The organism is Serratia sp. 2723 (genome assembly GCF_050434425.1).
Classification (GTDB): domain Bacteria; phylum Pseudomonadota; class Gammaproteobacteria; order Enterobacterales; family Enterobacteriaceae; genus Chania.
This window is the reverse complement of sequence record NZ_JBNDIN010000008.1, coordinates 1-57,671: the sequence shown is the minus strand read 5'-3', so window position 1 is coordinate 57,671 and position 57,671 is coordinate 1. Positions and strand designations below refer to the sequence as shown.

54 protein-coding genes, 1 tRNA gene and 2 pseudogenes are annotated in these 57,671 nt (G+C 54.1%); 20 read left to right on the top strand and 37 right to left on the bottom strand.

The genetic code is table 11. The features are described from left to right. Nucleotides 1-126 precede the first annotated feature (126 nt). The 23 genes from dppF to ABIE29_RS13825 all read right to left on the bottom strand — a co-directional run bounded on the left by dppF (nt 127) and on the right by ABIE29_RS13825 (nt 25,743). Nucleotides 127-1,116, bottom strand: coding sequence for a dipeptide ABC transporter ATP-binding subunit DppF (gene dppF, locus ABIE29_RS13935; protein WP_429619354.1), 990 nt, complete (start codon nt 1,114-1,116; stop codon nt 127-129). Further along, complete coding sequence (gene dppD, locus ABIE29_RS13930) at nt 1,113-2,093, bottom strand: dipeptide ABC transporter ATP-binding protein (RefSeq protein ID WP_429619353.1); 981 nt, start codon at nt 2,091-2,093, stop codon at nt 1,113-1,115. Before dppD ends, dppF begins: the two co-directional genes overlap by 4 nt. 14 nt (nt 2,094-2,107) lie before the next feature. Beyond that, nucleotides 2,108-3,010, bottom strand: a complete 903-nt coding sequence (dppC, locus tag ABIE29_RS13925) for a dipeptide ABC transporter permease DppC (RefSeq protein WP_429619352.1) — start codon at nt 3,008-3,010, stop codon at nt 2,108-2,110. Nucleotides 3,011-3,021: 11 nt separating this feature from the next. Then, on the bottom strand, nt 3,022-4,041 hold the full coding sequence (gene dppB, locus ABIE29_RS13920; RefSeq protein ID WP_429619351.1) for a dipeptide ABC transporter permease DppB: 1,020 nt from the start codon (nt 4,039-4,041) through the stop codon (nt 3,022-3,024). Between the two features lie 162 nt (nt 4,042-4,203). Further along, nucleotides 4,204-5,811: a dipeptide ABC transporter periplasmic-binding protein DppA gene (dppA, locus tag ABIE29_RS13915; protein ID WP_429619350.1), complete on the bottom strand. Its 1,608-nt coding sequence runs from the start codon at nt 5,809-5,811 to the stop codon at nt 4,204-4,206. Nucleotides 5,812-6,509: 698 nt separating this feature from the next. Continuing rightward, nucleotides 6,510-8,006, bottom strand: coding sequence for an FKBP-type peptidyl-prolyl cis-trans isomerase N-terminal domain-containing protein (locus ABIE29_RS13910; RefSeq protein ID WP_429619349.1), 1,497 nt, complete (start codon nt 8,004-8,006; stop codon nt 6,510-6,512). Beyond that, the gene (locus ABIE29_RS13905; protein ID WP_390901399.1) at nt 8,003-8,416 is read right to left on the bottom strand and encodes a hypothetical protein; all 414 of its coding nucleotides are present in this window, start codon (nt 8,414-8,416) and stop codon (nt 8,003-8,005) included. Before ABIE29_RS13905 ends, ABIE29_RS13910 begins: the two co-directional genes overlap by 4 nt. Further along, entirely contained in the window at nt 8,413-9,015 is a 603-nt protein-coding gene (locus ABIE29_RS13900; RefSeq protein ID WP_261461524.1) for a helix-turn-helix domain-containing protein, read from the bottom strand. Before ABIE29_RS13900 ends, ABIE29_RS13905 begins: the two co-directional genes overlap by 4 nt. Next, nucleotides 9,012-10,691 (bottom strand): Wzy polymerase domain-containing protein, encoded by a 1,680-nt coding sequence (locus ABIE29_RS13895; protein ID WP_429619449.1) that lies wholly within the window; start codon nt 10,689-10,691, stop codon nt 9,012-9,014. Before ABIE29_RS13895 ends, ABIE29_RS13900 begins: the two co-directional genes overlap by 4 nt. Nucleotides 10,692-11,289: 598 nt before the next feature. After that, on the bottom strand, nt 11,290-12,231 hold the full coding sequence (locus ABIE29_RS13890) for a fimbrial protein (RefSeq protein WP_429619348.1): 942 nt from the start codon (nt 12,229-12,231) through the stop codon (nt 11,290-11,292). Between the two features lie 68 nt (nt 12,232-12,299). Next, nucleotides 12,300-14,771: a fimbria/pilus outer membrane usher protein gene (locus tag ABIE29_RS13885; RefSeq protein ID WP_429619347.1), complete on the bottom strand. Its 2,472-nt coding sequence runs from the start codon at nt 14,769-14,771 to the stop codon at nt 12,300-12,302. Between the two features lie 168 nt (nt 14,772-14,939). Beyond that, nucleotides 14,940-15,623 carry a fimbrial biogenesis chaperone gene (locus ABIE29_RS13880; RefSeq protein ID WP_390901398.1) on the bottom strand — a complete coding sequence of 228 codons (684 nt, stop codon included), beginning with the start codon at nt 15,621-15,623 and terminating at the stop codon, nt 14,940-14,942. Between the two features lie 145 nt (nt 15,624-15,768). Further along, a complete protein-coding gene (locus ABIE29_RS13875; RefSeq protein WP_261461521.1) occupies nt 15,769-16,296 on the bottom strand; it encodes a fimbrial protein in 528 nt (175 codons plus the stop codon). A 384-nt stretch (nt 16,297-16,680) separates the two neighbouring features. Further along, nucleotides 16,681-17,493: a PapG chaperone-binding domain-containing protein gene (locus ABIE29_RS13870; protein ID WP_429619346.1), complete on the bottom strand. Its 813-nt coding sequence runs from the start codon at nt 17,491-17,493 to the stop codon at nt 16,681-16,683. A gap of 260 nt (nt 17,494-17,753) precedes the next feature. Next, complete coding sequence (locus ABIE29_RS13865; protein WP_261461519.1) at nt 17,754-18,752, bottom strand: reverse transcriptase domain-containing protein; 999 nt, start codon at nt 18,750-18,752, stop codon at nt 17,754-17,756. Nucleotides 18,753-18,769: 17 nt separating this feature from the next. Then, nucleotides 18,770-19,333, bottom strand: a complete 564-nt coding sequence (locus ABIE29_RS13860) for a fimbrial protein (protein WP_261147605.1) — start codon at nt 19,331-19,333, stop codon at nt 18,770-18,772. A 10-nt stretch (nt 19,334-19,343) separates the two neighbouring features. Next, on the bottom strand, nt 19,344-19,844 hold the full coding sequence (locus tag ABIE29_RS13855; RefSeq protein ID WP_261282485.1) for a fimbrial protein: 501 nt from the start codon (nt 19,842-19,844) through the stop codon (nt 19,344-19,346). A 12-nt stretch (nt 19,845-19,856) separates the two neighbouring features. Continuing rightward, nucleotides 19,857-20,360, bottom strand: coding sequence for a fimbrial protein (locus tag ABIE29_RS13850; protein WP_261461518.1), 504 nt, complete (start codon nt 20,358-20,360; stop codon nt 19,857-19,859). A 13-nt stretch (nt 20,361-20,373) separates the two neighbouring features. Next, a complete protein-coding gene (locus tag ABIE29_RS13845) occupies nt 20,374-21,033 on the bottom strand; it encodes a fimbrial protein (RefSeq protein ID WP_261457494.1) in 660 nt (219 codons plus the stop codon). Nucleotides 21,034-21,085: 52 nt separating this feature from the next. Continuing rightward, complete coding sequence (locus ABIE29_RS13840; RefSeq protein ID WP_429619345.1) at nt 21,086-21,871, bottom strand: fimbria/pilus periplasmic chaperone; 786 nt, start codon at nt 21,869-21,871, stop codon at nt 21,086-21,088. Nucleotides 21,872-21,946: 75 nt separating this feature from the next. Continuing rightward, on the bottom strand, nt 21,947-24,520 hold the full coding sequence (locus ABIE29_RS13835) for an outer membrane usher protein (RefSeq protein WP_429619344.1): 2,574 nt from the start codon (nt 24,518-24,520) through the stop codon (nt 21,947-21,949). Nucleotides 24,521-24,573: 53 nt separating this feature from the next. Continuing rightward, on the bottom strand, nt 24,574-25,116 hold the full coding sequence (locus ABIE29_RS13830) for a fimbrial protein (protein WP_429619343.1): 543 nt from the start codon (nt 25,114-25,116) through the stop codon (nt 24,574-24,576). 90 nt (nt 25,117-25,206) lie between these two features. Beyond that, on the bottom strand, nt 25,207-25,743 hold the full coding sequence (locus tag ABIE29_RS13825) for a fimbrial protein (protein WP_429619342.1): 537 nt from the start codon (nt 25,741-25,743) through the stop codon (nt 25,207-25,209). A 378-nt stretch (nt 25,744-26,121) separates the two neighbouring features. Here ABIE29_RS13825 and ABIE29_RS13820 point away from each other — a divergent pair, with 378 nt between their 5' ends. The 3 genes from ABIE29_RS13820 to ABIE29_RS13810 all read left to right on the top strand — a co-directional run bounded on the left by ABIE29_RS13820 (nt 26,122) and on the right by ABIE29_RS13810 (nt 28,234). Then, on the top strand, nt 26,122-26,859 hold the full coding sequence (locus ABIE29_RS13820; RefSeq protein WP_429619341.1) for a winged helix-turn-helix domain-containing protein: 738 nt from the start codon (nt 26,122-26,124) through the stop codon (nt 26,857-26,859). A 1-nt stretch (nt 26,860) separates the two neighbouring features. Continuing rightward, the gene (locus ABIE29_RS13815) at nt 26,861-27,337 is read left to right on the top strand and encodes a hypothetical protein (protein ID WP_429619340.1); all 477 of its coding nucleotides are present in this window, start codon (nt 26,861-26,863) and stop codon (nt 27,335-27,337) included. 549 nt (nt 27,338-27,886) lie between these two features. Beyond that, nucleotides 27,887-28,234 carry a glycosyl transferase family 1 gene (locus ABIE29_RS13810; protein WP_024484222.1) on the top strand — a complete coding sequence of 116 codons (348 nt, stop codon included), beginning with the start codon at nt 27,887-27,889 and terminating at the stop codon, nt 28,232-28,234. 282 nt (nt 28,235-28,516) lie between these two features. On the opposite strand, the gene ABIE29_RS13805 is transcribed toward ABIE29_RS13810, so the two are convergent. The 3 genes and pseudogenes from ABIE29_RS13805 to ABIE29_RS13795 form a co-directional block, all read right to left on the bottom strand. Beyond that, nucleotides 28,517-28,593, bottom strand: a tRNA-Pro gene (locus ABIE29_RS13805). Nucleotides 28,594-28,718: 125 nt separating this feature from the next. Beyond that, nucleotides 28,719-30,413, bottom strand: a complete 1,695-nt coding sequence (gene eptB, locus ABIE29_RS13800; protein ID WP_429619339.1) for a kdo(2)-lipid A phosphoethanolamine 7''-transferase — start codon at nt 30,411-30,413, stop codon at nt 28,719-28,721. Nucleotides 30,414-30,587: 174 nt separating this feature from the next. Further along, nucleotides 30,588-30,707: pseudogene (locus tag ABIE29_RS13795) on the bottom strand (organic hydroperoxide resistance protein); the annotation flags it as partial. 60 nt (nt 30,708-30,767) lie between these two features. On the opposite strand from ABIE29_RS13795, the gene ABIE29_RS13790 reads away from it, so the two are divergent. Further along, a complete protein-coding gene (locus ABIE29_RS13790) occupies nt 30,768-31,367 on the top strand; it encodes an HD domain-containing protein (RefSeq protein WP_429619338.1) in 600 nt (199 codons plus the stop codon). Between the two features lie 176 nt (nt 31,368-31,543). Here the strand turns inward: ABIE29_RS13790 and ABIE29_RS13785 are convergent, their stop codons facing one another. After that, nucleotides 31,544-32,944 (bottom strand): glycoside hydrolase family 1 protein, encoded by a 1,401-nt coding sequence (locus tag ABIE29_RS13785; RefSeq protein WP_429619337.1) that lies wholly within the window; start codon nt 32,942-32,944, stop codon nt 31,544-31,546. A gap of 23 nt (nt 32,945-32,967) precedes the next feature. Next, nucleotides 32,968-34,851, bottom strand: a complete 1,884-nt coding sequence (bglF, locus tag ABIE29_RS13780; protein ID WP_429619336.1) for a PTS beta-glucoside transporter subunit IIABC — start codon at nt 34,849-34,851, stop codon at nt 32,968-32,970. 641 nt (nt 34,852-35,492) lie between these two features. Here bglF and ABIE29_RS13775 point away from each other — a divergent pair. Next, complete coding sequence (locus ABIE29_RS13775) at nt 35,493-36,242, top strand: NAD-dependent epimerase/dehydratase family protein (protein WP_429619335.1); 750 nt, start codon at nt 35,493-35,495, stop codon at nt 36,240-36,242. 65 nt (nt 36,243-36,307) lie between these two features. Here the strand turns inward: ABIE29_RS13775 and ABIE29_RS13770 are convergent, their stop codons facing one another. Together ABIE29_RS13770 and ABIE29_RS13765 are read right to left on the bottom strand one after the other, a co-directional pair. Beyond that, nucleotides 36,308-36,544, bottom strand: coding sequence for a DUF4282 domain-containing protein (locus ABIE29_RS13770; protein ID WP_429619334.1), 237 nt, complete (start codon nt 36,542-36,544; stop codon nt 36,308-36,310). 175 nt (nt 36,545-36,719) lie between these two features. Then, nucleotides 36,720-36,920: a YeeE/YedE thiosulfate transporter family protein gene (locus ABIE29_RS13765; protein WP_429619333.1), complete on the bottom strand. Its 201-nt coding sequence runs from the start codon at nt 36,918-36,920 to the stop codon at nt 36,720-36,722. 290 nt (nt 36,921-37,210) lie between these two features. Between ABIE29_RS13765 and ABIE29_RS13760 the strand changes: the two genes are divergently transcribed. After that, nucleotides 37,211-37,903: an HAD family hydrolase gene (locus ABIE29_RS13760; RefSeq protein ID WP_429619332.1), complete on the top strand. Its 693-nt coding sequence runs from the start codon at nt 37,211-37,213 to the stop codon at nt 37,901-37,903. 219 nt (nt 37,904-38,122) lie between these two features. Here the strand turns inward: ABIE29_RS13760 and ABIE29_RS13755 are convergent, their stop codons facing one another. The 7 genes from ABIE29_RS13755 to ABIE29_RS13725 form a co-directional block, all read right to left on the bottom strand. After that, complete coding sequence (locus ABIE29_RS13755; RefSeq protein ID WP_429619331.1) at nt 38,123-39,367, bottom strand: vWA domain-containing protein; 1,245 nt, start codon at nt 39,365-39,367, stop codon at nt 38,123-38,125. A gap of 294 nt (nt 39,368-39,661) precedes the next feature. Continuing rightward, nucleotides 39,662-40,237, bottom strand: a complete 576-nt coding sequence (locus ABIE29_RS13750) for a TerD family protein (RefSeq protein WP_021807716.1) — start codon at nt 40,235-40,237, stop codon at nt 39,662-39,664. Nucleotides 40,238-40,309: 72 nt separating this feature from the next. Continuing rightward, nucleotides 40,310-40,888 (bottom strand): tellurium resistance membrane protein TerD, encoded by a 579-nt coding sequence (terD, locus tag ABIE29_RS13745; RefSeq protein ID WP_021807715.1) that lies wholly within the window; start codon nt 40,886-40,888, stop codon nt 40,310-40,312. A 56-nt stretch (nt 40,889-40,944) separates the two neighbouring features. Then, nucleotides 40,945-41,988: a TerC/Alx family metal homeostasis membrane protein gene (locus tag ABIE29_RS13740; RefSeq protein WP_429619330.1), complete on the bottom strand. Its 1,044-nt coding sequence runs from the start codon at nt 41,986-41,988 to the stop codon at nt 40,945-40,947. 23 nt (nt 41,989-42,011) lie between these two features. Further along, nucleotides 42,012-42,467 (bottom strand): tellurite resistance TerB family protein, encoded by a 456-nt coding sequence (locus ABIE29_RS13735; protein ID WP_429619329.1) that lies wholly within the window; start codon nt 42,465-42,467, stop codon nt 42,012-42,014. A gap of 23 nt (nt 42,468-42,490) precedes the next feature. Further along, nucleotides 42,491-43,651: a TerD family protein gene (locus ABIE29_RS13730; RefSeq protein ID WP_429619328.1), complete on the bottom strand. Its 1,161-nt coding sequence runs from the start codon at nt 43,649-43,651 to the stop codon at nt 42,491-42,493. Next, a complete protein-coding gene (locus ABIE29_RS13725; RefSeq protein ID WP_429619327.1) occupies nt 43,651-44,238 on the bottom strand; it encodes a TerD family protein in 588 nt (195 codons plus the stop codon). Before ABIE29_RS13725 ends, ABIE29_RS13730 begins: the two co-directional genes overlap by 1 nt. Before the next feature lie 325 nt (nt 44,239-44,563). On the opposite strand from ABIE29_RS13725, the gene ABIE29_RS13720 reads away from it, so the two are divergent. The 14 genes and pseudogenes from ABIE29_RS13720 to ABIE29_RS13655 all read left to right on the top strand — a co-directional run. Then, entirely contained in the window at nt 44,564-45,628 is a 1,065-nt protein-coding gene (locus ABIE29_RS13720) for an ATP-grasp domain-containing protein (RefSeq protein ID WP_429619326.1), read from the top strand. A gap of 3 nt (nt 45,629-45,631) precedes the next feature. Further along, complete coding sequence (locus ABIE29_RS13715) at nt 45,632-46,762, top strand: phosphoribosyltransferase domain-containing protein (protein ID WP_429619325.1); 1,131 nt, start codon at nt 45,632-45,634, stop codon at nt 46,760-46,762. Further along, the gene (locus ABIE29_RS13710; protein WP_429619324.1) at nt 46,755-47,528 is read left to right on the top strand and encodes a hypothetical protein; all 774 of its coding nucleotides are present in this window, start codon (nt 46,755-46,757) and stop codon (nt 47,526-47,528) included. Before ABIE29_RS13715 ends, ABIE29_RS13710 begins: the two co-directional genes overlap by 8 nt. A gap of 1 nt (nt 47,529) precedes the next feature. Continuing rightward, entirely contained in the window at nt 47,530-48,609 is a 1,080-nt protein-coding gene (locus ABIE29_RS13705; protein ID WP_429619323.1) for a cysteine protease StiP family protein, read from the top strand. Next, the gene (locus ABIE29_RS13700; RefSeq protein WP_429619322.1) at nt 48,609-49,565 is read left to right on the top strand and encodes an HpcH/HpaI aldolase/citrate lyase family protein; all 957 of its coding nucleotides are present in this window, start codon (nt 48,609-48,611) and stop codon (nt 49,563-49,565) included. The genes ABIE29_RS13705 and ABIE29_RS13700 overlap by 1 nt, the downstream gene beginning before the upstream one ends. A 2-nt stretch (nt 49,566-49,567) precedes the next feature. Next, a complete protein-coding gene (locus ABIE29_RS13695) occupies nt 49,568-50,041 on the top strand; it encodes a tellurium resistance protein TerW (RefSeq protein ID WP_429619321.1) in 474 nt (157 codons plus the stop codon). A gap of 734 nt (nt 50,042-50,775) precedes the next feature. Continuing rightward, the gene (locus tag ABIE29_RS13690; protein ID WP_429619320.1) at nt 50,776-51,414 is read left to right on the top strand and encodes a vWA domain-containing protein; all 639 of its coding nucleotides are present in this window, start codon (nt 50,776-50,778) and stop codon (nt 51,412-51,414) included. 20 nt (nt 51,415-51,434) lie between these two features. After that, nucleotides 51,435-52,079 (top strand): TerD family protein, encoded by a 645-nt coding sequence (locus ABIE29_RS13685; RefSeq protein WP_429619319.1) that lies wholly within the window; start codon nt 51,435-51,437, stop codon nt 52,077-52,079. Beyond that, nucleotides 52,076-52,714 carry a vWA domain-containing protein gene (locus tag ABIE29_RS13680; protein WP_429619318.1) on the top strand — a complete coding sequence of 213 codons (639 nt, stop codon included), beginning with the start codon at nt 52,076-52,078 and terminating at the stop codon, nt 52,712-52,714. Before ABIE29_RS13685 ends, ABIE29_RS13680 begins: the two co-directional genes overlap by 4 nt. An 84-nt stretch (nt 52,715-52,798) precedes the next feature. Continuing rightward, nucleotides 52,799-53,839 (top strand): TerY-C metal binding domain-containing protein, encoded by a 1,041-nt coding sequence (locus ABIE29_RS13675; RefSeq protein ID WP_429619317.1) that lies wholly within the window; start codon nt 52,799-52,801, stop codon nt 53,837-53,839. Continuing rightward, on the top strand, nt 53,839-55,440 hold the full coding sequence (locus ABIE29_RS13670; protein WP_429619316.1) for a PP2C family serine/threonine-protein phosphatase: 1,602 nt from the start codon (nt 53,839-53,841) through the stop codon (nt 55,438-55,440). Before ABIE29_RS13675 ends, ABIE29_RS13670 begins: the two co-directional genes overlap by 1 nt. Nucleotides 55,441-55,470: 30 nt before the next feature. Then, a complete protein-coding gene (locus ABIE29_RS13665; RefSeq protein ID WP_429619315.1) occupies nt 55,471-56,970 on the top strand; it encodes a helix-hairpin-helix domain-containing protein in 1,500 nt (499 codons plus the stop codon). A 154-nt stretch (nt 56,971-57,124) separates the two neighbouring features. After that, nucleotides 57,125-57,454 (top strand): annotated as a pseudogene (locus ABIE29_RS13660) (RNA-guided endonuclease InsQ/TnpB family protein); the annotation flags it as partial. Between the two features lie 77 nt (nt 57,455-57,531). Further along, nucleotides 57,532-57,671 (top strand): PAAR domain-containing protein (locus ABIE29_RS13655; RefSeq protein ID WP_429619448.1); only part of this gene is annotated, 140 nt, incomplete at its 3' end.

Sequence of the window (57,671 nt, the reverse complement as noted above, 5' to 3'; positions counted from 1 at the left end):
AGGGGCTGGCGAGATAAAAAACGCCGGTATCGCTACCGGCGTCTGATTGAAGATAGAGTGGCAATGTCGCTGAGGTAACCGGACGCAGCATGCAGAGTATCTACGTTGCGAGCCGGGTTGGTAGTCTCAAGACCCGGCAGCTTCATCCTGGTCGACGGCAAAGCAGGCCACCATCTGGTCACCATACTGCTTGAGCTGCGGTTGCAGCTGGGAGCAGGTGCCGAAGGCACGGCGGCAACGGGCGTTGAATGCACAACCCGGCGGTGGGTTCATCGGGCTTGGCAGCTCGCCGGTCAGCTTGATGCGCTCCCGGCGCATATCCGGGTTCAGGCGCGGCGTAGCAGACAGCAGAGCCTGAGTGTACGGATGACGCGGGTTGTTGAAGATGGCGTCTTTACTGCCCTTCTCCACGCAACGGCCCAGGTACATCACCATCACTTCATCGGCAATGTGCTCCACCACCGACAGATCGTGGGAGATAAACACGTAAGACAGCCCCAGCTCCTGTTGCAGATCCATCATCAGGTTCAACACCTGTGCACGCACAGACACGTCCAGCGCAGAGACCGGCTCATCGGCAATCACCACGTCCGGATTGAGCATCAGCCCACGCGCAATGGCGATACGCTGCCGCTGCCCGCCGGAGAACATATGCGGGTAACGGTCGTAATGCTCGGTTTTCAGGCCAACCTTCGCCATCATCTCCAGCGCTTTCTCACGCCGTTCGGCGCTGCTCAACGAGGTGTTGATCAACAGTGGCTCCTCGAGGATCTGCCCCACCTTCTTACGTGGGTTGAGCGATCCATAAGGATTCTGGAACACGATCTGGATCTTCTGGCGGCGCAGCTTCTCTGCCGTGACATCTGGTTTGAGCAGATCTTGCCCCTGATAGTACAGCTCACCGCCGGTAGGGATTTCGATCATGGTCAGCAGGCGGCCCAGCGTGGACTTGCCACAGCCAGACTCCCCAACCACCGCCAAGGTTTTACCGCGCTCAAGGGTAAAGGAAACCCCGTCCAGCGCCTTCACCAGCCGTTCCGGTGCAAACAGCCCCTTCTTGACCGGGTAATGTTTTTTCAGGTCAATCGCCTGCAATAAAGGGTGGTTCTGGCTCATACGGTCGGCCTCCCCGCATCATCCAGCGGTGTGTGACATTTAACCTGACGGCCGGGAATGCTGCGCAGTTCCGGCTCTTCTTCGCGACAGTGTTGGGTAGCATACGGGCAGCGCGGGTTCAGCAAGCAACCTTCTGGCCGATCGTACTTGCCCGGCACCACGCCAGGCAGCGAGGCCAAACGCGCCTTGTCGGTAGCAAACTCCGGCAACGCACGCAGCAACGCCTGGGTGTACGGATGGCGCGGCGAACGGAAAATTTCTACCGCCTTGCCGGATTCCACCACCTGCCCGGCATACATCACGATGATGTGATGCGCCGCTTCCGCCACCAGCGCCAGATCGTGGGTGATCAGCAGCAGCGCCATGTTTTCGCGCTGTTGCAGCTCGAGCAACAGCTCAATGATCTGGGCCTGGATGGTCACGTCGAGCGCGGTCGTCGGTTCATCGGCAATCAGCAGCTTGGGCCGGCAGGCGATCGCCATGGCGATCATCACACGCTGGCTCATCCCACCGGAAAGCTGATGAGGGTAAACGTCCAGCCGCGAGGCCGGATCGGGAATGCCCACCTGGGTCAAAAGATCGATAGCGCGTTGACGACGGGTGCGGCGGTTACCGCCCTGATGCACCTTCAGCGCTTCCATAATCTGGAAACCCACGGTATAGCACGGGTTCAGGCTGGTCATCGGGTCCTGGAAAATCATCGCCACTTCGGAGCCCACCAGTTGGCGGCGCTCTTTTTCCGAGATTTTCCGCAGGTCCTGGCCGTTGAACTCCAGCTTGTCGGCCATCACCTTGCCGGGATAATCGATCAACCCCATGATCGCCAGCGAGCTGACGGATTTACCGGAGCCGGACTCGCCAACGATGCCAACCACCTGCCCCTGTTCTACGCTGTAGCTGATCCGGTCTACCGCGCGGAACGGCGCACCTTCGTCACCGAAGTGCACCGAAAGCTTGTCTACATTTAATAACGCCATTCTCTCTTCCTCTGTTACTGCTTGAGTTTGGGGTCGAGAGCATCACGCAAGCCGTCCCCCATCAGGTTAAAGGCCAAAACCGTCAGCAGAATTGCCACCCCTGGGAAGGTCACAACCCACCAGGCACTTTGCGCGAACTGCAGTACGTCGGAGAGCATGGTGCCCCACTCCGGCGTTGGCGGTTGCGCACCCATACCCAGGAAGCCGAGAGCGGCCATATCCAGAATGGCGTTCGAGAAACCGAGAGAAGCCTGCACGATCAACGGTGCCAGGCAGTTTGGCAGGATATTGACGAACATCTGACGCGCCGCCCCAGCCCCCGCCACGCGGGAAGCCGTCACGTAATCGCGGTTCACTTCCACCAGCACCGCCGCACGGGTCAAGCGGACATAGTGCGGCAAGGCAACAAAGGTCAGCGCCAGCGAGGCGTTAACGATCGAAGGGCCAAACACCGCCACCAGCACTAACGCCAACAGCAGGCTTGGCAGTGCCAGCATGATATCGACCACGCGCATGATGATGGCATCCACTACACCGCCGAAATAGCCGGCCAACAGGCCGAATACCACGCCCATCACCAGTGAAAGCACCACCACCAGGCAACCTACCAGCAGCGAGAGCCTGGCACCGTACATCAGGCGCGACAGCACATCGCGGCCCACGTCATCGGTACCCAGCAGATAGTGCCAGCTACCGCCTTCCTGCCAGACCGGTGGCCGCAGCAGGGCATCACGGAACTGTTCGGCAGGCGCATGGGGAGCCAGGAACCCGGCACCCAGAGCGACCACCAGCATGATCACGATATAAACCAGGCCAACGACGGCCCCTTTGTTGCGCTTGAAATAGTGCCAAAACTCCTGGAATGGGGTCATTGGCTTCGGCGCACCTTTCACTACAAACTCGGTAATTTGAGACATCAGAGCGCCCCTTATTTCTTGTGGCGAATACGCGGGTTGACCACGCCGTAGAGCACGTCTACCAGCAGGTTAACCAGAATAATCATACAGGCGACCAGCAGTACGCCGCCCTGAACAACCGGGTAATCACGGCGTTGCAACGCATCCATCAGCCAGCGGCCAAGCCCCGGCCAGGAGAAGATGGTTTCTGTCAGGATCGCCCCGGCCAGCATGGTGCCAACCTGCAGGCCGATCACCGTCACCACCGGCAACAAGGCGTTACGCAACGCATGCACCACGATCACCCGCATACGGCTCACACCCTTGGCGCGCGCGGTACGGATATAGTCTTCACCCAGCACTTCCAGCATGGAGGAGCGGGTCATACGCACGATAACCGCCAGCGGGATGGTACCCAAGACGATGGCGGGCAGGATCATGTGCATCACGGCGTCGATGAAATCACCCGGCTCACCCCAGATCAGGGTATCGATCAGCATAAAGCCGGTCAGCGGCAGGCTGTCATCGAGGAATACCGTATCGCTTATTCGCCCCGATACGGGCGTGAGGTTGAGCTGTACCGAAACCAGCATGATCAGCATCATGCCCCACCAGAAGATCGGCATTGAATAACCGGTCAGGGAGATACCCACGGCGGTATGATCGAACACCGAACCTCGCTTGACGGCTGCCAGCACCCCCACCGGGATCCCGACAATCACCGCGAAGAGCATCGCACACAGGCCCAGTTCCAGGGTGGCCTTAAAGCGCGGCACAAACTCTTCCCACACGGAGATACGGCTTTTGAGGGACGTCCCCAAATCGCCATGCAGCACGTTGGTGACGTAAGTGAAGTATTGTTGATAGAGCGGTTTATCCAGCCCCATCTCTGCCATCAGTTGGGCATGGCGCTCTGCGGAGATCCCGCGTTCCCCGGCCATAATGGTCACCGGATCGCCGGGGATCATATGGACGAATGCAAAAGTCAGCAACGTTATGCCGATAAACGTTGGGATAACTAACCCCAAACGTCGGAGTATGAACTGCAACATATCCCGAACTCTCTGTATAAAGTGCCCGGCAGCTCATCGTCCGCCAGGCTTATTAAAACTCACACGCTTCACGACATTCTTCTGGGGACGGGAATGCAGGGGCGCAACGTATTGCGCCCCTGCAGATTAAGTATCCCAGTCCTTCAACCCGCCTTGGTAGGCTTAGTCCAGAGAAACGTTCTCAAAGTGATGTTTACCAAGCGGATCGACCACATAGCCCTTCACTTCTTTACGCACTGGCTCGTAAACGGTGGAGTGGGCAACAATCAGCGCCGGAGCCTGATCGTGCATCACGACCTGAGCCTGCTTGTAGAGTGCGACGCGTTTGTCGTGGTCCGCTTCGGCACGGGCCGGTTGGATCAGATCCTCAAACGGCTTGTAGCACCAACGGGAATAGTTGGAACCATCTTTGGCGGCCGCACAGCTGAACAGCGTGGCGAAGAAGTTGTCTGGATCCCCATTGTCACCGGTCCAGCCCATCATCACCGTCTGATGCTCACCGTCTTTGGCACGCTTGAGGTACTCGCCCCACTCGTAGGTGACGATCTTGGCATTGACGCCAATCTTCGCCCAGTCGGACTGGATCATCTCAGCCATACGACGTGCGTTCGGGTTATACGGACGCTGTACCGGCATCGCCCACAGATCGATGGAGAAGCCATCTGGCATGCCTGCTTCTTTCAGCAATTCTTTGGCCTTGACCGGATCGTAAGCGTAGTCTTTAACCTCGTCGTTATAGCCCCACATGGTTGGTGGGATCAGGTTCTTGGCAGGTTGACCCGCCCCCTGATACACCGCATCCACGATGGCCTGCTTGTTCACCGCCATGGTCAGTGCCTGACGCACCTTCACATTATCCAGCGGCTTCTTCTCGGTGTTGAACGACAGATAGCCGACGTTCAGGCCAGGCTGTTCCATCAGGTTGATGGTTTTGTCCTGCTTCATGCGAGCGATGTCTGCCGGGTTCGGGTACGGCATGACCTGGCACTCGTTTTTCTGCAGTTTGGCGTAACGCACAGAGGCATCAGGCGTGATGGAGAACACCAGGCGATCGATCTTCGGCTTGGTGCCCCAGAAACCGTCAAAGGCCTTGTAGAGGATTTTGGAGTCTTTCTGGTACTGCAGCAGTTGGAACGGCCCGGTACCCACTGGGTTCAGGTCCACTTTCTCTGGCGTACCGGCTTTCATCATTTTGTCGGCATATTCTGCAGACAGGATGGAAGCGAAGTCCATGCCCAGGTCAGCCAGGAATGGCGCTTCTGGACGGGTCAGCGTGAAGCGTACGGTGTTGTCGTCCACTTTCTCGACTTTGCTGATCAGGTCCTGCATGCCCATACCCTGGAAGTATTCATAGCTGCCGCCAGAAACCTTGTGGTAAGGGTGGTTTGCATCGAGCTGACGCATGAAGGAGTACACCACGTCGTCGGCATTGAAATCACGGGTAGGTTTGAAATTTTTGCTGTCCTGCCACTTCACGCCTTTGCGCAGGTGGAAGGTATAGGTTTTACCGTCTTCGCTGACGTCCCACTTCTCTGCCAGGCCGGGTTCCAATTCGGTGGTACCCAGTTTGAACTCAACCAGACGGTTATAGATTGGCACTGAGCTGGCATCATAGGTGGTGCCGGAGGTGAACAACTGCGGGTTGAACCCTTCAGGAGAACCTTCAGAACAGTAAACCAGCGTCTTTGCCTGCACGCTGGCCGCAACGGTCAGCGCAATCAGGCCGATACCGAATTTCAGAATCCCTGATTTGCCCAAGGAACTTGTCATCGCTAGTGCTCCGTATGTGATGTGGTGTGTGTGTATTACCGCCAGAGCCTAATATTTTTTGTTACGCGGCCTGTGCGGTCAGTGCCCGAAGGCAGGAGGAATAAAAGCGCGAGAATGCCGGATGGAACGCATCACGGCAGGGCGTTTGAGCGAGTGAATTTCACTCATACCCCCCTCACTCTTATCCCTGAGGGTACCAAATTGCCAACTGTTTGGGGTGCCGTCAATATAACCAGTAGGGATTTACCTAGACTGTGAGAAACAGCAAGCAAACATAAAAAAAACCTTTCAGTAACATTTACAGCATTAAAACTTGTGCTACGGGTTAAATCTTGGCGTCATGAACCAGCGTTAACGACCTAGCCAGCATTAACCTCCAATAAAAAACCAAAAAAGATTATTGCTGAATGATGAATATCTGAGCGGTTATTTTTGTGATCCCGGTAAAAGACAGGAGGAAATGCTGGGGCACTACCCGAAAGAGTGAGCTGGGTGGAGGGGTTGTACGTGGGGGATTGACCAGCAGGTTATCCCCCCTCAAACGCCACTAGGCTTGCTGGCATACAGCAGCGTAGTGCAGGGCGAGAGCTAACTGACCAGCGCCTTCGTATTCAAGCGCTGGGCTTCGGTGAACGTTGAATTTATCAAAGGGTTATCAAGTTCATGGTATTCACTCAAAAACATAAACTGCGGCCTGTTTACAAATCCTTTGGTGCCTTGATGCCGTCAATTCTTAACTCATAGACCATGGTCGCATTGGGCGGCACTTTCGGCGGATAACCGACCTCACCATATGCCTGTTCCGGTGCCACCACCATCGTCAGCGTCCCATGGTTACGCAGATAGCCCATCGCCTCCCGGAACAATGGAGGATAAGCCGTTAACGGCTGAGACAGTACGTTACCGTCCAGTTCCATATCCTTGATGACCGTGCCGTCTGTCAGTGATTCTTTAACCACCACCTCAACAATCGCGTCTTCTGCAATCGGCGTATCGCCAACGTAATTCACCTGATACCAGAACCCTGAGGGTGACTGTTTTACCCCCTTCTTTTTCTTGAAGCTGGCAACAAAGGCTTCCCCTTTCTTCTGCTGGGACGCCGATGCCTTTTCCCTAGCCTGATTCACTACGGTTTCAGACTCGGTCAGGGCTTGACTCAGCACATCGGTTGTCAGTTGATACTGGCCAGAAAAGGCATCGATCACACCTGCCAGCACGGTATGGCGATCGGCCTGTACGCCCCAACCCTGGCGCTCTTGCAACATTTCAATAATATCACGCCCTAGCGCACTACCAGCCGCATAGGCCTGACGTCTCTCAGGTTTTTTCAGGTTTTCCGGCTTGATTAACCATTTGGCCCGCTCTCGTAATCCTGCCACATCTTCCTGTAAGCGCAGCATTTCCTGATCCTGTTTGCTCAAACGGGCGTCTGCGGTGCTTACTTGCTGCTGCACAGCGGCATACTGCGTCTGCAACGCTTGCTTTTCCGTGCGTAAGGTCGCCAGCTCGATGGCATTATGCTCAATAGTATCAAGCTGTGCGTTTTGCTCCGTCTGCAACTTATCGCGTTGCGCTTGCAGTTCAGCCAGTTTATCTTCCAGGCCACCAAGCTGAACTTTCAGGGCCTGCATCTGCGCTTGGTTGTGCGTCAGTTTGGTTCTGTCATGCTCAGCCTGTTGTCGGGCTTCCTTTATCAGTTCGGCCCTTCGTTTGGCATCCGGCGAACCACTCGCGGCGTCTCGTAGCTGGCCGATCAACTGCTGCAGCGGGGTAAAATCTACCGGACTCAAGGCGACACGCTTTTCCTGCAACGCCTTCTGGTTCGCTTTGGCCTCCTTCAGGGCTTGCTTCAACGCAGCCAGCCTCTTCTCCTGGTCGCGCAGGGTGACCTGCTGCGAGCTTAGTTGAGCCTCACGCTGCTTTAGCGCGCGACGCAATGTCGGACTATCTCCCTCGCGTTTAGCGGGCAGGACTGATCCTGTAGCGGGGCGAGCCTGTTGCCCCCCCTCCTTACGGGAAGGCCGATCGCCGCTCGGGACTTTCCCCCCCGGTGGTTGACTGTGGTACTGCTCAGCAAACTGCAGCAACGCAGGGATCCCCTCATCTGCCCGCACCGTACTCACCATCCATAACAACGGTAACAACGTAGCCAAGCGGCGGAGGCGATGCTGTCCCTCAAGCCGATAAAACCTCATTTAGTCCGCTCTCCCCGATCCAGCAGCCCCTTCAGGGTCGCCTGAGAGATGTCGCTACACAGGCGGTTGACCCTATACCGGTACAACGCGTCTACGGTATCCTGGGTCTCATCATTCACCCGGGAACGCAGGCCAGCATACTGCGCTGCGCCACTCATCAAGCCGCCAAACTCCTGCCGATAGGTGTCGTATTGGGCCGGAGTTACCCCTTTCAGTGCGTCAAGTTCCTTCTGGCACTGTGCCAAACGCTCGGCCTCTTTCTGTGCAGGCGTCTTTTCTATTTCCTTGGCAATGTCTTGCTTCACCTCGGGAAGCGGCCGTTTTTTCCCCTCACAGCCGCTCAACAATACAATGCCGCCAAGCAAGCACATTAGTAGGACGGTGTGTTTTCCAGATTGCGTTTTCGTCACGATACAACTCCCTTCTTAAATTCCAGACCGCCATTGCGCAGCCAGTGATACAATTCACTGTTGCGCCTGAAGCCTAATTTGCGCATTGCTGCGGTTTTATGGGCACTGACGGTCTTCAGGTGGATCGTCAGCTTTCTCGCTATCTGATGGCTAGGTAGCTCAGCCGCAATAGCCTGCAACACTTCCTGCTCTCGTGGAGTGAGCGCAACGGAGCAACGCGTGCATTGCGGGGCGGGGGATAGAGGAGTTTCAAACATGTTCTCTATCAGTTGGCTTACCGCGTTGGGGCGTTCGTGGCGGTTAATAACCCCCTGCCCTCTCTGGCAAGGATAATGTAGGGGGCGTTTCCTTCCCGACACCTCCCGAATCACGAGAGTTCTTGGCTGTTCTTGGCCATCGTCCCCCTGGATACAGTGGGTCAGTAACGGCCAGCCTGGCCGCTCGGCTTGAATAATCAGATCGCGGGGTTCCCCCTGAAGCATGGACACAAAGCTGACCGTTTGCCCCTTGGCCAAAAAATGCCCCTGTAAGATGAGCTGTATCCCCAAGGCAAAAAAACGGTTGCTGTCTTGAATGGCGATAACCAGGTGTGATTTCACTGTATCTCCTTGTTTTCGGCTACCGAGGCAGCTGGCAGGTTATTTTTCGTCTGAAAACGCGCATCGGTTGGGAACAAGCGCATGGCATCCTGGCGGAATTGCTCTGCCTGCATGACATGCCCCTGATGCTGCAATATCTGAATCAGGTTGGCGTAAACGTTCTTATCAATACGCCGCCCAAGGTAGGCTTTGGCCCATTGCCGGTAGTTTTCCAGCAGGCGTTCGTCCCGGGTGTCGTTATAAGTCAGCAAGGCATTAACCTGTTCATCAAACACCACCCGCTCCTGATGCAACCAACGGGACGGCGCTGGCATCTCTTCTAATGGCTTCACGTCCGCCATGCCGAATCGCTCGACCTCGGCGAGTGCCAGGTTGCCCTTGAGCGCAAATCCCATCACTACCGCCACGGCCAGTGCCAACAGCGCCATGCCCCCCGCCACCATCACGCCTGTTTTTGCAGGCAATACTTGGCGTTGCTGCACACCGCCACTGAGCCGATCCGCCATGGCGAGCAGCAACAGCAACACCACAAAATGCAGTGCCGACAGGTAGAACGGGTATTCCAACTGGGTATGAATGGCGATGGGTAGCAGGGCGATACACAGCGCCGTGGGCAGGCCGGCCATCCGTCGCCCGGTGGCAAACGCCAGTCGATCATAATGAATGGCCTGATGTATCACGCGTAAACCGGCAGCGAGTATCAGCACCACCCCCACCAACCCGACCACACCCCCTTCGGCGACCCACAGCAGGATCTCGTTATGGGGATGACGGGTAATTTCCGTCACCAGGGTTGGCGGCGTCTGGTTGATACGAAAATGCTGGAAACTGTACTCAAATCCCCCGTATCCCCAGCCCAGGAAGGGTTTCTCCACAATCATCGCCAAGGTGTCGCGCAGCATGGTCCAGCGTGCGTGGTTGCTGCCCACGTGACTTATCGGCTCTCCCGCCACGTCTGCAAACCACCCCACACCCAGCACCACACCAGACAGCATCGCGCCGCAGGCCACCTTACTGCGTGCTGGAAAGGCTCGCCCAAAACGCCAGAGGAACAGCAACGCCACTACGCCCCCCCCTACCCAGCCCGCGCGGGACTGAATCCATATCAGCAACGCTGCCAACCCGCCCAGAACCAGAGCAAGACCGGTCAGCCGACAACGCTCGTGCCAGACTCGCCCAAGGGCAAACCCCGGCAGCAGTAACAACATCAGCACCAATGCCTGGCCGGTAGCGATAAAGCTCGCCAAGACATTAGGCTGTCGGAAAGTGCCATAGACACGCTGGCCATACAGCGGCACCCAGGCCAACGCGGGAACAAACAGTTGCAACAGCGCCAGTAGCGCCTGCACAGCAACCAGTAGCAGCACGATTGCCAACACTTTATGCAGGGTACGGTGGGTAAAACGTATTTGCAGACAGGAAAAATAAACTACTATGCCAGCCAGTAAGCCCAAAATGCGCCAACTGGCTTCCGCCGCCCAATTATCCTGGGTGTATAACAATGGAATGATTAATACCCCAACGCCTAACAGTAATAAACGCCAAGCAGCAGTAACAATAACGCCCCTGCGCGATAAAAGTCGCAACCAGACCACCAATAAAAATAAAGCGGTAGCAGCAATAATGGCGGTGTTAATAGATAACCCAAAACCACGTGAACCGCCGGACATCAACATATTAACCACACAAATTCCCGCGTAAAAATTGATTGTTAGCTATAATTTCGACATTGACAGAGGACATCATAATTTTTCAGCCTCATGCAGAGAAACCTTTTAAAATACAATCCCACACACGTCATTTTTAGTGGATACAACACCCACATGTTTTATCGTCATCACTCTGAACCTGCCGCTTTCGTTCCTGTGGCAAGGCCAGCGAAAAACAAGCAACCTCGAGCTTCCTGATGGATACAAGCCTACCACAAAGACAAAAAACAGATATTTAAACCATAAGATTTCAATTAATTAGATTTTTATTCCAGAAAAAGAGATCTTATGAATTTATAACTCAAAAAAACAGAGATTGGTAAACATTGCCAGATTTAAATTCCTTACCTATAAATTAAGAAAACCGTTAACATATTAACTCGAACGAAAGATACCGATAAAAAGCCATTTCCCACACTTCATGAGTATCGATGCCTTACATCTTCAACAGGGTGATTAAACATCCACCAAAATCAAAAGAGCCTCTATTGGCATAGATTTTTGGTTAGACGAGTTAAACATGGTCATTTAGACCATTTCAAAATCAACCATCAGAAATATAATGTTAGTTATAAGTAACGGTAAAATTCGCCGTGCCGTTAGCTTGGCCACCGGTAATAGTATTTTGGGTCTGATAATAACTCGCTTCCAAAGGAATATTATAAACACCACTATTCAATGCAGTTCCTACCTGAAGAGGCTTACCCAAAGTTACAGCCGTATTTTTATGTTGAATTAATATCCCTACACCATTGGCCACACTACCCGGTGTTGAGGCATTGATGGCAATAACCCCCGGTGTCTTTGAACTGTCTGGCTCAGCATCAATGGTAATATTAATTCTGGTATTTCCATCACAGTTCAGTGGGATATTAAACGATTTTTTCGTTGATGAACTGCCCACGCCTGAAAATTCGCTTTTATGCACGTCACCCAGAGGGACATTGATAGCCGTATTCGTAACAGCACATGCCAGAACACTCATACTCCCACCATTTATAGCAATATTGTTATTGTAAGAAATACCATTTGACGCCCCTAAACAAACATAATAAAGCTTGAGTAGTTGCCCTTCTAGCTTTCCGGTCGATATCGCACCCGTTTTGACTAAGTAGTACGCGGTATTTTTATCAATCGTGCCAGTAAACTTGCCGTCTCTAAAATCAACATCTATCCCATCCCCGCCAGACATGGCATCAAAGGCAATGCCAACGCCGTTAATATTTGTATTAAAAACACGAAGTCCATTATAAACCAGCGCATTTACCCCGTAGGCAGGTTCACGAGCCTGAATGTAAAACCCCCCACCGGTATTTTCACTGACATTCACAGACGTACTCATCATGCCCGAGTATAAAAGAGCGCCAACAGGAGCATCTCTTTGCGCCTGAACATCACTAATAGAAGCCAATGGAACCTGCGATATTGTAGAATTGCATTCCGCCATTAATTTAGCGCTACCACTCATTGCTATCATAGCCAGTACTATTAAATTTACTCTGTTCATTTCAATGTGCCCTTGAAAGCCGCCCCGACGGGCGGATTTTTTCGTTATTCAGACCCAGTGGTTTGCGGTTATTGGCATACACCACGAACCAAACGCACAGCGCTCTCGGCAGTGGCTTCCGGCAAAGCGAACGCCACCTTGCACTGTTGATTGGCGGCATTGCCCCATTTAACCTGCAGTTGCCCCTTCTCTGGCACACCACTCAGGTACAGTTGTCCGTCCGATCCCACGATACCGCTGTTTTCCATTTCGCCTTTGTTCTGCACCAGCGATGCGATGGCCCCAAATGGCACGGACTTACCCTGGTGATTGAGCGTCATCAGCACACGACTACCCACTCGGGTTTTGAAGTCGGCCAGTACCAGTGCGCCATGGGTCGGTATGACCGACTGGATGTTAGTATCAATGTCGACATCCTCCGCCAGGGTCTCGGTATCTAGCGCAATACGGTTCTTGCGGTAGGGGCTGACGTACGGCACCACCGCGTACCCACGCCAGTCGGTGCGTATGCCAGTGTTGTTTTGCACCGTAGCTCCCCTGACACCCGGTGCCCGCACCAGTACCAGCGTCTCACCTTGCTGTTGTGATAGCGTCACGCCGTACGGGTGCACCACAATCCCGCCCTGTAGGCCATAGTTAATCTGATGTGAATCGTCGGTGTAGTTGTACCCACCCTGCAGCTCGCCATAGGTCCCCTTATAATTGGCATTGGCGTTACCACTCGCGCCGGTTCCCCGGTTCCCATAGCTTTGCTGGATGTTATAGCTCAGGTTGTTGTCCGCCAGCGCAGTACCACTCAAGCCTACCTGTTGGGTAGTGTTGCCACGCTTGCTGGTATTGACGCTATAGCTTGCCCAGTTGTTCGGCAGCCACTTACTCAGCGGTACCTGCATGTTAAACGCGAACTGCTGGTCATTGGCACTGTGGCCTGGAGCCTGACTGTAGGTGTAGTTCACCCCGTAAGTGATAGCGTTATGACTTAGGTTGTAGCCAGCACTCAGGTTGCGTTCATACCCGGCTCCCCCCCAGTAGTCCTGTTGGTAGGCCGAAACATAGAGGTTGCCGTAGTCCTGCAGCGACTGGTTCACGTTCACCTGCGCCTTGCTACGCTTGTTGTAGCTCTGACGCCAGGCGTTACCATAACTTCCCAATTCATTGGCTTCCTGGAAGTCGTAGAAACCACGGGTCGAATAGCGGTAGCCAGCCAGCGTAAAAGTGGTGTGGGTAGCTTCCACATCCTTGGCATACTGGAACCGGTAAGATTGCCCCGTGTGGCTGCTGTTGTCTCGTAACTGCGTATTGGCCTGGGTGATGTCAATCGACAGGGAGCCCAACGCGCCAAACCCATGACCGAAACCCAGCACTTGCGAATGGTAGCGCTCGGCCACCAGCAGGCCGCCGTAGACCGTCGAGTCATGGGGCAGACCGTAAATCAACGTGCCCTGACCAAAGATAGGCGCCAGCGCGGCATCGTTCAGGGTGCGGTACTCCCCGGCCGTGACGGCATACTTCATGCGACCTTCACGCAACATCACCGGGACAGCGGAGAACGGCTGGACAAAGCGCCGCTCGGTCCCATTGGCTTCGGTAATGCTCACCTCCAGATCACCGCTGGACGCTGTCGGATATAAGTCGGTAATGGCAAAAGCACCGGGCGCAACATAGGCCTGATAAATGATGTAACCGTTCTGGCGTACCGTCACCTGCGCGTTACTTTGAGCAATACCGCGCACCACCGGGGCAAAGCCTTTCAGGCTGTCCGGGTACATGTTGTCGTCCGACACCAACTGCACCCCACGAAACTGCACACTGCCGAACACATCGCCCGGTGAGGCGCTATCACCAAGCATCAGCTGTCCTTTCAGCGCCTGAACATCGCGCTGCAGGTAAGTGTTAACGTTATCCCTGTGTTTCTGGCCATTGCTGTCGCTATAAGTCGAATAGTTGCGCAACCGCCAGGCCCCGAAGTTCAGGCCAGTGCGCAGGTTCAGATAGTAGCTATCTTCCGTACCAGGCCGGTTACGTCGCCAAGTATTGGCGCCAATAAAGCTGTAGTTTAGCAATGCCGCTGGCAGGCCCTGATCCCACAACGCCGGGTCGACATAGCCACGCGCTTCACTGGACAGTGCCGCCTGGGGGATGCTCAGGTTCAGGCGTTGTTGGGCAAAGTCAAACTGGCTGCCAGCCTGAGGGATATACCTCCCCAGATCAGTAACCGGTTGCTCCGCCGGTAGCTGTTGCAACGGAGGAAACGCAGCCAGCTTGACACCTATATTCCCGAGATAAGAGGCGGTCAGTTGCGGCTGCAGTTTGCCGTTAACCTCCACAAAGGTCACGTCCCGGGTATCGACCAGACTGTCATTGAGGTAGATGTCCACCAAGTAGGTACCGGGCATCTGCCCACCGTCCACGGCAAACTGCCCGAGATCCAACGTGGATTGGGCATCTGACGTCAATTCCAGGGAGGCCGGGTTAAAATAATCCCGCGCCTGAGACGGCAGAGGCACCGTGGCAACCTCAAGGGCCAACAGCAAGGACATCAGGGTGACCCGTCGGGTCCTTACCCTCTGATTACCCGCAAAAACAGATGAGGGGCACAGGGTCAGATAACGATGCTGTTTTTCCATAACAAAGGTTCTCTCGCTGTCACTCTGGGTCATGTGTCATGCCATTATTGTTATCAGGTGAGGCATACGCCGAAGCTCGCGTTACAACGGCTTGCTTTCTGCCGGGGTTATCCCCCCGAAGTCATTGATAGCTTGCCAACTGACCGCTCCTGCAGCCCCGGCTGGCAAGCTCCAGCTCAACGTGCCTTGCGGTGCGACAGTGCCAGCCTCTTTTATCTCCTGGCTGCCAACCTTCACGCTGTAAAACGCGACATGGTAAGGAGTCGGATTGGTCACCCGCAGCTGGTTACCCTGCCGGCTAAAAGACAGCGTTTTGTAAGCTTCTGCCGCGTTACCGGGCAGCCCGGCCGGGCGATACATCAGTTTGATGCGCGTTTTTACCGAAATTTGTAAGGTGTTTTTATCGGTCTTCTCGGACGCCGGGATGGACTTGATATTCAGCCAGTACAACGATTCTTTATCGTCCGGTAACTGCCCACCGGCACGCACGATACGCAGGACGTTTTCCTGGCCCACATCCAGGCGGAACAACGGCGGCGTGATAATAAACGGTGCCTTGCCGCTGTCGGTGGCATTGGCGTTTTCCACCCAGGACTGAATGAGGTACGGTACTGCTTTATCCGGATTACGCACGGAGAGTGAGGCCTCACGTTTGGCACTGTCATAAATGACCCTAGTACCGCCGATAACAACACCGGCCAGGGTTTGCTGGGCACTGCCGAGCAGGGCGATCGCCAGGCAAAGGGATTTGAACCATGGAAACACGTCAGTGTCCTCCGCATTTATCGATAAGGCAGGGGGTAATTGGTGTCATGATGACACCAACCCACACAGCGGCATCCCTGCCGGGCTGCAGACATGAGCAGCCGTCTCCCTGTGATGAGGAGCGGCGGGAACCCCCGCCGACAGATCAGTTGTAAGAGATGGTGAAATCACTTACCGCGTTGGCGTTACCGGCCGTCACTTCATCAGCAGTGGACACGTATTTCGCTATAAAGTTGAAAGTGGTGTCGGCGGTGGCTGACAGCTGTTTAGGGGCAGATGCGGTACTCACCGGGATCAGCGTAGAACCGTCTTCTTCATAGATACCTACGCCCACACCGGTAGCTACATCTTCACCCGCGGTCAGCATCAGCAGGCTACTGTTAGCAGCATCAGTCGGGCCGTCAAACTTCACAGAGGCACCTTTAACCGCGGCAGGGCAAGAGGTCAGCGTCACACCAAACTTGGTTGAGCTTGCAACCGCACCTGCGCCCGCTAGGCCTGCGCTGTTTACCGTACCCAGAGACACAGACTGCTTGGCACTGGTTGGGGTAATCGTACAGGCAGCGTCAGTGATGTTGCCGGTGAAGTTAATCGTACCGTCTGCCGCGTGGGCAACAGAAGCCAAGACAGTGCCGGACAGAATGGCAATGGCAATTAGTTTTTTGTTTATCATGATATTGTTCCTTTATTTACTGTGGATATATATAAGCCGTTAGCCCCCCCCGACATTAGGAGACGGTGAGTTATTCGCAACGACGACGATATTGACCTCCATACAAAGCACATCCAGATAAGTGGGCATTAAAGAGGCTAGTCAAACCCAATAGTTTATTACTGGGTTTTATTTTCACCCTTATAAATTAAAGGGCAAAAATAAAATCCAACATATCAGCTAGAAACATTTCCATCCAAGCATAGGGCCACCTTCAATAAAACACCCCTTGTGATAATTAAAAATGTGCAACAATGATAGGCATCACCTAGTTTCGATGATGCTTATCGTTGAGCGGAGCAGTAAATAGCCATGCTATTTTTATTAAACGGTCTCAGCACCCTGTTATATAATCGTTGTAACAAGGGTAATTGAACCGGAATAGGAACCAGCGGCAATGTTCCCTGCCCCCCGCAACATAGATTCAACGGATATAGAGGCACTGTTATTGGCCTTCACCGTTATGCCAGGATCGGCAGCAACACCATTAAGGGTCACAAAGGAACGCAGCCCTCCTGGCCCGTTAAGAGCCACACCATCGGCAGGCTGATAAGCATTCGCTTTTATGCGAACCGTCGCAGATTTGCTGCACGTTAGTGATAGATTGGTGCGACTGACGTTCCCATCGGTAATCGCACTATCTATAACGCCATGATTGAGTTCGCCATTACTTAGACTACAGCTTACAGGGGGTTCGATTGGACCAACCGGGGGCTCACCCACATCAGGGTTGCTATTGCACCCAGCAGGCGAGTCTTGCACGCCCAGGCCCGGAGGTGGAAACGTTATGAGAGTAAGGCAAAACTTGGACGCTTCACGGGCGCGTATACCGGTATCACCCAAGAGCTTAGGACCCCGAATATAAGCGTTTAATTGTTCGAGGGTGGTATTTGGGGGAAGTGTGTCGAATGTTTTATTTCCGTCCGGGAACACGTCCACAGCAAAAACGCACGTTGCGGGACACGGTGTTTTAGCTCCTTTATTGATCACGCTGATATTGTGGGATATTAGGTAAGCGTTGCCATTACGTATTTCCCATTTGATTTCCCCTTCAGTCATCCACGCAACGCTGTACGAGGGTGCGGAGTGGAATAAAAGGAAAAACCAGACGAGAAGCAGCGATATGGGATGCAGGGATTTACGTACAAAAACATTCATAATATTACCTGTTAGACATGAACACGTGTGGGATTAACACATCTACGCCACCCCAGCGGTGGATACGTCCGCCACTGATGCAGACGTCCCGTACGCCTATAGCGTATAGGGCGCGCGGGCAAAAGCCACACAACGACCAAAGATCTGTCGGTTGTACGGTCGACGCTCAGACATCCAACACGGACGCTCAGACGATGGACGGTGGTGTCACTTATACACGCGTGCAGCGTGGTTATTACACCGGCCGTAGGATTGTTTGACTACAAAGGCAAGCCCCGCATGTTCAGTAAGTGGTGGTTTGCCCAATTCATCCACCGGGCCTCATATTCACGCACCCGTATCTCGGTCTCTGCTTTCGACAGTTTCCGCCTACGAGCTTGCTCGTAAAGCCGCGCAATACGTTCCCGATGGTTCTCTGTTGCTCTCGGGGCTATTCTGGGCCCCAGCGGGGAATACCATAATCCCAGCCAGTCAAAGCCATGTTCAATTTTCCCCAGTTGCGTTTTATCCGGGTGTGTTTCAAAACCACCCAAATCAAAAAATTCATGCAGCGATTTAACCGCCTTGCGTAAATGCCAACGCGTTTTAGTGAAGAAAATAAAGTCATCCATATACCGGGCATAAAATATCTCCTCGCGCGCCGCAAAATAACTGTCAACATGTCGCAATAAACTGCCGCCAATAAGCGGGCTCAGTGCACTGCCACGACAAATACCTTTTTCCGGCGTAACTATCTCGCCACCATCCTCAAAGCTGTAATGAAGCCATTGCAGGCACAGGTCTCTGCAGACTGCATCGTCGATATGCCATTTCAGTTGCCCTGCCACCTGATGCTTTAAAATATGCCGGTAATAGCCCCGGATATCCGTGCGGTAGACATAACGCCATTCACCACTGGACCAGGCCGAGGATACGCATTGTGTCGACCCGCTGACGCCACCGTGTCCTTTCAGGTGATGGCAACGCGCATGCCTAGGCAATACGCCTTCAACCTGCATTGCCACCCATTTCAGCACCAGCGCATCATGGGCCGACCATTGCACCCAGTGCCGACTACGGCGATGAAATACCGCCATGGGTGAGAGCCGATACTCTCCGGCCAGTACCCCGTTAAACCACCGCGCTTTCCGCTGTGGCCAGTTGAAACGCAGGTCCCACACATCGGCATTCGGCGGTGCATGTTGCCGTCTCTGGCATAACCAACGGTATGCATTCTCCCAGTCCAGCGCCGCGCTTTCTTCTCTCTCCTTGTCTGTCACTTCCTGTTTGACTGCTCTTACTCATATTCCAGATTGAAGGTCGCGACCGCACTGAACGGCCCGCGTTCGATACTGTGGTTCCTGATGGCGTCCGGCTCGCCCTGCACATAGGCTTTCAACGCAATAATGTTGCTCCCTTCCTGCAGCAGGAGTTTATCGCCCGCCTTATTGAGCGGCAGCGGTTTAGCCTGCGCTGTCTCCAACCCTATCGCTATCCCCATGGCCTCACTGCTACCGTCGATGGCCAGCAGTCCCGGCAAGGCACTGTTTTCGGTGCCGGTAAAGGTCACGCTCACCGTCTTACCCAGCGTCAGGTCACATTCCTCCAGGTGTATCTCGAACGACTGTCCCAGAGTGCGCGTGTTCAGGTACAGGTACTTGTCAATGACCGTGCCAAAATCAAGCGTGATCTCTTCATCGCCCGGCGGCACCACACAGGGCTCAGCGACCAAGGCGCCGTACAAACGCACATTCTTTTCCCCAGCAGCCAACACGGGGCCCGCCGTCAGCGCGGTAAGCAAGGGAACAAGCCCCACCACCCTAACTGCACGGTCAAAATAACGGCCTGTCTTGCGTTTCATATTGGGCTCCTTATTGGTAGTCGGCACGCAGCGTTGCCCAGGCCTCAAATGCCCCTTCCGTCAAGGTGGCCCCCGCATTCTTCACCGGCACCGCTTCCAGCCGTGGCGGATTGGCCTGGTCTATCTTCAGTGTGCTGTTCGGCGTAAACGGCTGGTCGTTCTGATACACCCGGATGCCCAGGTTAGCCTTATCCGTCAGCAGCGCCTCATTGTCGAACCCTGCCGCACCGCCGCTCAAACTCAGCGTCAGTGCCCAGCTGCCACTGGCGGCCTCCGCGCAGGTTATCTGGTAGTTCATCATCTGGCGGTAGTTCTCTCCGTCCACCTTGTTGATACCCACCCGGTCGCCGAAGTCTACCTCCACCCGATTACCGTCATTGATGGTGCAGGGTGGGGGCTCGATCAACGTGCCGTGAAACGTCATGCCTGCCTCACCGTCCTTTGCCTGTGCCTGGGCGATGCCCCCCATCAGGCCACAGGTCAGCAACAGGACTCTTATCATTATGCTCATGCTCTGCTCCCGTTACTGGTAATCCACTTTCATTGTCGCACCCGCAGTGAATTCGCCACCCGCCAGGGCAACCCCGTTCTGTTTGACCGGAACGGCCCACAGTTCCGGTTGATTGGGGTAGGTGAATTTCAGCCAACTGTTGATTGCCAGTTTATTGCTGCCCTGTTGCAGCTTGATACCCAGCCCCGTCTTGCTGGTTTTCAGCGCCGTGCCATCAAAGCTCGCCCCATTCCCCTGCACCTGCAGTTTCATCGCATTGGAAGAGGCTCCTGTGCACGACAGCGTGTAATTTACCGGCATCTTATAGTTGCCACCGTCCACTCGGGTGGTCATCACGTCGCCAAACTCCACTTCAATCGGTCGGTCATCATTGATAGTGCACGGCGGCGGTACCACCACGGTCACCTTGACCGTGAGCGTGGCTGACGCCGCTGCCAATGCTAGCATCGGCAGCGAGGCCAGTAAGCCGGCCAGCGTTCGCCAGGCATGTCGATGCAGTGTTATGGTTCCCTTCATCGTCCCGACCACCTCAGTCATAACTCAGGTTAAAATCCACCACAGCCCGGTAACTGCCCGCCACCAGAGCGGCTGGCGTACGTTCAGGGGTGACGGTATAGCTCAGGCTGTCTTGCCCCGGCGTCAGTAGCAGCGGTTTGCCCCGGCTGCCCAACCGCACATCCTGACCCTGGCCGTTTTCCAGTCGCAACCCCAGGCCAGAGACGCCCAGCGCCTGCACCAGCTGCGGGTTGTCCGCATCACGCGGCGCAGTAAAACTCACCGTCACCGCCGGTTGATTGTCCGCCCAGGTCAGGCCGCCGGTACGCACGTCCCGGCTGCCCGCCGCGCTGCGCAGGCAATCCGCCAGGCGCAGTTCGAACCGTATCGGTTCACCCTGGGCACCAATGGCCTGCAGACGTCCCGTGCCGGTTTCACCCAGCGCGATATCCTGGTAAGCGCTGGTCATCTCCAGCCGACAGGCGCTCTCCGTCAACGCGCCATGAACGTACAATGTGCCGTTAGCACCTTCAACATTCCAATTGTCCACCGCCGCCTGTGCCGGTGGCAGCAGCCACACTATCGCGCCCAGCGTCAGCGGGGCCATCAGCGCCAACCCGCCCAACGTGCCGTAATATCTTAATTCGGCTGACCAACGCTGCCGGTGCGCGCACCGCGTGTGTGTCATATTCATGCCCTTTCTCCCTTCGCTTCGCAGGTGTCCGCCACCGTCAGATATTGCTCAACTACGCCTTCTTCTCCGGCATCACCGTACAGGTGCTGCCGTTGCAACTGAAACTCAGCTGCGGTCGGCCGCCGTAGTCATTGATATAGGTCAGCACCGGGCTGTTACCGACACTAGCCGCACTCACCGTCAGCGGCAGGCTGCCTTTCGGCGGCACCATCATCGGTTCAAAATCTTTTACCCCGGCCCCGTCTTTTTTGCTGCTGGCGTCCACAATGGTGACGTAATACGGCGTCGGGTTGTTGACCTGATACTTGTCGCCTTGCTTGCTTAAGGTCAGTTGCTCCTGCGGTGGCGATGCGTTCTTGTCTATCTCAATGGATGCAGGACGGTAGAACAGCTTGATCCGCGTCTGCAGCGCAATCTGCAGAGTGTTCGCCTTGGTGCTCTTCGGCGGGATTTCCCGCAGGTTGAAGTAGTACACCGTCTCACGGTCTTGTTTGAGCAGTTTCGCCGCCGGCAGCGCCTGGACTTTCACCTGGCTCGGTTTACCCGGCTCGATGCGTTGCACTGGCGGCAGCACCGTGAGTGGACTCTGGATTTTGTTACCTTGCTCATCTTCAATCCAGCCCTGCGCCAGATAGGGCAGCTGCTTGTTCTGGTTGCTGACGTTCAGGCTCACTGACTTCTGGCTGCCGTCAAAGATAACCCGCGTACGGTCCAGGGCAATCGCCGCCTGAACCTGCTGGGCAGCCATTGCACTCAACAGAGCGACATTCAGCAATGCCGCTATTCGCGTGCCACGCGGTGAAGGGTTGTTCGTTTTCAACATAGTGTTCTGCATCATTTCTTTCCCGGCCTTTGGGCCTCTGAATGTGGTTGATTAAAACCGTATGCCTTTCTCGTCATTCAGCGGCGAAGGCTATGCCGCCACGTCGTCGGATGACACCGCAGTCGGTTTATCACCGGTAGGCGCTTGCACGCTCACCGGATGGCACGGCAGCAGCAAGGTATTCATTAGCATGTCCGCCGGCAGTGGCGTTGGCATGCGCACTTCGCACTGGGCGCCGCCGTTCCACTGCACCGTCATTGTTTCATCCGCTTTAATGCCGCTCAGATAGACACTACCGCCGTCATTAACAATGCCGGTTTCTTGTTTACGGGCATTGATTACCGTGGCACCAAACGGTGGCTCACTGCCATCGGCCAGCTTAATCACCGCCATCGCCTTCTCACCGGCAATCACATCAAATTGGCGGTAACCAATGGCCCCTTCCGTCAGCGTGGCCTGCACCACCGATTTGGTGGCTTCCGCGTTATCCCCCAACTGGTTCAGGTCGATGCTGGCCCTATTGCGGTAGTAGCTGTTCACATCGCCGATCACCGCCTTGCCCCAGACGTTGGTCCGGCTGGTGCTGCCATAACCACGTACCGGTACATCCGGCACCCCTTTGGTGTCAATCAGCATCCGTGTACCGCCCGGCATCCCGGCGCGGTGCACGGCACCGCCCTCGGCGGTCATCGTCATCCCGCCCTGCATCGACATACCGAAGGCGCTGTAGCTATCCTGCTGATAACTGGCATTGGCACTAATGCGGGCAATATCTCCCTCATGGTTGTAATAGCCACTCAGGTTGACCCCGCTGCGCGAGCTGCCAGCACTGAGCTGATAGTTATTGTGCTCATCTACCCGGTCGAAGTACCCCACGCGGTGGGTGGTATCATTACGGTTCACCGTGGTGTTGTAGCTGACCGTTGAATTACTGCCCCACGGCAGCGACAGCGACAGGTAAGCGCCGTCGTCTTTGGTGCCGTTATAGGCATTGCGGTATGCCGATAACGACAAACTCAGGTTTTTAAACCGTCCCATGTCGAAATAACGCGACATCGTCAGGTTATAACGGTCATTGGCCGGGCGATCCCAGTAGGTCTCATGGCTGTAATTGATGTAGCTGCTCAGCCCCCAGTCACGGAAGTGTTTGTTAAAGGTAATGGTGTACATCTCCTTGCCACTACCTGTGCGAGTGCCGTAATAACGCGCGTCCAGATACTCGCTCATGCTCATAAAGTTCTGCTCAGAGAAGCGGTAGCCGGCAAAGGTTACCTGGCTATCGTACTCATCGAAGTTCTTCGAATAGCTCAGGCGGTATGAGCCGCCGCTGAGCGTGCCGCTTTCCTGTGGCAATCGCGCCCGCGACTGGGTAGCGTCGATAGACAACGCCCCTAATGCCATTAAGTCACGACCGATACCCACCGACAGTGCGTTATAATCCCCACCTGCTAGTGCGCCGCCATACAATGACCAACCGTTACTCACCCCCCAGGAGAACTCCCCGGTACCAAACAGCGGGCCGCGTGAACGATGTTGCCAGTCCGAAGGTCTACCCGTTGCCAGCTTGAAGCGCACCGCCCCCGGGCGCGTCAGATACGGGATGCTGGCGGTGTTCACCGTGAACGTCTGTACGCTGCCGTCCTGTTCTTCTACCCGCACCTCCAGCTCACCGCTGACCGCATCGTTAATGTCTTGAATACGGAACGGCCCCGAGGCGACCGTCGTCTCATGCAGTACCCGCCCCTGTTGACTGATCACCACCTTGGCGTTGGTCTTCGCTACGCCGACCACTTCCGGGGCGTAGCCGCGCAGATTCGGCGGCAGCATATTGTCATCCGACACCAGGCTCACCCCGCTAAAACGGAAGCTGTCGAACATGCCGGAGTCCAGGTAGTTCTCCCCCATCGTCAGCTTCGAGCGTAATGCCGGAATGGCGCGGTAGGCGTAATAACGGCTCCACTCCAACTGCTTGTCCGTTGGTCGCCCCGATCCGGTCTGATGGTTAATGTTGGCCTGCCAGTCTGCCCGCAAACGCCAGGCCCCCAGGTTGGCACCGGCGGTACCGTTGCCGCTCAGGCTGTAGCTGCTCGTCCCTTGCTTCAACTGCTTTTGCGTCCGCGTATTGAGGTTGTAATCCAGTAACAGCCCTGGGATCCCTTCATCCCAGCGCGACGGCGGATCCCAATTCTCTGCGGTGTATTCCAGGGAGGCCTGCGGGATACTCAGGTACAGGGCGTTGGTGGCCAGATCGCCCCGTACTTCCATCCCCTGTACGCTGCCTTCATCCAGACATTCGCCGTCATGCCACCAGGCCGCTCCCTTGAGCACGCCTTCCTTGAACCCCAGTTCATTCGCTAGAGCCTGGTTGATACAGGCTCGGCTGCCGTTGGGTTCGCCCTCCGGCACATAAAACACTATCTGCTGCTCCGGCAGGTCATTCTTGTTAATATGCACCGCCATGCCGTAAGTACCTGGCATGATATAGCCACCACGGGAGAACTGGCTCAAATCGATATTTTGCCGATCGTTCACATCCAGCACGTCGGTATTAAATTGAATTTCCTCGGCAGCAAACACCACCATTGATGGTGTGCCCAGCGCCAGGGAAATACACAGCCCCAAGACTTGCAGACGGACCAACTTCCCAGCAGGTGACAATCCCATATCCCTAACCTTTTTATTAATGCCTTCTGATTACAGCGATGTATTTACGGCGTTTAGAAGTAATCCAATTTAAAACGAATGGATGAAAAATAACTCCCGACTTTTAATGCATGATTATTCGCCACCAGCTTCATGGTGTAATTAAGCCGCATGGTGCCAGGCGTAATGTTCCCCAATGGCAAAGGGTTGCCCGGGATGGCAAGGCTGCCACCAGGCTCATTAATTTGCAGGGCCACACCGGAGGCTTCCCCTCGCACGCCAAATAATGCTCCCTCGCTATCACCATCAAAGGTCGCCTGGAAATGTTTCCAATCGGGGCGTTTAATATCATCACGTTCCAACTCACAATTCACCAATTCAATGGCAAAGGATTTACTGTGACCCTGTCCATCGCGAATAATATCCGCCAAAGGGACAACGCCCAGATCAATAGTCTGATCACGACTCTCTACGGCTATCGCACAGGCCGTATCAATAATGGCTCCTTGCATATTGACCCTCCCCCACCCCTGAGCGGTGCTTGCCGCCTGAAGAGAAAATGGAATCATGAAAAATATGAAAGAAAACACTATCGCAATATTATGGATGCCCAGCATGGGTATGATCCCTATTCCACTTCACGCCCAGGAAAAGCATGCGGATTGCTCCGCATGCAGAACACGTCATTCCAACTAGAGGGTCAATACTTACTGGTAAGCCAACGTGAAGTCGGCAACCGCCTGGAATTCACCTTCGGTTACGGCAGCAGACGCACCATCACCCTGCATATAAGCCGCAAAGTTCAAGGTGTTATTACCATTTTGCAACTGTTGAGCCTTGGTTGCCTGACCCAGCTCGATAACCTTACCTGAGCCATCAGTGATCGCGACGCTGGCGCCTTTCGCCGTACCGGTAATCCCCAGCAGGCCATTACCCGCCACAGATTCCATACCGGTGAAAGTCACGGAGACTTTATTTTTATCCTTTTCACCCACTTCACAATTATCCAAATCGATGGAGAAATTACGCGGGGTAGATTGACCACCATCTTTCAGTGCCACCTTAGAAATCTGGCCCAATGAAATCGTCTGATCGATAGTCTCAGGGCTAATAGAGCATGGCGCATCGATAATAGAACCGGTAAAGGTCACTTTACCGTGTCCCTGGTCTTTCACCGCAGCGTGCGCCACAGAAGATACACCCAAAGCGATTACCGCTACCATCATGATTTTGTTCAGTTTCATGCAGAAAAATCCTTAAAATTAAAATCCCATATACTTCTGTCCTAATGGATACAAAATTCGATCCACGCGTTTTATCGTCAGCCCCCTAAAACCACTTCTTTCGTGTCTTTGGAAAGGCCTGTAGCCTCAAGCCTGTCGATGTGGATAAATCTACCATAAAAACAAAAATTAGATATTTGTGTTATTAAATTACCATTAAACAGATTTTTGTTCCGTAAGATAAGATTTTTACAGGGTTAGGATGCAAGAAATCAAAGGTTAACAAATATCGCTAGATTTAAATCTTTCACCTGTTAATGAGGAAAATTCTTAATAGTTTGACTAGCGTGAAAGATACCTATAAAAAGCCTCTTCTTACACACTTCATGAGTATCTCTTATGCTTTACATCATCAACAAAGTGATCAAGTATTCACCGGAATCAAAAGAGTTATCCTTGGTTCAAGAGGAGCAAAACTCATTGGTTTTGTCTAATCAAGCCTCACGCTTATTAATGGAATTGATAAAAAACATAGGTAATGACTTAAGCCGTGATTATTTACTCAAGCATATTTGGGAGGATTATGGGTTAACCCCATCAAACAACAACCTTTACAGCGCGGTGAGCGAACTAAGGAAAGCCATAGCCAGCCTTGGCATCACAGAAAAAGTGATCGTCACCATCCCGAAGGTCGGATTCAAGTTCAATTGCAGTGTTGACTTTTTACCAAAAGAAATCAATGCCACAAAAGAACAGAGCAGGGATAAAAAACCGATATCCAAAAAAGACAAACAGTTGGTCAGTTTCTTTTTCGCATTCTGCATAACCGCAGTTGCGATTTCTTACTACTTCCTGTTAGGACCTAAGGATATACATATAAAAAAAGTCAGCCCTTCATTTATAGAGGAGTTTGATAAATGTAGTATTTACTCATTAGACCATCCATCATTACAATTTAAAGATAAAATAATGAAAAACATTATTGAACAAACAAATTTTAAGGAGGAGTGTAAAACTAAAAGCTACAACATCTATTACAGTGAGCTAAACTCAATCGAGGATTATGTATTTATTGGCGCATGCCTTAAATTACATGATAACAGAAATACAAAATGTCTCAGCATCAGGCATGAATAAAATGAATAAAATGAATAAAAACGCAATCTTAATTTCAGTAGTCATACTAACCATAGCAATTTCAGCTTATAGTTACGAGAGGAAAACCAAAGCTAAAGAATTACTCTTTACGTGTAATTACAGTATGCAATTACATTTAAAAGCGAAAAGCACAAAAATAATTCAAAGAGTTAACGTTTTCTTATACGATGATAATTCAGGATTTCAAAGTGCTTTTGGAAAATTGGAGGTGGAGGGTAAAAAATACACTATCGATAATGATAACTTTTTCATTTATAATAAAACAGACAACAATGGAACCTATACTGTTGAGTATAATAAAACAGTGAAAAAATACGATGACAACACACCGGATAATTCATGGGGTGATCTTAGAAATAGAAACTCGACATATTACATGACGTTCCAGAAACTCAATGACGATGTTTTTCTAATAAAAGAGCGAGGGCTGCCAATGTTTATTTGCACCAATGATTAATCCATCCCCGCCTCCTACAAATCCCTGGACGGCGGGGATAGATCGCTGGCGTTCGCCATTGGATTTTGGCAACGGTATTTCTGAAACCGCGGAGCTAAATTTGTAGGAGTCGAGTTGTACCGACGCGCAGCATGGTGAGTCCAGTGAGGGAATGTCTGCAGTTTCAAACTCCAGACGTAAAAAAACCTGCGACAAAAAGCAGGTCAGATTGCTGACTAACCCCACTTTGTCAGGTGGGGTTATTCTTTTTTAGCGACCGTAGGTCGCGATTTTCTCGTTGCTAGCCCCGACTTTGCGAGAGAACTCGCACCATCAAACTAGCCCTCTTGCCAGGCTCTGCTGGCCCTAACACTATTGATACCTAGCTAGATATGGACAACATCTTTGTCATATTCCCAAGTGTTGTTATTTTGAACAACAGGAGGGAGATGAAATTGCCTTCTCAACTCATCTTTCAAGACAGGATCGCACTGACGGAAACCGAGTTTGTACAGATGGTTATTGGCGCAGTTTCTTCGATGAGGTTGCGCAGCTAAGAGGAGACTAAAGTTGAATACAGTCACCATCCGAGTCGCTTCTCTTGAGGAAGCGCAACGCTCTATGGAAGCCGCCTTGGAAGGCGATAAACAGTACCAGGGGAGTTACATTACTTTTCTGGATTGGGATTCGTTATGGAAGACACTCTCGCCCAAAAAAATGCATATCTTGCACTGCATGACCGGGGCCGGGGAACTCTCAATCAGAGAGGTCGCTCGTCGCGTTGAGCGGGATGTTAAAGCTGTGCATACGGATCTTCAGGCGTTGTTGGCTTGTGGCATCGTTGATAAGGGTACAGCCGGGGTGATATTCCCCTACGACCAAATCCATTTCGATTTTGTCATTGGCAAGGCAGCCTAAAAAACTACTGACAAATCTCCACCGCCTCCCCATGTAGGGGCGCTGCATGCTGCGCCCGCTCTCATCCTCATAAACACCAGACGTAAAAAAGCGGGCTTTCTTGAATGTGGTCGGCGAGAGAGGATTCACTCGTATCGTCCATGATACTCGCCCCTACGGGGTATCGCTGGCGCGATATGCAAATCTGTTCCCGACAGATTTGTCGACCTCCTTCTGAGGTTCTCATCCTCATAAACTCCAGACGTAAAAAAGCCCGCTTAAAAAAGCGGGCTTTCTTGAATGTGGTCGGCGAGAGAGGATTCGAACCTCCGACCCACTGGTCCCAAACCAGTTGCGCTACCAAGCTGCGCTACTCGCCGATGCGGGGCGCATCTTACTGCTGGGCCGTATACGCGTCAATCTCTTTTTCACCACCACCTACCAAGTGGCGCTAAAAACGCCAAACAGGCCAGTATCTGAGCGGATACGGCCTTTCAGGCCCGGCTTACAGCGCCTTGGCGTCCGCTTTGCTCTGCGGGAGGCGGCACCAGTTATTGCTCTCAACAATACCACCGTCTGGCGAGGTGTAGCCCAGGCAGCCGAGAATAGAGTCAAACAGCTCAACATGACGATGGGGTTGGCCCACACGCTGTTGGGTCTGCAACTGCTCAAACGCACTCTTATGCTGCGGATCTTCGAGGTATTTGTCAGAAGCCCAGACGATCATCGGCACACGGAACTGCTCCGGCGGGGCCATTTCACGCGGCGTGCCATGCAGATGCGAGTTTTCATCAATGGATTCGCCATGGTCGGCCGCGTAAAACACAATGGCTTTCTTATCGCGTACCTGGTCAATCACGCTGTCGATAAAGGTATCGGTGTACAGCACCGAGTTGTCATAGGCGTTAATCAAGCGCTCCTTGGAGCAGAACTCATCCACACCCATGCATTCCGGCTGGTAACGAGCAAAGCTGCGTGGATAGCGCTGTGAATAGAGGTAATGCGACCCCTTGGTATGCAGGATCACCAGATGCTTACCGTTGGGATAGCGAGCCAGCGACTCTTTCATCTCATTCACCAACAGCATATCGTCCACCGATTTGCCGTCGTTACGCTTCTCTGAGGCGATCATTTCACGGAATGAGTAATTATCCACATCGGTATTGTTGTAGAACCATACCTCACTCTGCATCGCGAACAGTTCGGAAGTGAAGCCCAGCTCTTTCAGTACGGCAAAAATATTCTGCTCTTTCAGGGTTCGCTGCGGGTTATCCGAGGTGCCATGCTCACGCACGAACATACAGCGCAACGAAAGCTTGGTCGAGGTATCACAAGATTCCCCACGGAATGCCACCAGGTTTTTCTCCTGCGACAGCTTAGGCGTGGTATCACGTTCATAGCCCAGGATGCCCATATGATCCCAGCGAGTGGTTTCACCGATGATAAATACCACGTAGGTGTCATCGATGCCCTCAGGGGCAACATAGGTGAAGTGCTTGCCGGGATCGAACATGTTGGCTGCGTCCAGACTTTCATCATAACGGGTATAGGCAAACAGCCCCAGCGCCGAAAGCCAGTTGGAGGGCAGATAAGAGTGGGCAACCACCCCGCCATAGCTCGGCAAATCGATATTGGTGATCTTTTCCTGGGCGTTTTGCTCTTTATCCAGGGTACGCAGCGGCAACCACACCAGTGCGACTACCGCCAGCATGATCAGCAACGGCTTAAGGCGCTGCCCTGGGGTTTTCATCTGTTCGATGAGGGTGTAGCGCAGGCTATTGCTCCAGATGCACAGCAGCGGCAAAGCGCTGACCACGATCATCCACAGCACAAAGTTCAGCCCGATCACCTCTTTGGAGAGATCGATATCGGTCGTCATCACCGAAACGATAATCCCATAGCCAATCACTACGTTGAAGAACGTCATGTAGTAACTGGCAGCGACGGAGATCAATACCAGCAAAGAGGCGACGATGCGGTAAAACAGCCGGCCCCCCAGGGATACCAGCCGCATGATAAAGAAGGTGAACAGGACAATGGCGATGACTTCCGTCAGCGCAGAAACAACCTTGATCCCCTGAATGCCGTGCGCAAAGGAATCAAAGCGACGATAGAAAACGGAAAGGTTTAAAAAGATGCCGATATAGATCGCTAACAATAACGATAAATTCTGCTGTGATAGCGATTTAACTTTGTTCATGTAACGCAGTGGCTCCGGGCTTCAAGTTCTGAAACCATCAGACAGTCGATATGCCCTCAGGTTCAGCCGATGGGCAATAAGCACCATTCTGCAGAACAGAATCAAGAAAAATCTCACTAAACGAGCATTTTTTGCCACTTTTGCGAGGTAAATAGCGGGAGGCAGGAATTTTCACTTTTCTTTTGAAGCGACAAACTTCAGTGCCTTCAGGAAGCAAGCAGAATACCCTGCGGCAAACGGCTGTTCCGGGTTGGTGATGTGTAATAATGCCCCACCACAACCTGCGATCGTCTTTCTGCTAGCCGCTCGGTATGCTAGGTTTTATCTATCGGATGCCGCAGGGAAACCAAAAGCATGACTGACACATTGGCCGAACGCGCCCGCCGCTATGCCACCAAAGCGCATGGAGCGATCGATCAGCGCCGCAAATACACTAACGACCCGTACATTGTGCATCCACAGGCCGTGATGGAGATTGTCAGCAGCGTGCCGCACAGCGAAGAAATGCTGGCTGCGGCCTGGTTGCATGACACCGTGGAAGATACCCCCTCTACACTGGCCGATATCGAAAGCCATTTTGGCCTGCAGGTTGCCAGCCTGGTCGCTATGCTGACCAACGTCAGCATCGGCAGCGCGGAAAATCGCTATCAGCGCAAGAACCGCGATCGTCGCCACAGCGCCAGCGCCTCCCCACAGGCCAAAACCATCAAGCTGGCCGATTTGATCGACAACACCCGCTCCCTACTGCAATACGATAGTCACTTCGCCAAAACCTACCTGGTGGAAAAACAGCGCCTGCTGGAAGTGCTGACCGAAGGCGATCCACAGCTGTGGCGGCAGGCTAGCTATATCATCGAACAGGGTTTGCAGGCACTGCTGCTACCACCGCATAACGTCCCGGCCCGTTGGTTTGACCATGCCCGGCAGCGCTACCAGGAAAACGAGGTGGTGTAAGCTAAGATAGGAGGGAGACACAAGCACTGTGATGTCCCCTCACCCTAGCCCTCTCCCACAGGGAGAGGGGACCGATCGAGTTGGCTATCAGTACAGAAAATTACCTGGCCACAGCACCCGACCGCAACACCGTGGCAGCTCCCTCTCCCTGTGGGAGAGGGTTGGGGTGAGGGGCATTACTTGATTTTCAAACTGCTGCCGTTGCTGTGGATCACATCACGATACCAGTAGAAACTCTTCTTGCGGCGGCGCTCCAGGCTGCCGTTACCCGCGTCATCGCGATCGACATAGATAAAGCCGTAGCGCTTCGCCATCTCCGCTTTAGAAGCGCTGACCAGATCGATCGGCCCCCAACTGGTGTAACCCATCACCTCAACTCCATCGTCGATCGCTTCCGCAACCTGCACCAGATGGTCGTTGATATAGTCAATGCGGTAATCGTCGTTGATGCTGCCGTCAGCCTCGATGCGGTCTTTCGCCCCCAGCCCATTCTCGACGATAAACAGCGGTTTCTGATAGCGGTCATACAGCACATTGAGCAGATAGCGCAGCCCCACCGGGTCGATCTGCCAGCCCCATTCCGAGCTTGCCAGATGCGGGTTAGGCACCATGTTGAGAATATTGGCGCGGGCGGTCTTGTTCTTTTCTTCGTCGGTGGTCACGCAGCCACTCATATAGTAACTGAACGAGATAAAATCGACGGTTTCACGCAGAGCCTGCTTATCTTCCTCGGTGATCGTCACCTGAATGTCGTTCTCACGGAAGAAGCGCTTCATATAGGCCGGGTACGCACCGCGCACCTGTACGTCACCAAAGAACATCCAGTCACGATTCTGACGCTGAGTTTCCAACAGGTCTTCCGGCTTGCAGCTCAGCGGATAAAGAATGCCGCCCAGCAACATATTACCGATCTTACCGTCCGGCACAATCTCATGGCAGGCTTTTACCGCCTTGGCACTGGCCACCAGTTGATGGTGGATCGCCTGGTAAATCTCGCTTTTGCTGCTGTCTTCTGACAGGCCCACGCCGGTGAACGGCGCATGCAGCGACATGTTGATCTCATTGAAGGTCAGCCAGTGTTTGACCTTGTGCTTGTAACGCTCGAACACCGTGCGGGCATAGCGCTCAAAAAACTCGATAAGTTTGCGATTGCCCCAACCGCCGTACTTTTGCGTCAATGCATAGGGCATTTCGTAATGCGACAGGGTGATCAGCGGCTGGATACCATATTTTGCCATCTCATCGAACAGTCGATCGTAAAACGCCAGCCCGGCTTCATTAGGCACTTCTTCGTCCCCTTGCGGGAAGATGCGCGTCCAGGCGAGCGAGGTACGCAGGCACTTGAAGCCCATTTCGGCAAACAGCGCGATATCTTCAGGATAACGGTGGTAGAAATCGATCGCCACATCCTTGATACCGCTATCGCCAGCAACGCGCGGCGTCAGGCCGCCAAAGATCCCTTGGGGTTGCAGATCTGACGTTGAAAGACCTTTGCCATCCTCCAGATACGCCCCTTCAACCTGATTTGCCGCGACCGCGCCGCCCCATAGAAAATGCTGTGGAAATTTGCAACTCATCGCTTTCTCCTCAATAAACCTGATTAACGTAATAATGTCAGCAGCGGTGCCTGTTCCTGCACCGGGCTTTGGCCGCTGGTAAGCACATCGACATAGTCGTCGCTGTTGCTGATGATGATCGGCGTAGTGGTATCAAAACCCGCGGCACGGATCGCCTCCTGGTCAAACTCGATCAGCAGATCGCCCTGTTTAACCCGATCGCCCTCTTGGATATGGGCGGTAAAATGCAGGCCGTTAAGCTTGACGGTATCTATGCCCACGTGGATGAGCACCTCGGCCCCCTCATCCGATTCAATGCCGATGGCGTGCTTGGTTTTGAACAGCGATACCACACAGCCATTGACTGGGGCCACCACTCGGCCCTGATGCGGTATTATGGCCACGCCTTTACCCAGCAGGCCGCTGGCGAAGGTAGCATCCTGAACCTGCTCCAACGGGATAATGTCACCAGCAATAGGGCTGGTAATCTGTTGCTTGCGGTTGAGCGGTGCCTGTGGGGCTGGCTCTGGGGCTGGTGCCGTTTCAACCGGCTGTTCCGCTGGCGGTACAATGCCGAACAGATAGCTGGCAATGGCAGCAAACACAAACGACACCAAGGTACCGGCAATCGCCCCCAAGACTGTCGCATCAAAGCCGCCCGCCGGGATGATCTGGGCAAAGGTGAAGATACTGACCAAACCAAACGAGTAGGTTGCCGTGTGGAAGTAACCAATTACCGCCCCACCCAACGCCCCGCCGATGCAGCCAAAAATAAATGGCCTTTTGTTTGGCAGCGTGACTCCGTACACCGCAGGCTCGGTAATACCGAAGATGCCGGCGGTAACGGCAGAACCTGCCATCATCCGCAGCTTGGCATCGCGGGTACGCAGCATCACACCCAACGTGGCCCCCACTTGCCCCATCACCGCAGGCAGCAGCAGCGGAGACAGGGTGTCGCGCCCAAATACGCTCATATTGTTGAGCATCAGCGGTATCAGCCCCCAGTGCAGGCCGAAGATCACACAAACCTGCCAGGCAGCGCCCATAAAGGCACCGGCCACGATCGGGTTGAAGGCATAGATGGCCTGATAGCCGTTGGCCAACATCAGGCTCAGCCAGGTAGCCGCCGGGCCAATCAGCAAGAAGGTCAGCGGCACGGTGATCACCATGCACATCAACGGCGTGACGAAATTACGCACCGCGCTGTGCAACACCCGGTTGAATAGCGGCTCCAGGCGGCATGACACCCAGGCGGCAAAAATGATCGGGATGACCGACGAGCTATAGTTGATAAAGGTGATAGGAATGCCAAGGAAATACTCCGGTTGGGTACCCGGAAGCTGAGCCGCCTCAAAAGCCCCCATCATCAACGGATGCGTCAACGCCCCACCGATGGCCATGGTGACAAAAACGTTACCACCAAATTTCTTACCGGCGGTGTAACCCAGCATGATCGGTAAGAAATAGAACAGCGCGTCACTCGACGCAAACAGCAGCTTGTAGGTGCCGCTGCTATCCAATAACCAACCGCAGGCCAGGCTCAACGCCAGGAAGCCCTTCAGGATCCCCGAAGCCGCCATCACGCCGAGCAGCGGGGTGAAAATACCGGAAACCACGTCGATAAAGCGGCTGAGCAGGTTTTCCTTTTTATCTTCTTGTGCGTTGGCGGGGGTTTCCTCACCCGCACCAAGCTGCGCATTCAAGGCGTTATAAACCTCTCCGACGTGGTTACCTACCACCACCTGAAACTGGCCACCGCTTTCCACGACCATGATGACGCCTGGGTTTTTCTTCAGCGCCTCCGCATCCGCCTTACCGTGTTCCTGCAGTTTAAAACGCAGACGGGTGGCGCAATGCACCAGGCTTTTCACATTGTCGCGGCCACCGACGCCGGCCAAGATCTCACTGGCTAATTCCTGATATTTCATGGTTGCATCCTTAAACACTTAACCTTGCTGCTCCCCAGCCACGACGATGGCCAATCGTCGTGGGGGAACTCAGCGCAAAAAAAAACCTAAACCTCGCAGCCTCTGCTCCCTACGTGGGGAAACAGAAACTCGAGGTTTAGGTTTTGCCTGCCAAAGCAGTGACAACCCTAAATCGGTTGAGTTAAGACGTTAACATTCTGTTTTTCAGTGCGGCAAGGCTTTCCGCCACAAAGTTGCCGAAGTGTGATCCGGTAGACAAAATTCCCCGCCCCGCCCGCCGTTTTTATGTTGGCTGCCACTATCACAGCCACACGCCAAAAACATTAGATAAACTAACTTATTTTATGAATGTAATTTACCGTAAAGGTATGCTTTGATAAGCAAAATAAAATAACCATTTAAGCGTAAAATCATTAAATAACATTGAATTAAGATTTAATTTTGACCTGTTTGTTTCATCGGTTTTATGGTTGTACTTATTTTTGAGGACCGAGAAACCTCAGTTAATACCACATTACATTAAAAGAAAAATCCCATCAATTTGGCAAGATACATCAGAAAAACTAACTAAAAGATGGACAAAAATAGCCCAGGGTATTATTACTAGTCTCCAGTAATTTGGTTTAGGGAAAGCAGTCGCCATGGCATTACGTACAGAACTTGGACGCGTGTTAATTACCGGTGCCGGTGGCCGAGTGGCGACAGCATTCAGGCAATTCGCTGGCCACCGCTACGATTTTCGCCTGGCGGAAAGAGAAACTGGCCTGATCTCTCATTTGCGGCCCAATGATGAAGTGCTGACGTTCGATATCACCGATATCGAAGCTTGCCGTGCGGCCTGCGTCAATATTGATACCGTGCTGCATTTAGCCGCCGATCCTGCAGTGGACGCCGATTTCTGTTCCTCACTGATGAACAACAATATCCTTGGCACCTTCAATATGTTCCGCGCGGCGAAAGACGCGGGCTGCCAACGTGTGGTGTTTGCCAGCAGCGCACAAGCGGTGGAAGGCTATCCGCTGGATTACCAGGTACGCCCGGACGATGCGCCGAAGCCAAAGAATATGTACGGGGCCAGCAAGGCGTTTGGCGAAGGGATCGCCGCCTATTTTGCTCATCAGGAGGGGCTTTCAGCACTGTCGGTACGGATTGCCAACTTCACGACGTTGGAAGCGGGCCAGCAGATCAGCGCGCGGGATATGAGCGCCTTTCTGAGCCACCGGGATGCCGCCGATCTGCTCGATCGCTGCATCCGTATTGCTGGCGTGCAGCATGCGGTGGTGCATGGCATCTCTAACAACCGCTATAAGCGACTCTCGTTGGAAGAAACCACCCGCCTGCTGGATTACTACCCCGAGGACGATGCGTTTACCCTGCTCGGGTTTAGCTGAGCGGGCGCTGCATGCTGCGCCCCTACGCTGTGAGCCCGGTGAGGGAGTATCAGCCGTTCACAACATTACGGCTTTTCAGCAATCTTGCGCAGATACTCGTTATTTTTAAAAGCAATGATCACCATTTCAAAACCGACACGGGTAAAAATACCGCCAATGATGATACCCAGTAGACCACGGAAAAACTCACCATAGAACATCGACCCGATCCCGCCGACCAGGATGCCCAACAGGCAAAGCCAATAAACGCCAGTAATGATTTTCGGTGTCAGCATCGCATCAAAAAAGAAAATATTTTTCATTGTGTATCCTTGCATTCGTTAAGGTTGACCGTTCCTGAGCGGCAAAGCGCCCTCAAGCCAGTATTAAGTATACTGGCCAAAGATAAACAGGTAAGAAGATATGCCGAATTGTTATCGCTACGTTTAAGGACGTAGCGATGCTCAAGTCTGCTCTAACCCGGAAATAACTCCCAGGTTAGAGCAGATAACCAGCCCAGCCGAAGAAGCCGGTTTTACCCTCGGTGATGAACGAGAACAACTGCGCGCTGGGGCCGCTAATCTCCAGACCGCCAACCCGGCCTGACGCCAGACTGGAAGGCCATGCCAGCAGCGCAATAACACCGATCAGCACGGCACTGAGCCATACAAAAACGCCCGCGTTGCATGATAAATCCAAGAAGGAACCCCAGAAACAGACCTGTCATAAGGGAAAAGCTCCTTTTTATGGCTAGCCATAGCCAGATTGTAAAAAGCGCGCCCTGGGTAGGGCGCAGGCATTTTACTCGCCAGAACAGAGAAGTCATACAAATAGCAGGGATATTGAGGGCGTGATCGTGCTTTATATGTTGGTTTAGGCTTGGGTTTTGCAGGCCAGGTTGGCAAGAATTCAACCTGTGGGGGAGTTCTGCTATCATCCACAAGATTGGGAGAACGTCCGGTATTGCACAGTAGAGGTATGATTTAAAGATGGATACAGAGGCAAGTCGTACAACGCAAGTTTTGTCGGTTTTTGATTTTGACGGAACGCTGACTCACCACGACAGTTTTATCCCATTTCTGCGTTTCGCTTTTGGGCGGCGCGTATTTGCCCGGCGCTTATTGCAGTTGGCGCAACCGGCGTTTAAGCATATGCGTAAAAAACTCACCCGCGACGAACTAAAAGAAACCCTGATCAAGGTTTTCCTGACAGGGGTAGATGAGCATTGGTTCCGTCAGCAGGCGGAAGCCTTTTGTTCGGCCTATTGGACCAGGCTGATGCGCCCTTCCGGGCTGATTGCGGTTGCCATGGAGGTCAGTTCCGGTGCAGAAGTCACGATTTGTTCCGCCTCTCCGGCACTGGTGCTACAGCCATTTGCCGATCGTTTGGGCATCAAGCTGATTGGCACCCAGTTGGAAGTGGTCGACGGTAAACTCACCGGGCGCATCACCGGCCATAATTGCCGCTGTGGGCAGAAGGTTGAACGCCTGGAAAGTATCTATGGCCCGCTGGGGAACTATCATCTCAGAGCCTGGGGCGATACCCGTGGGGACTATGAACTATTGGCGGCGGCCCAGGATGCGCACTGGCGGCATTTCCATCCGGCCTGGTCAAAGCGCCGCTCTGCGGTCAAAAGGCTGCGCGTTGCAGAGCCAAACGTTATCAGCAAGACTGACCACTAATCGATCCCTTCGGCACTCAATATTTCCCCTCACCCCAACCCTCTCCCACAAGGAGAGGGAGCTGTCCGGCGTCGTGGTCGAGTTCAGTGATCAGTTGATTCATTTCGGTGGCCGGGTAGATTTCTGCAACAATTGCGAACTCGATCGGTCCCCTCGCCCTGTGGGAGAGGGTTAGGGTGAGGGGCATCAACGCATACTTAACTGACTGATATTTCCTGGTTAAAAAATAATCCGGTCCGCCTTGGCGGCGTCGTACCAGTCTTTAAACTCTTCCAGCAGCAGGTCGTACAAACGGTCTTCTTTCATCGTGGCAAAGTCATCAATCGCGAAGAAATTGGTGTTATCCACCCGGCGATCGGTGAAAGTATCCAGATTCTCCAGCACGCCGTAGTTCGAGCCGCCCAGGCCGACAAACTTCCAGAAAATCGGATAGTTGGCCGAGCGCTTGATCGCCTCTTTGATCTGGCGCGTTTTGCTGATGCCACCGTCGGTAATAAACACCACGTACACCGGCATATCGCTGTGTTTGAATGTATCAATCAGCTCTTCCATCACCGGCGGTTCGTTATTGGTGCCGCCCAACTTTGGCAGGATCTCCCACATTGAGCGTTTGCCGCTGCCCTGGATAGCCTTGATATAGCCATCAAGATTATCCAGCGTCACATCGGGATATTTTGCGTGTTTTTCGGCAAAGCCCCAGACGTCCATCGAACCGTCGTCATCAAACTGCACGGCCAGCACGGCGATGCGATCCAGTACCGCCTGCACATTGCCCTTTTTGAACTGCCCGGTCATCGATCCTGAAGCATCCAGCACGAACGCAACCTTGGCCTTTACGGATTGCAGGTTGAATTTAGCCAGGCTGACGGTGACATTCTTCGCCAGGCTCACCAGACGCGGGGCTTTGTCCTGCAGCTTTTTCTCCAGGCTGATGGTCGGCGGCGGAGTAGCAGGCGCCGCTGGCTGAGCCACATCAACGCCATAGTTTAACGCCAGCGGCTCCAGGCCACCGTTAAACCCTTGCCCCAGTGCACGCAGCTTCCAGTTACCGGCATGGCGATAAATTTCGGCCACAATCAGCGCCTTCTCCTGGCGGCCCGAGGTTTCCACGCTGTATTGGGCCACGTTGGGCACATCCAGCTTCAGAGATTGCAACCCGGCAACGGCATCGGGGCCATCGATCACCAAAGTGATGGCAATCTTGCTGACATCGGCGTCAATTTTGCTGAGATCGATGGAGAAAGAGCTGCTTTGGTGAGTGGTTTGCAGAACGACGCTGCGATTGGGGGTAGCGGTTTGATTGAAGAAGATAAAATCGGCATCGCCACGGACTTTGCCCTCGGTATTCAGCAGGAATACCGCTGTATCAGGCTCACTCTTAAAACCAGGAGTGGCGGGGTACTGCATTGTCAGGTTGAGCTGGGTGCCATTGACCACCAGATTCTGACCGGACTGTAACATCATCAGGATAACCTCCTGTTAAAATAGCTTTTTCCATAACGGCGATTTTGGCGGGTGTGCCCCTCACCCCAACCCTCTCCCACAGGGAGAGGGAGCTGAAAGCCCCTGCTCTGCTGGAAGAAAGAAGATCATCTCAGCAAAACTTGAGCGCCCCCTCATCCTAAGTAATGCTCAAGGAGAGGGGGCTAGTACGGTGCCGTGAACAAGTAGCGTGATCGACCTGCTTCCTCCGCAAAAGGGAGCTGACCCAGCGCTACTCAGGTGCAGGAGTTAATCTGCCCCGGCAACAAACTAATCTTAGATATTCACGCCATGCTGTGAAGCCAGAGCAGACAGGCCACCGGCAAAACCTTGGCCCACGGCCTTGAATTTCCACTCGGCACCGTTGCGATACAGCTCGCCGAATACCATCGCGGTTTCGGTAGAAGCATCTTCAGACAGGTCAAAGCGAGCGATTTCGGTGCCGTTATCGTTGTTGAAGATACGCATGTAGCTGTTGCTGACCATGCCGAAATTCTGTTTACGCGCTTCGGCATCATAGATGGTGACGGCGAAAACCAGCTTTTTGACTTCAGCAGGCACTTTGCTCAGCTCAATCTTGACCTGCTCATCGTCGCCATCGCCTTCACCGGTGCGGTTGTCGCCCTGGTGCTCAACGGAGCCACAGGCACTCTTCTTGTTGTTGAAGAAGATAAAGCTGCTGTCGCCCAGCACCTTACCGTCATCACCAACCATAAATACGGAGGCGTCCAGGTCAAACCCTTGGCCATCGGTGACACGCGCATCCCAACCCAAGCCAGCCATGGCAATGTTCATGGTTGGTGCTTCTTTGGTCAGGGATACGTTACCGCCTTTTACGAGAGAAACTGCCATTTTAAAGCTCCTGCTTTGTAGGGGATGATACGGGCAGTAGTGTACTGCCCGTAATATTAACTAGCTTGTCGATCAGGACGCGTTGATGCCGTACTGAGCACACACGGAAGCCAGGCCACCGGCATAACCCTGACCTACCGCGCGGAATTTCCACTCGGCATTGTTGCGATACAGCTCACCAAACAGCATGGCGGTTTCGGTGGACGCATCTTCCGTCAGGTCATAGCGGGCCACTTCGGTCTGGTTGTCATCATTCACCAAACGGATAAAGGCACCGGATACCTGGCCGAAGCTCTGACGACGAGCCTGCGCATCGTGGATAGTGACCACAAACACGATTTTGTCGACATCAGCCGGGATCATATCCAGTTTGATTTTCAGAGACTCGTCATCGCCGTCGCCTTCACCAGTACGGTTGTCACCGGTATGGGTGACGGAACCGTCAGAAGAAGTCAGGTTGTTATAAAAAATGAAGTCAGCATCGCCGCGCACTTTCCCGTTTGCGGCCAGCAGGAATGCAGAGGCATCCAGGTCAAAGTCTTGACCATCGGTGGAGCGTGCATCCCAACCCAGACCAATCAACACATTCTTCATGGTTGGGGCTGCTTTACTCAGGGAAACATTACCGCCTTTAGATAAAGAAACACTCATTGTTCTAACCTCTCAAAAATTAAACTCACTCAAATTGATTTCAGCTGGATAGGAGATCAGATCTCCTTTTTCTCCTCGGCGTCGGGTTTGCCTGGGAACATGACGCTCGCGAGAATACCCACCGCAAGAACGCCCAGCACGACAAACAGGCTCGCCGTTGCTGAAATGCTGTACCCATGATGCCAGATGTGGTCGGTGGCATTAAGACCCAGTTTCACCGCAATGAAGAACAGCAACACAATAACGGCTTTTTCCAGATGCGTCAGGTACTGCTTCAGGGCTTCCAGCACAAAATAGAGCGTACGCAGGCCAAGGATGGCAAACATCATGGCGCTGTAAACAATCAGCGGTTCACGGCTCACCGCGATGATGGCCGGTACCGAGTCAAACGCAAACATCACGTCGGACAGTTCAACCACGGCCACACACAGCATCAGCGGGGTCGCATACCGCCAGGCTTTGGCACCACGGCCAATGGTGACATCCTTGTTTTCCGGTTTAGCCAACTCTTCATCAACTTCTTTCTGGCTTAACAGGAAGTCGTGACCTCTGAGCTTCGGCCAAATCGGGAAGAACCGTTTCACCATGCGATACGCCAGGTGCTGCGAGTAGTCTTCGATCTCATCACCGTCATCGCCACTGCGTAACATCATCACCGCCGTCCAGGCCACGATCAGCGCAAAGACAATTTCAACGTATGGCCCGAGGCTGAGCAAGCCGGTACCGATGGCAACGAAGATGCCACGGAATACGATGGCCCCGATAATGCCCCAGTAGAGCACGCGGTGACGGAAACGATCCGGCACGGCGAACCAGGAGAAGATCGCCATCATGACAAACAGGTTATCCACCGACAGCACTTTCTCTAACGCATAACCGGTGACAAACAGGCTGGCCACTTCGGCGCCGTGGTGGATATACAGGAAACCGGCAAACGCCATCGCCACCGCGACCCAGAACACAGACCATAGGGCTGCGCTCTTGAGCGAAATAGGCTTGTCATCGCGGTGCATAAACAAGTCAATAAAAATGGCCCCGACCGCCAATACGATGAAAACAATGACGGTCTCGGTCGGGAAGCCGATGTGCGTGGATACCATATTAACCTTCTGAAGATGTTACATTAAAGACCAAATTCGGCCGCATCAAAGCCCAGAGCAGCCACGATTTCGCGTACCGCTTTTTGCTCATCCTGGTCGAAGTCACCGTCGCTTTTGGCTACGGCGATACCCACACGGATGGCCAGTTGGGCCGCTTCCGGCTGATCTTTCAGCGCCAGGATGTACTTCATGGTTTCGCCTTTGCCGATTTCGACATCGAATTCAAAGCTGGCGATCAGTTTGTTAAAGAATTCGATGACTTCAGCGGTCTCGAACACTTTCAGCTCATCAGATGCCTGGAGGAACCCAATCATCTTCTGTTTTTCTTCAGAGCTGACGCCGTCGCTGGCCACGGCGATACGTGCACAAACGGCCACGGTACCCTGCATGAACTTTTTGTTCTTGAAACGGCCAACCTGCTTGGTCAGTTCGTCGCGGCTGGCATTGAATGCCCCTTTAACCTTGTTGAAAAAACTCATGGTAAAATCCTCTGTGAAATTGATTACTTTGACCCTGCTCTCCAGCTGAAACCCCAGCCGAAAGCCTGATCCATGTCACTGTGACCGTTAAAGAAGCGGTTAACACGCTCAACCTTGATGCTACCGTTCTCGTTAACCAGGCGCGCAATGGCACACATGTTGCGGTTGTTCTGGCCTTCCGACATGCGGGTTTCAATCGGTGGCTGGTCTGGCACGTGCAACGTCACAACGCCGTCCGTTTTATCCCAGCTCGCGACCCCTTCGTAGATGAAGGCAAACACCAGCACTTCGCGGATATGTTTCCATTCGCGCCCGTTGATATGCAGCCATTCGCCGTCAGAAACATCACCGGTGCGGTCATCGCCTTGCAGCTGGACAAACGGCTCGCGGTTGTAGTCACCAAAACGCTTACCGAGCGCCTGGATCACCGTTTTTTCCCCGTTGGCCATTTCAACAAACGCCCCGAGATCGAGATCGACGCCCTTGTTCGAACTGAACATTGCCCGTAACCCTGTCGGACCGCTACCGCGATGCCAGTTCAGGTTGATACGGATTTCCCCAAAGTTATCCCGCTTGGTCAGGCTGATGGCCGGTTTTTCTTTGGTTAACGACACTTTGCTCAGGCTGATTTTGGCTGGCTCCGGCGTTGGGGCCGGCGCAGGCGTTGGCGCAGGAGCCGCTGCCGGAGCATCCGCCACGTCCACACCAAAATGCTCTGCCAGCGGTTTCAGCCCGCCGTTGAAGCCCTGAGCGATAAAGCGGAATTTCCATTCGCTGTTGCGACGGTAAAGCTCACCCAGGATCAATGCGGCTTCCTGGCGGCCATTCAGCTCAACGGTCCCCACCAGCAGCACTTCGTTATCCGCTTCAATCTGGATCAGCAAACGTTGCAGGCCCGCGACGGTTTGAGCCCCTTCACAGGTCACCGTAAAGGCGACTTTCTGCACGTCTGGGTGCAAGCGGCTGACGTCTACCGCGAAGTTGGAATTATGGCCTTCATGGGTCAGGGCAACCGTGGCGTCATCGCTCTTGGGCTGACCATAAAAGATCATGTCCGCGTCGCCCTTCACTTTACCGTCGGCATACAGGCGGAAAGCGGAGGCATCGACCGATGCGCCAGACAGCACGCGCACCGTTAATAGTTTAGATGGAACTGGGGCATTGGCCCCCGGAGTCATATTCATTAGCGCACCACGGTAGCGACAATGTCTGCATGCATGTCATCAATGGTTCTGCCGCTACAGGCTTTGCCATGCGCGGTAAAGTCCCACTGGCCGTTGTTACGACGAAGTGAAGCAATCACGATGCCGGTATGAGCGCCCTGCTCTTTCAGCTCATAACGCGCCAGTTCCTTTTTGGCCTGATCGACCACGCGGCAAAACGCGTTTTCCACATCGTTGAACGACTGCCCACGGAAGCTGTTGACGGTAAAGGCCAGGTATTCCACCTGAGCAGGCAGTTTTGCCAGCTCGACCAGGATGACTTCATCATCACCATCGCCTTCACCGGTCAGGTTATCGCCGCTGTGCACCACTGCGCCACAGCGAGACTTAAGCTGACGGAACCAGATGGTGTCGATGGCATTGCCCTCTTTATCCAGCAATACGCAGCCAGCATCGAGATCGATGGCATCATTGCCACCGCCGAACATTTTGCTCAGCAGACCGCCTTTCTTCTTAATCGGATCCCACCCCAGGCCGAAGTGCAGCTGGTTGATGGCAGATGACTGCTTGCTGAGCGAAACGGTCTGGTTCTTGGTTAATGACACCATGGTTTAAGTTCCTTCAAGTTGGTATTGAAAACAGTGATTTTTTTACACCAAATCCCATGAGTAGAAAATCATATCATGATGGTGTTCATGCACAACCCCATTTTTGCCTTCCATCCACTCAATATTATCTAACCGTATATTTTAAAAGAATTTATTTTTTTAATATTTGGTAATCCCTTGGCTATAACATTCATTTAATGCCACTTTTCAACGTATGTTTTCACTTCTCGACTGACATCATGTTATGATTGACATCGCTAGCGGGTGGCCTCAACCCACAGCGATCCTTTTAACCATCAAGCCTAGAACGGTAAAAAATCAAAAAATGACACTCAAAATGTGGCTTATGGAAGGTTTATCTTCCCAGCGGGATATTATTCAAGGCATCGTTTCATTGGTGAAAGCCAGGCAAACTGCCGTGACGGTGGTGGCCTCACACCGTAATGAACGTAACGAGATCCTCTCCCAGGCAGACATCGCCCTGTTCGAACCGAAAGAAGACGAACAACGGCTACCCTTCATTCTGTCTACGGTGAAACAGTGCGGCATCAACGCCATCCACACGGGCCGCAACACGCAGTGGTTCGAAGCCCATCGTCAGCAGATCGAGGCTGCCGGTGTCACACTGACCACCGGTGCCAGCAGCCAGGCGATGTTTGAACTGGCCGATGACAAAGTGGCATTTGCCCAGTACATGGAGCAACAGGGGCTGCCGGTCGTCCCCTCCCTGCGCATTGAGTCGGTGGCCGAGCTGCGCGATCTGATTGGTCGCTCCCCTTTCTCTGGCGCGCAATTGTGCGTCAAACCGGTGAAGGGTATTTATGGCATGGGATTTTGGCGTTTTGATGAAAGCGTGGGCCCGATGGCCGCCTTTACCCATCCGGAAAACCGCAAAGTGAACCCGCAGCGCTACCTCAATGCGCTGGCGGACGCTGGCGAGTTTGAGCCACTGGTGCTGATGCCTTACCTGCCTGGCCCTGAATACTCCGTCGACATGCTGGTTGATCGGGGTACGGTGCTGGCCGCTGTCGCACGCAGAAAAGAAGGGGCGTTGCAATATCTGGAAAACCACGGCGAGGCGTTTGAGCTCGCTAAAGCCTGCGCTACCGCAATGCAGGCCGACGGCCTGGTCAACGTGCAGACCCGCAACGACGCAAGCGGGCGTCCGGTGCTGCTGGAAATCAACCTGCGCCCGTCGGGCGGTATCGGCTATACCCGTTTCAGCGGCGTCAATCTGCCGGGCCTGTTCGCCCTGTATAAGCTAGGCGTGATGAGCCAGCAGGCAGTGATTGATGAGGCCAAAGCCGCATTCTCCCCAGCGATCGTCCGTTCTATTACCGATGTCGTCAGATATCACCCCGTGCTCGACAATCTGCTGGTGAGGGACTAACCCATGCTAAATACCTATTCCCGCACGCTGTCCTGCGGCACGCTGAAAGTAACCCCAACGGGCGGCACGATCGCGCTGGATGAACTCTTTGACGTAGCCGAAAGGCGCAACCCGAAACGCGCGTTTCTGTTCGTCAGTAAAGTGTTGGGCCGCCATATTCCGGTGAAGCCGAGCATCATGCGCGCCGTTTATCAGCAATTGGCCGCGCTGTTCCCGGCCTGTGATCAAGGCCCGGTGCTGTTTATCGGCATGGCGGAAACCGCCGTCGGCTTCGGGGCCGGTGTGTTTGACGAAGTCCGGGGCAGCGTTAGCGACCCGGTGTACCTAACGTCCACCCGTCACCCGGTAGAGGGGGGTGAGCTGCTGTGCGAATTCAAAGAAAATCACAGCCACGCCACCGACCACCTGCTTTATCTGCCACAGGATGCCGAACTGCGCCGCCGCGTGCTGGCAGCCAAAACCGTAGTGCTGATCGACGATGAGGCCACCACCGGCAACACCTTTATCAACCTGCTACAGGCGTTACAGCAGGATGCCGGGTTACACAACATTGCCCGCGCCATCACCGTGACGCTGACCGACTGGAGCGGCGACGCGCTAGCCCAGCGCAGCCCGATCCCCATCCAGTACGTGTCATTGGTTCAAGGTGACTGGCACTGGGAAAAAAATCCCGATGCTCCGGTGCCGGTGATGCCTGCAGTCAACGTAACCGCCACCGGTAGCGTACCGATCACCGGTAAACAAAGCTGGGGCCGCTTGGGCATCTCATCGCCAAGTGCGGATCTGGGGCGCGATATTCAGGCGCATCCAGGGGAGAAATTACTGGTGCTGGGCAGCAGCGAATTTGTCTGGGAGCCCTTCCTGCTGGCTGAACGCCTGGAAAAACAGGGGGCCGAGGTTAAATTCAGCTCCACTACCCGTTCGCCGATTGCCACCGGGTTCGCCATCCAGTCCGCCATCGCCTTTGGCGATAACTATGGGCTGGGCATCCCCAACTTTGTCTACAACGTCGCCCACCAGCAGTTTGACCGGATCCTGTTGTGTATCGAAACCCCTGCGGCAAGCGTTGATCCCGCGTTAATTGAGGCGTTAAAACAGGTCGCCCCTAGCGTTGAGGTCGTTTGCTATGAATAAGCCGGTCATTTTCTCCGATCTGGACGACACCCTGTTCCAGACGCGCCGCAAGATGGTCGATGAGCTAGACCTGGCCCCGTATCGCACCGGGGCCTTGGATCGCAGCCTGGAGCCACGCAGCTTTATGACCGAAGAACAGTCGATGCTGGTGGACTGGATGCTGGAGCATGCCGAGCTTATCCCGGTTACTGCGCGGGGAACAGAAGAGATTGCCCGGGTGAGTATCCCGTTCAAGTCTTGGGCCGTCACCACACACGGTGCGGTGATCCTCAATCCGCAGGGTCAGGCGGATCCGGCATGGCAGGCGCTGATGCTGGAAAAGCTGCATCCTTACGCCGCCGATCTGCTGGCCATGCAGCGCAAGATCACTGAGCTGATGGCCGAACGCCACATCAATGGCTGGGCGCGTATCAACTATGAATACGGCGACACGCCGGTCTATCTGGTGATGAAACACCGCGACAGCACCCGCCTGGACGAGCTGTACGCCATCGCCGACGAGATTGAACAACTGTTCCCTACCAGCGGCTATTACGTCCACCGTAACAGCAACAACGTTGCCTGGTTGCCGACCGTGGTAGAGAAAGGGCTGGCCGTCACCTTCCTGCTGGAAAAACTGCGGCTTGAACGCGGTGTGTTCCCGGTTATCGGGTTGGGCGACAGCCTCAGCGATCATCGTTTTATGAAGCTTTGCACCTGGTTTGGCCTGCCGCGCCAGAGCCAGTTCGCCGAAGCGATCTCCCGCCATATTTTCGGAGAGCAGTAATATGTCTGAATTTGTGCCCTTTTCCGGCTCCTACCTACCCGAGGACGTTCACTTTCTGCTGCAACCGGTAGAAATGGAAATGACGCCGGTCGATCAGAAAGAACAGCTGATCCAGTCCGGTGCCCGTCACTACTCGGAAATGTTGAGCCAGGAGCCGGAGCCGACCCCTTCACACCTCGACCTGTTTGCCCGCGCACTCGATCAGGGAGCAGGACGCCTGGCAAAAGAAGTCTCGATGCTGGCCCTTGCGCTGATTGAACGGTTCGGCGATACGCCAATTGTGCTGGCCAGCCTGGTGCGTGCCGGTGTTCCGCTGGGGGTGATGCTCCAGCAAACGCTGCGGGCCATGGGCAAAGAATCGTATCATTACGGCATCAGCATCATCCGCGACCGGGGCATCGACTCGGTGGCGCTCGACTGGATCGAGGCGCGTCACGGCACCGAAGGGATAGTGTTTGTCGATGGCTGGACGGGCAAAGGTGCCATTACTGGCGAACTGATCCGCTCCCTCAACAACCGGCCCGGTTATCCTGCCCAGCCCCGCCTGGTGGTGCTTGCCGACCCGTGTGGGTGTTCGTGGCTGGCCGCCAGCGACGACGACTGGCTGATCCCGTTTGGCATTATGGGCGCACCGGTTTCCGGCATGATCTCACGCTCTATCTGGTCAAACGAAGGTCTGCATGGCTGCGTACAATGCGATCATCTCGCCCGGTTTGAATGCAGCCGTCTGCTGGTGGATACCGTGGCACAGTATCGCGCCAGGCTGGATAGGGCAGGCATAGCGTCCTGCACCCAGGATGCCGACAGAAAGGCTTACCTGAAACAACAAAGTGAGAAGGTGGTTAACCACCTCGCCGAAAAATATCAGGTTGCCAGTATTAATCGAATTAAACCAGGGATCGCAGAGGCTACACGAGCCGTGCTACGCAGAGTACCGGATCACGTCTTGGTCCGTGCGGTAGACGATCCCGACGTTGCGCTGCTGGTCTATCTGGCGCGCGAAAAGGGGCTGACCATTACCGAAGTCGGTGATGAGATCGGGCAGTACCGTGCGGTGACAATTATCAAGAAGGTGCTCTAATGAACCAACGACTTTCCCCTTGGCGGCTGGGTGCTTCACTCTATATGCCCGCTACCAGAACGGATATCGCCGATGCGATCCTCAATAACAAGATCGCCGGTTTACGTTCGCTGATCGTCTGCCTGGAAGACGCAGTCAGTGACGAGGATATTCCCCAGGCGCTGGACAACCTGCGCGAACTCACCCAAACCTTGGCCAAAGCCAAGGCCGCAGAGGGCAATGCCCACTGGCCACTGGTGTTCGTGCGGCCTCGCCATAAAGAAATGGGTAAACAACTGCTGGCGAGCATGGATTTCAGCGCAGTGGACGGCTTTGTGCTGCCCAAATTCACGCTGGCTTCGCTGCCTTACTGGTGGAACCTGATGCAGGACTCGCACCTGTGCATGATGCCCACGCTTGAGACAGAAGAAGTGTTTGACGTGCTGCAAATGCGTGAGCTGGCCACCACCCTGCATCACCACCCTTGCTATCGGCGCATTATCGCGCTGCGCATCGGTGGTAACGATCTGATGAACGTGGTGGCGCTCAGAAGGCCGCGCAGCCTGACACTGTATGACGGCCCGATGGGTTATGTGATAAAAATGCTGGTTGCCGTATTTTCCCCGCGTGATTTCGCCCTGACGGCACCGGTTTGTGAGCATATTGACGATCATCAGGTGATGGATAGGGAGTTGGCGCTTGATATCGCCCATGGCCTGGTCGGCAAGACGGCGATCCACCCGAATCAGATCGGCAAGATCGAAAAGGCGCTGATGGTTCAGCCCAACGATCATACCGATGCCCTGCGGATCCTAAACTCCTCTCAGGCAGTATTTAAATCGCAGGGAACCATGTGCGAACCGGCAACGCATCGCCGCTGGGCGTCAGAGATCCTGGCGCGTGCTCAGGTATATGGAATTGCCAGCGAGTCATCCCAGGGAAGCCACCGATTTAGCATCAACGCAGGCAGTCATTAATCATGCAACTTAATACGCGACAGGAACGGATCTATAAGCTGGCTCTTTTGCTCAGTGCGGGTAAACCCATATCTGCAGACAAGATCATCTCCGAGTTAGACTGCTCGGGTCCGACCCTAACGCGCGTGCTTAAGGAACTGAGAGGCTCCTATGAGGCGGAGATCAAATACCGCAAGGCCACTCACTCCTATCAACTGACTGTACCTGGGCTTTTAGACAAGAAGACGTTTCGCCGTATGCACGACGCGCTGGTGGCTAACTCGGAGCTGAAAACCAGCGAAACCGTCAGCCGAGTCTATCTGGATAAAGAGAAGAAGAAAGCCGTATCCCTGTCATTGAAAATGTCGGTGCTACGCAAAATCGACCGCTTATCCAGAATCACCGAAACGACCCGCAGCGAAGCGGTGGATATGGTTGTCGAGCGCTGTATCGACGACCTGGTGCGCAGCATTCAGGCCAGCAAGCAGAAACCATAACACCCCTCACCCTAACCCTCTCCCACAGGGAGAGGGGACTGTCCGTGCTACAACTCAACGGCATCCTCTATATCAGCCCTGTTATAGATCAACACCCACATCTGGCCTCAACACCGGATACGTCCCCACAAACCTCAACCGGTTCACGTCGTAGGGTGCGCCCCCACCGATAAACTCCCTCATCTGATGCCAACTCCGCGCTGGCCCCCTCTCCCTGTGGGAGAGGGGATTGTCCGTGCTACAACTCAACGGCATCCTCTATATCAGCCCTGTTATAGATCAACACCCACATCTAACCTCAACACCGGATACGTCCCCACAAACCTCACCCGGTTCACGTCGTAGGGTGCGCCCCCACCGATAAACTCCCTCATCTGATGCCAACTCCGCGCTGGCTCCCTCTCCCTGTGGGAGAGGGGATTGTCCGTGCTACAACTCAACGGCATCCTCTATATCAGCTCTGTTATAGATCAACACCCACATCTGACCTCAACACCGGATACGTCCCCACAAACCTCACCCGGTTCACGTCGTAGGGTGCGCCCCCACCGATAAACTCCCTCATCTGATACCAACTCCGCGCTGGCTCCCTCTCCCTGTGGGAGAGGGTTGGGGTGAGGGGAGAAAGCGATCGCAAAATCAACAAATCTACTCCTGCAAACGTGGGTATTTCTGTTGAGATAACGACCAGAACACTTATTATGTAAAAACTAGGCACTCAATAAGGGAATACGATGAGAAGACTTCCGGTCTATCTGTTACTCGATACTTCGGGCTCCATGACGGGCGAACCCATTGAAGCGGTCAAAAATGGGGTGCAAACGCTGCTCTCCACCCTGCGACAAGATCCCTACGCCCTTGAAACCGCCTATGTTTCCGTCATTACCTTCGACTCCTCCGCACGCCAGGCTGTGCCCCTCACCGACCTGCTGAGCTTCAAGCTGCCAGAACTGGTGGCCAGCGGCACCACCGCACTGGGTGAAGCCCTCTCCTTGGTCGCCACCAGCATCAGCAACGAAGTGCAGAAAACCACCGCCGAGACCAAAGGCGATTGGCGCCCGCTGGTGTTCATCATGACCGATGGCTCACCAACGGATGACTGGCGCCAAGGCGTCAGCGACTTTAAAGCCGCCAGAACCGGCGTGGTCGTTGCCTGTGCCGCCGGCCACAGCGCCGAAACCAAAGTGCTACAGGAAATCACCGAGATCGTCCTCCAGCTGGATACGGCGGACTCCACCTCGATCAAAGCCTTCTTTAAATGGGTGTCGGCCAGCATTTCCGTCGGCAGCCAGAAAGTCGAGTCAGGCAAAAAGGAAGTCATTGGCCTGGACGATTTACCGCCACCACCACCCGAAGTTAACGTTGTTTTATAAAACATCATCAAGGAGATTTTATGTCAGTCAGTTTACGTAAAGGACAAAGCGTCAGCCTGCGTAAAAACGAACACGACCTTTCCTCAGTCACCATCGGGCTCGGCTGGGATATCAATGAAGAGAAGAAAGGCCTGCTGGGTGGTCTGTTTGGCAAGAAAGAGCCGGAGTATGATCTCGACGTCATCGCCTTCCTGTGTAATGCCCAAGGCAAAGTCGCCGATCTGGGCGATGTGGAAAACGGGCGGCCTTCGCTGGTCAACGGGGACATCATTTTCTTCAACAGCCTGCGCCATAAGTCTGGCCACATCTGGCTGACCGGCGATAACCGCACCGGCGCGGGCGACGGTGATGACGAGCAGATTATCGCCCAACTGAACTCCCTCGATCCCAAGTACGAAAAAATCGTCTTTATCGTGCAGATTTATAACGGCCAGGAACTGAAACAGCACTTCGGCAAGGTGCAAAATGCCTTTATCCGTGCGGTAGATGCCAAAAACGTGGAAATGGCGCGTTTCGATCTTTCAGGCGGGGCCGCCTTTGATGGCCAGCGTTCCATGCTGTTTGCCGAGTTGGTGCGTGAAAGCACCGGCTGGAAGCTGAATGCGATTGGTGAACCTTCCGATTCCGACTCCTTCGTGTCCCACTTGAAGAATTACCTACAATGAGAAGATTACCCGTTTACCTGTTGATTGATACCTCCGGATCGATGCGCGGGGAATCTATTCATGCCGTTAACGTGGGTATTCAGTCAATGATGAGCGCGCTGCGCCAGGATCCGTATGCGCTGGAAAGCGTGCATATCTCCATCATCACCTTTGATAACGAAGCCCGGGAGTTTATCCCGCTAACCTCATTGGAAGAGTTCCAGTTCACCGACATTGTCGTCCCCAGCGCGGGTGGCACCTTCACCGGGGCCGCGCTTGAATGCCTGATCCAGTGCGTGGATCGGGATATCCACCGTTCCGATGGCGATCAGAAAGGCGACTGGCGGCCACTGGTATTCCTGATGACCGATGGCACTCCGTCAGACAGCCATGCCTATGGCGAGGCGATCAAAGAAGTCAAAAAGCGTTCCTTTGGCTCCATTATCGCCTGTGCGGTAGGATCGAAGGCCAAACATGAACACCTCAAACAACTGACCTCTCAGGTCGTGGCCCTCGAAACTCTGGATTCAACGGCATTTTCCAGCTTCTTCAAATGGGTGTCGGCCAGCGTCGCGTCAGGCAGTTCCAGTGCGGGTGTTAACACCGGGCAGGATGACCTCCCGCCACCACCGCCGGAAATACAGCTGGTTCTGTAGCAAACAGGCAAAGCCTCTACCCGGAGCTTTGCCTGTTTTTTCACGCGCATTGCAAGAAGCATCCGCCTGACGAGGTTTGTAACCATGAGAAGACTGCCCATCTTCCTGGTCTTGGACTGTTCAGAGTCCATGATCGGGGAAAGCCTGAAGAAAATGAATGATGGCCTGCAAAGGATCGTCAGCGACCTGAAAAAGGACCCCCATGCGCTTGAGACCGCCTGGATATCGGTGATCGCCTTCGCCGGGGTGGCAAAAACCATCGTTCCGTTGGTGGAGGTAGTGTCGTTTTATCCCCCTCGCCTGCCGATCGGCGGTGGCACCAACCTGGGCGCGGCATTGCGGGAACTGACCCGTCAGTTGGATCAACAGGTCAGAAAGACCACCCAGGAACGCAAAGGCGACTGGAAACCGGTGGTGTACCTGCTCACCGATGGCCGCCCAACGGACGATACCGCCCCCGAAATCAAGCGCTGGAAAGAACACTACGCCAACAAGGTCAACCTGATCGCCATCGGCCTTGGCCCCTCTGCGGATATGAACATCCTGCGGCAGCTGACCGATAACGTCTTACTGTTCACCGACAGTCAGGAAGGGGATTTCGCGCAGTTCATCAAGTGGATCACCGCTTCGGTTTCCGCGCACAGCCGCAGCGTAGGGGAAGATGCGCCTCCGCTACTCACCCATACCGATCATATAGTGCGGCTGGCCAAAGACGATATTACCAGAGCCTACGACGAGAACTGCGTCACCCTGACGGGCCGCTGCAACAAGTCACGCCGCCCCTACCTGATGAAATATGAACGCCCGGCCGTTAACCTCTCCACGCTGGATTTCAAGCTCAATATCAACGGCTTTAACCTCAGCGGCTGCTTCCCGATCGATGAGGATTATTTTGCCTGGAGCGACGAGTCGGCATCCGCTATTCAGGTCAACACCAGCGAACTGCACGGCGTACCGGGTTGCCCGTACTGCGGTAACGCCAGTGCGTTTGCAATGTGTACCTGCGGCAAACTGCTGTGTGTCAACGGACCCGATGACGTTATCTGCCCATGGTGCGATAAGGGGCTGACGTTCAGGGAAAACGGCGGCGACTCTGATTTCGACGTGACGCGGGGGAAAGGCTGATGCAAGACGTGGAGAAACTGCGCCAGAACGTGCTCATGCTGATCCTGGCAGAAACTGGCGCAACGACGGATGACGCCCAGCTTGCCGGCCTGCAAGCCGATGATGAGATCGGCACCTTGCTGACCAACCTCATCACGAAAGTGACGGCCAAGACCCCCGCAACGGTTGAGACGACAGAAACACCGCCGTTAGTTGCCAATGACGATACCCTGGCCGACGAACCTAAAGTGGTACTCACCAAGAGCGATGACATCCCTGTTGCCGCCCCAGAAACCGCAGATCTGCAAGCCTCTGAGGGCTGGCAGAAAGCACAGTTTGATCCACTGGAAGAGCAAGGAGATGCCGCATTGCCTGAAGAAAGCGCCAAAGAAAACCTGAAGCCAGGCCAGATCCCGTCCGGCACCGCAACCCCAATCAGCACGCTGCAGAACGTTCAACCACAGGCAAAAATCAACGTGGCCAACGCCCGCACCGGCGTCCCCTTCCACTCTGAAATCGATATCGTGCTGGATGATGGTACCAAGGCAGCAGTGCTGGCCGTTGCGTTCTCCAAAGCTATCGGCATCACCTTTGATCCGGCGACTTCCTCACTGACAGGAACCGCCACCGAAAGCGGCGACTTTGACATCACGGTCACCTGGTCCTGCCCTGCTGCGCCGCAATGCTCCACCCAAGTTCCCTTTATCGTTAACCCCGACCCGCGCAGCTTGTGGAAAATCCTCGAGCCGCCTGCCGATTCGCGCTATTTCAAACCGCATATCGCCCATCAGCAGATCCTGGAGCCTGGCGTGAACATCGTGGCGGCCAGCCGCAGGGGGCGTTCACACGAGCATGCGGGCACCTTCCGCGATGATGACTTTTACATTGCCAGCAATAGCGATACCGGCTGGAACATCCTGTTGGTAGCGGATGGCGCGGGCAGTGCTAAAAACTCGCGCGAGGGTTCGCGTATCGCGACTCAAACCGTGGGCGACTACCTGACGACCCTGTTGAATAGCGACAAAGGGCGGGAACTCAAAGCCTGCGTTGAAAACTGGGGAACTGACGATCAGCGTATAGTCTGGGAGGCGTTTAATCGCCTGTTCCGTCAGGCCGCGATCATGGCCGTCAACACTATCAGCAATGAATCCATCCGGGCCGAAGAGAGCGCCAAATCCTATTCGACCACGCTGCTGGTCACCGTTTCCTTCCGTACCGGGGCCGAGCTGTTCGCCGCCTCTTTCTGGTTGGGCGACGGTGCCATTGCGGCCTACGGGCCGGTGGGCAAAGTGCGCGTACTGGGCACGCCAGACAGCGGTGAGTATGCGGGCCAAACGCGTTTCCTGGATGCCGATGCCGTGAACGATGCGAACTTCAGTAAGCGCATCAGCATCGGAAAATGGACCGAGGTCTCTCATCTGGTGCTGATGACAGACGGCGTCTCCGATCCGCGGTTTGAAACGGATAATGGCCTGCAAAATAGCCAGAAATGGGATGATCTGATCGCGGAGCTGACACCCTGCCTGAGCGACCCTTCGCAGCCCGCAGAGCGGCTGGCCGAATGGCTGAACTTCTTCTCCCCGGGCAATCACGACGATCGGACCCTAATCGTGGCGTGGTGAATGGATTGGACTACATAGCGGGTGAGTGAAATGGCAAATATTGTTACCTGTACCACCAGGGATGGTGAAACCATCCAGTATGTCGATGAGATCATCGGCTCCGGCTCGATGAAGGACGTCTACTTTTCGCCGGATAAGTCATACGTAGTCGCGTTCTATAAAAAGCCGCAGAACGAGCAGGCGAAAGAGCGCATCGAGATGATCACTGGCCGCTACCGGCAGAACATCTTTGAACAATCCGGCGGCGATTACTGGCAAGGGCTGTTTTGTTGGCCCACCAGCATAGTGGAACACGACGGCAAAATCGGCATCGTGGTGCCCACCTACCAGAGCCACTTCTTCTTCAAGTACGGCTCAAAGAATAATGACTTCCTGGGGATTAAAGGCCGCGAGAAGGAAGGCAAATGGTTTGCCAGCGCCAATAACCAGAACAAGTTCCTGGATCCACGCGAACGTGGCAATACCCTGAATTACCTGAAGGTGTGCCTGCTGCTGACCCGGGCCGTCCGGCGTATGCACGCCGCTGGCCTGTGCCATAGCGATCTGAGCTATAAAAACGTGCTGATCGACCCCGAGCAGGGCCACGCCTGCATCATCGACGTCGACGGGCTGGTGGTGCCAGGCAAATATCCACCGGACGTGGTCGGCACGCCGGACTTTATTGCCCCGGAAGTGGTGAAAACCAGCCATCTACCGAAAGAAGATCCACAGCGCATACTGCCAAGCATCGCCACCGACAGGCATGCGTTGTCCGTCCTTATCTACATGTACCTGTTCTTCCGCCACCCGCTGCGCGGCGGCAAGATCCATGACATGGACGATGAGATGCGCGATGAATCGCTGGCGATGGGTGAAAAAGCGCTGTTTATTGAACACCCGACGGACCACAGCAATGCGGTCAAACTCAACCAGGTCAGCCCTTCTTCGTTACCTTGGGCCGATCCGCAGAAAGTGCCCTACACCATTATGGGCCCCTACCTGACGCCACTGTTTGAAAGGGCGTTTATTGAGGGCCTGCACGAACCCGCAAGACGGCCAACCGCCGATGAGTGGGAAACGGCGCTGGTGAAAACGGTCGACCTCATCCAACCGTGCCAAAATACGGCCTGCGAACAGAAGTGGTATGTGTTCTCCGGTAAAAACCGCCCGGCTTGCCCGTATTGCGGTACGCCGTTCAAGGGCAAGCTGCCGATCCTGAACCTTTACTCCTCACGTAAAGCCGGGAGCTTCCGCCCCGACGATCATCGCCTGATGGTGTGGAGCGGCCAATCGATTTATGCCTGGCACGTTAACCGCCTGATCGCCCCCAACGAACGTACGCCGGACGCGCAGAAAAAACGCGTGGGCTATTTCGTATTCCATAACGATCGGTGGTGGCTGGTAAATGAAGGCATCAGCGGGCTGCTCTCCTTGCCGGATAAAACCCCGGTAGCGATCGGTGACAAGCTGGCGCTGAACGACGGCGCTCAGTTTGTGCTTTCCACCGAGGAAGGCGGCAGGCTGGTGGTGGTGCAGTTGGTGTCTAGCTAGGTAGGATGAGTGCGGGGCTGCATTACCGTGGTGATGTACACCCCGCATTGGATTGTTAAAATTATGATTCTGGCCAAGCTAAAATATTATCAGGTGCGTCGTAAAACCCCGACCTTCAGGGCGGGGATATAAGGTGCGTTTTTCCGACTAACCAGGCTTGAACCGCTCGATACTGGATCAGGGCTGGGATGAAATGCGCCGCCAGCTTGAGTACAAGCAGCAGTGGCGCGGAGGTGAGGTTCTGGCGATACCTCCGGCATATACCAGCCAGCGTTGCGCCTGCTGCGGTCATACAGCGAAAGAGAACCGGCTGTCACAAAGTAGATTCGAGTGCCTTGAGTGCGGATATGGCAGGAACGCGGATATCAACGGTGCTCGAAACATTTTAGCGGCAGGACATGCCGTGCTTGCCTGTGGAGGGATGGTGCAGTCAGGCCGCCCATCGAAGCAGGAACCCGCCGAGTCTAGTCAGGCTTTGGTCTGAACGATGTAGAAATTTCGACTTCTTTCAAATGCATACATCCTGTAATCTATTAAGAAAATACTAACTATGGTGGGCGTATGGCAGGGAAAGCCGTGATTTTACAAGGCGACAAAACCTCTCATGGTGGGGTCGTGTTACAGGGATCTTCAGTGATGCAGTTCTGCGGGACGAACGTAGCGCTGGTAGGGCATTTGGTTTCCTGTCCGCAATGCAAAGG

What these genes read in the sequence shown, in the direction of transcription:
- ABIE29_RS13870 (WP_429619346.1), bottom strand. Translation starts at nt 17,493, where the DNA reads ATGAATGTTTTTGTACGTAAATCCCTGCATCCCATATCGCTGCTTCTC.
- ABIE29_RS13720 (WP_429619326.1), top strand. Translation starts at nt 44,564, where the DNA reads ATGACACTCAAAATGTGGCTTATGGAAGGTTTATCTTCCCAGCGGGAT.
- ABIE29_RS13890 (WP_429619348.1), bottom strand. Translation starts at nt 12,231, where the DNA reads ATGAACAGAGTAAATTTAATAGTACTGGCTATGATAGCAATGAGTGGT.
- ABIE29_RS13680 (WP_429619318.1), top strand. Translation starts at nt 52,076, where the DNA reads ATGAGAAGATTACCCGTTTACCTGTTGATTGATACCTCCGGATCGATG.
- ABIE29_RS13740 (WP_429619330.1), bottom strand. Translation starts at nt 41,988, where the DNA reads ATGGTATCCACGCACATCGGCTTCCCGACCGAGACCGTCATTGTTTTC.
- ABIE29_RS13730 (WP_429619328.1), bottom strand. Translation starts at nt 43,651, where the DNA reads ATGAATATGACTCCGGGGGCCAATGCCCCAGTTCCATCTAAACTATTA.
- ABIE29_RS13790 (WP_429619338.1), top strand. Translation starts at nt 30,768, where the DNA reads ATGACTGACACATTGGCCGAACGCGCCCGCCGCTATGCCACCAAAGCG.
- dppC (WP_429619352.1), bottom strand. Translation starts at nt 3,010, where the DNA reads ATGTCTCAAATTACCGAGTTTGTAGTGAAAGGTGCGCCGAAGCCAATG.
- dppB (WP_429619351.1), bottom strand. Translation starts at nt 4,041, where the DNA reads ATGTTGCAGTTCATACTCCGACGTTTGGGGTTAGTTATCCCAACGTTT.
- ABIE29_RS13725 (WP_429619327.1), bottom strand. Translation starts at nt 44,238, where the DNA reads ATGGTGTCATTAACCAAGAACCAGACCGTTTCGCTCAGCAAGCAGTCA.
- ABIE29_RS13835 (WP_429619344.1), bottom strand. Translation starts at nt 24,520, where the DNA reads ATGGGATTGTCACCTGCTGGGAAGTTGGTCCGTCTGCAAGTCTTGGGG.
- bglF (WP_429619336.1), bottom strand. Translation starts at nt 34,851, where the DNA reads ATGAAATATCAGGAATTAGCCAGTGAGATCTTGGCCGGCGTCGGTGGC.
- ABIE29_RS13885 (WP_429619347.1), bottom strand. Translation starts at nt 14,771, where the DNA reads ATGTCCTTGCTGTTGGCCCTTGAGGTTGCCACGGTGCCTCTGCCGTCT.
- dppA (WP_429619350.1), bottom strand. Translation starts at nt 5,811, where the DNA reads ATGACAAGTTCCTTGGGCAAATCAGGGATTCTGAAATTCGGTATCGGC.
- ABIE29_RS13700 (WP_429619322.1), top strand. Translation starts at nt 48,609, where the DNA reads ATGAACCAACGACTTTCCCCTTGGCGGCTGGGTGCTTCACTCTATATG.
- ABIE29_RS13675 (WP_429619317.1), top strand. Translation starts at nt 52,799, where the DNA reads ATGAGAAGACTGCCCATCTTCCTGGTCTTGGACTGTTCAGAGTCCATG.
- ABIE29_RS13695 (WP_429619321.1), top strand. Translation starts at nt 49,568, where the DNA reads ATGCAACTTAATACGCGACAGGAACGGATCTATAAGCTGGCTCTTTTG.
- ABIE29_RS13910 (WP_429619349.1), bottom strand. Translation starts at nt 8,006, where the DNA reads ATGAGGTTTTATCGGCTTGAGGGACAGCATCGCCTCCGCCGCTTGGCT.
- ABIE29_RS13685 (WP_429619319.1), top strand. Translation starts at nt 51,435, where the DNA reads ATGTCAGTCAGTTTACGTAAAGGACAAAGCGTCAGCCTGCGTAAAAAC.
- ABIE29_RS13710 (WP_429619324.1), top strand. Translation starts at nt 46,755, where the DNA reads ATGAATAAGCCGGTCATTTTCTCCGATCTGGACGACACCCTGTTCCAG.
- ABIE29_RS13860 (WP_261147605.1), bottom strand. Translation starts at nt 19,333, where the DNA reads ATGAAACGCAAGACAGGCCGTTATTTTGACCGTGCAGTTAGGGTGGTG.
- ABIE29_RS13670 (WP_429619316.1), top strand. Translation starts at nt 53,839, where the DNA reads ATGCAAGACGTGGAGAAACTGCGCCAGAACGTGCTCATGCTGATCCTG.
- ABIE29_RS13855 (WP_261282485.1), bottom strand. Translation starts at nt 19,844, where the DNA reads ATGAGCATAATGATAAGAGTCCTGTTGCTGACCTGTGGCCTGATGGGG.
- ABIE29_RS13825 (WP_429619342.1), bottom strand. Translation starts at nt 25,743, where the DNA reads ATGAAACTGAACAAAATCATGATGGTAGCGGTAATCGCTTTGGGTGTA.
- ABIE29_RS13850 (WP_261461518.1), bottom strand. Translation starts at nt 20,360, where the DNA reads ATGAAGGGAACCATAACACTGCATCGACATGCCTGGCGAACGCTGGCC.
- ABIE29_RS13705 (WP_429619323.1), top strand. Translation starts at nt 47,530, where the DNA reads ATGTCTGAATTTGTGCCCTTTTCCGGCTCCTACCTACCCGAGGACGTT.
- dppF (WP_429619354.1), bottom strand. Translation starts at nt 1,116, where the DNA reads ATGAGCCAGAACCACCCTTTATTGCAGGCGATTGACCTGAAAAAACAT.
- ABIE29_RS13845 (WP_261457494.1), bottom strand. Translation starts at nt 21,033, where the DNA reads ATGAATATGACACACACGCGGTGCGCGCACCGGCAGCGTTGGTCAGCC.
- ABIE29_RS13775 (WP_429619335.1), top strand. Translation starts at nt 35,493, where the DNA reads ATGGCATTACGTACAGAACTTGGACGCGTGTTAATTACCGGTGCCGGT.
- dppD (WP_429619353.1), bottom strand. Translation starts at nt 2,093, where the DNA reads ATGGCGTTATTAAATGTAGACAAGCTTTCGGTGCACTTCGGTGACGAA.
- ABIE29_RS13715 (WP_429619325.1), top strand. Translation starts at nt 45,632, where the DNA reads ATGCTAAATACCTATTCCCGCACGCTGTCCTGCGGCACGCTGAAAGTA.
- ABIE29_RS13750 (WP_021807716.1), bottom strand. Translation starts at nt 40,237, where the DNA reads ATGGCAGTTTCTCTCGTAAAAGGCGGTAACGTATCCCTGACCAAAGAA.
- ABIE29_RS13815 (WP_429619340.1), top strand. Translation starts at nt 26,861, where the DNA reads ATGAATAAAATGAATAAAAACGCAATCTTAATTTCAGTAGTCATACTA.
- ABIE29_RS13665 (WP_429619315.1), top strand. Translation starts at nt 55,471, where the DNA reads ATGGCAAATATTGTTACCTGTACCACCAGGGATGGTGAAACCATCCAG.
- ABIE29_RS13830 (WP_429619343.1), bottom strand. Translation starts at nt 25,116, where the DNA reads ATGCTGGGCATCCATAATATTGCGATAGTGTTTTCTTTCATATTTTTC.
- ABIE29_RS13690 (WP_429619320.1), top strand. Translation starts at nt 50,776, where the DNA reads ATGAGAAGACTTCCGGTCTATCTGTTACTCGATACTTCGGGCTCCATG.
- ABIE29_RS13755 (WP_429619331.1), bottom strand. Translation starts at nt 39,367, where the DNA reads ATGATGTTACAGTCCGGTCAGAATCTGGTGGTCAATGGCACCCAGCTC.
- ABIE29_RS13785 (WP_429619337.1), bottom strand. Translation starts at nt 32,944, where the DNA reads ATGAGTTGCAAATTTCCACAGCATTTTCTATGGGGCGGCGCGGTCGCG.
- eptB (WP_429619339.1), bottom strand. Translation starts at nt 30,413, where the DNA reads ATGAACAAAGTTAAATCGCTATCACAGCAGAATTTATCGTTATTGTTA.
- ABIE29_RS13760 (WP_429619332.1), top strand. Translation starts at nt 37,211, where the DNA reads ATGGATACAGAGGCAAGTCGTACAACGCAAGTTTTGTCGGTTTTTGAT.
- ABIE29_RS13735 (WP_429619329.1), bottom strand. Translation starts at nt 42,467, where the DNA reads ATGAGTTTTTTCAACAAGGTTAAAGGGGCATTCAATGCCAGCCGCGAC.
- ABIE29_RS13895 (WP_429619449.1), bottom strand. Translation starts at nt 10,691, where the DNA reads ATGTTGATGTCCGGCGGTTCACGTGGTTTTGGGTTATCTATTAACACC.
- terD (WP_021807715.1), bottom strand. Translation starts at nt 40,888, where the DNA reads ATGAGTGTTTCTTTATCTAAAGGCGGTAATGTTTCCCTGAGTAAAGCA.
- ABIE29_RS13840 (WP_429619345.1), bottom strand. Translation starts at nt 21,871, where the DNA reads ATGATGCAGAACACTATGTTGAAAACGAACAACCCTTCACCGCGTGGC.
- ABIE29_RS13820 (WP_429619341.1), top strand. Translation starts at nt 26,122, where the DNA reads ATGCTTTACATCATCAACAAAGTGATCAAGTATTCACCGGAATCAAAA.
- ABIE29_RS13875 (WP_261461521.1), bottom strand. Translation starts at nt 16,296, where the DNA reads ATGATAAACAAAAAACTAATTGCCATTGCCATTCTGTCCGGCACTGTC.
- ABIE29_RS13770 (WP_429619334.1), bottom strand. Translation starts at nt 36,544, where the DNA reads ATGAAAAATATTTTCTTTTTTGATGCGATGCTGACACCGAAAATCATT.